Source organism: Dactylosporangium sp. NBC_01737 (assembly GCF_035963215.1).
Classification (GTDB): domain Bacteria; phylum Actinomycetota; class Actinomycetes; order Mycobacteriales; family Micromonosporaceae; genus Dactylosporangium.
The window spans coordinates 5,829,344-5,887,014 of sequence record NZ_CP109153.1; the positions used below are offsets into that span (position 1 = coordinate 5,829,344).

At 72.5% G+C, this 57,671-nt stretch carries 28 protein-coding genes and 3 pseudogenes (2 of these 31 running past the window's edge); 12 read left to right on the top strand and 19 right to left on the bottom strand.

Annotated elements, in window-relative coordinates:
* The 7 genes and pseudogenes from OHA72_RS64855 to OHA72_RS26265 all read right to left on the bottom strand — a co-directional run.
* On the bottom strand, nucleotides 1-556 hold the 5' portion of the coding sequence (locus tag OHA72_RS64855; protein WP_442788745.1) for an acyltransferase domain-containing protein. It extends 1,346 nt beyond the left edge of the window; only the first 556 of its 1,902 coding nucleotides appear in the window; the start codon lies at nucleotides 554-556; its stop codon lies off the left edge, out of view.
* 81 nt (nucleotides 557-637) lie between these two features.
* Nucleotides 638-5,563 (bottom strand): annotated as a pseudogene (locus tag OHA72_RS26240) (beta-ketoacyl synthase N-terminal-like domain-containing protein); the annotation flags it as partial.
* A 24-nt stretch (nucleotides 5,564-5,587) separates the two neighbouring features.
* Entirely contained in the window at nucleotides 5,588-16,756 is an 11,169-nt protein-coding gene (locus OHA72_RS26245; RefSeq protein ID WP_442788678.1) for an SDR family NAD(P)-dependent oxidoreductase, read from the bottom strand.
* A complete protein-coding gene (locus OHA72_RS26250) occupies nucleotides 16,753-17,094 on the bottom strand; it encodes an acyl carrier protein (RefSeq protein WP_327010449.1) in 342 nt (113 codons plus the stop codon). The genes OHA72_RS26245 and OHA72_RS26250 overlap by 4 nt, the downstream gene beginning before the upstream one ends.
* A 312-nt stretch (nucleotides 17,095-17,406) precedes the next feature.
* A pseudogene (locus OHA72_RS64860) lies at nucleotides 17,407-22,888 on the bottom strand (beta-ketoacyl synthase N-terminal-like domain-containing protein); the annotation flags it as partial.
* Nucleotides 22,889-23,310: 422 nt separating this feature from the next.
* Nucleotides 23,311-35,016, bottom strand: a pseudogene (locus OHA72_RS64865) (beta-ketoacyl synthase N-terminal-like domain-containing protein); the annotation flags it as partial.
* A 112-nt stretch (nucleotides 35,017-35,128) separates the two neighbouring features.
* Complete coding sequence (locus OHA72_RS26265) at nucleotides 35,129-35,872, bottom strand: thioesterase II family protein (RefSeq protein ID WP_327010450.1); 744 nt, start codon at nucleotides 35,870-35,872, stop codon at nucleotides 35,129-35,131.
* A 350-nt stretch (nucleotides 35,873-36,222) separates the two neighbouring features.
* Here OHA72_RS26265 and OHA72_RS26270 point away from each other — a divergent pair, with 350 nt between their 5' ends.
* Nucleotides 36,223-36,993, top strand: coding sequence for a hypothetical protein (locus OHA72_RS26270; RefSeq protein ID WP_327010451.1), 771 nt, complete (start codon nucleotides 36,223-36,225; stop codon nucleotides 36,991-36,993).
* On the opposite strand, the gene OHA72_RS26275 is transcribed toward OHA72_RS26270, so the two are convergent.
* Genes OHA72_RS26275 through OHA72_RS26290 form a run of 4 tightly spaced genes read right to left on the bottom strand, consistent with a single transcriptional unit; the run spans nucleotide 36,962 to nucleotide 40,844 of the window.
* The gene (locus OHA72_RS26275) at nucleotides 36,962-37,708 is read right to left on the bottom strand and encodes a 2-oxo acid dehydrogenase subunit E2 (RefSeq protein ID WP_327010452.1); all 747 of its coding nucleotides are present in this window, start codon (nucleotides 37,706-37,708) and stop codon (nucleotides 36,962-36,964) included. The genes OHA72_RS26270 and OHA72_RS26275 overlap by 32 nt on opposite strands.
* Nucleotides 37,705-37,932: a phosphopantetheine-binding protein gene (locus OHA72_RS26280; RefSeq protein ID WP_327010453.1), complete on the bottom strand. Its 228-nt coding sequence runs from the start codon at nucleotides 37,930-37,932 to the stop codon at nucleotides 37,705-37,707. The genes OHA72_RS26275 and OHA72_RS26280 overlap by 4 nt, the downstream gene beginning before the upstream one ends.
* Nucleotides 37,929-39,812 carry an HAD-IIIC family phosphatase gene (locus OHA72_RS26285; RefSeq protein ID WP_327010454.1) on the bottom strand — a complete coding sequence of 628 codons (1,884 nt, stop codon included), beginning with the start codon at nucleotides 39,810-39,812 and terminating at the stop codon, nucleotides 37,929-37,931. The genes OHA72_RS26280 and OHA72_RS26285 overlap by 4 nt, the downstream gene beginning before the upstream one ends.
* A gap of 3 nt (nucleotides 39,813-39,815) precedes the next feature.
* A complete protein-coding gene (locus OHA72_RS26290; protein WP_327010455.1) occupies nucleotides 39,816-40,844 on the bottom strand; it encodes a 3-oxoacyl-ACP synthase III family protein in 1,029 nt (342 codons plus the stop codon).
* Between the two features lie 112 nt (nucleotides 40,845-40,956).
* On the opposite strand from OHA72_RS26290, the gene OHA72_RS26295 reads away from it, so the two are divergent.
* The 5 genes from OHA72_RS26295 (at nucleotide 40,957) to OHA72_RS26315 (ending at nucleotide 45,058) form a co-directional block, all read left to right on the top strand.
* The gene (locus OHA72_RS26295) at nucleotides 40,957-41,778 is read left to right on the top strand and encodes an aldo/keto reductase (RefSeq protein WP_327010456.1); all 822 of its coding nucleotides are present in this window, start codon (nucleotides 40,957-40,959) and stop codon (nucleotides 41,776-41,778) included.
* A gap of 92 nt (nucleotides 41,779-41,870) precedes the next feature.
* Nucleotides 41,871-42,629: an alpha/beta fold hydrolase gene (locus tag OHA72_RS26300; RefSeq protein ID WP_327010457.1), complete on the top strand. Its 759-nt coding sequence runs from the start codon at nucleotides 41,871-41,873 to the stop codon at nucleotides 42,627-42,629.
* Between the two features lie 58 nt (nucleotides 42,630-42,687).
* Entirely contained in the window at nucleotides 42,688-43,497 is an 810-nt protein-coding gene (locus tag OHA72_RS26305; protein ID WP_327010458.1) for an SDR family NAD(P)-dependent oxidoreductase, read from the top strand.
* 72 nt (nucleotides 43,498-43,569) lie between these two features.
* Entirely contained in the window at nucleotides 43,570-44,427 is an 858-nt protein-coding gene (locus OHA72_RS26310) for an SDR family oxidoreductase (RefSeq protein ID WP_327010459.1), read from the top strand.
* Nucleotides 44,428-44,458: 31 nt separating this feature from the next.
* Entirely contained in the window at nucleotides 44,459-45,058 is a 600-nt protein-coding gene (locus OHA72_RS26315) for a TetR/AcrR family transcriptional regulator (RefSeq protein WP_327010460.1), read from the top strand.
* 99 nt (nucleotides 45,059-45,157) lie between these two features.
* On the opposite strand, the gene OHA72_RS26320 is transcribed toward OHA72_RS26315, so the two are convergent.
* The gene (locus OHA72_RS26320; RefSeq protein ID WP_327010461.1) at nucleotides 45,158-45,805 is read right to left on the bottom strand and encodes a hypothetical protein; all 648 of its coding nucleotides are present in this window, start codon (nucleotides 45,803-45,805) and stop codon (nucleotides 45,158-45,160) included.
* 61 nt (nucleotides 45,806-45,866) lie between these two features.
* Between OHA72_RS26320 and OHA72_RS26325 the strand changes: the two genes are divergently transcribed.
* Nucleotides 45,867-46,556 (top strand): CPBP family intramembrane glutamic endopeptidase, encoded by a 690-nt coding sequence (locus OHA72_RS26325; protein WP_327010462.1) that lies wholly within the window; start codon nucleotides 45,867-45,869, stop codon nucleotides 46,554-46,556.
* A gap of 90 nt (nucleotides 46,557-46,646) precedes the next feature.
* Here OHA72_RS26325 and OHA72_RS26330 read toward each other — a convergent pair whose 3' ends face one another.
* The 4 genes from OHA72_RS26330 to OHA72_RS26345 form a co-directional block, all read right to left on the bottom strand.
* Nucleotides 46,647-47,792 carry a cellulose binding domain-containing protein gene (locus tag OHA72_RS26330; protein WP_327010463.1) on the bottom strand — a complete coding sequence of 382 codons (1,146 nt, stop codon included), beginning with the start codon at nucleotides 47,790-47,792 and terminating at the stop codon, nucleotides 46,647-46,649.
* A gap of 90 nt (nucleotides 47,793-47,882) precedes the next feature.
* Complete coding sequence (locus OHA72_RS26335) at nucleotides 47,883-48,236, bottom strand: GntR family transcriptional regulator (protein WP_327010464.1); 354 nt, start codon at nucleotides 48,234-48,236, stop codon at nucleotides 47,883-47,885.
* Nucleotides 48,237-49,049, bottom strand: coding sequence for a hypothetical protein (locus tag OHA72_RS26340; RefSeq protein ID WP_327010465.1), 813 nt, complete (start codon nucleotides 49,047-49,049; stop codon nucleotides 48,237-48,239).
* A gap of 93 nt (nucleotides 49,050-49,142) precedes the next feature.
* Nucleotides 49,143-49,346 carry a hypothetical protein gene (locus OHA72_RS26345; protein ID WP_327010466.1) on the bottom strand — a complete coding sequence of 68 codons (204 nt, stop codon included), beginning with the start codon at nucleotides 49,344-49,346 and terminating at the stop codon, nucleotides 49,143-49,145.
* Between the two features lie 228 nt (nucleotides 49,347-49,574).
* Here OHA72_RS26345 and OHA72_RS26350 point away from each other — a divergent pair, with 228 nt between their 5' ends.
* The gene (locus OHA72_RS26350; protein WP_327010467.1) at nucleotides 49,575-50,390 is read left to right on the top strand and encodes a hypothetical protein; all 816 of its coding nucleotides are present in this window, start codon (nucleotides 49,575-49,577) and stop codon (nucleotides 50,388-50,390) included.
* Nucleotides 50,391-50,467: 77 nt separating this feature from the next.
* On the opposite strand, the gene OHA72_RS26355 is transcribed toward OHA72_RS26350, so the two are convergent.
* Nucleotides 50,468-51,250, bottom strand: a complete 783-nt coding sequence (locus tag OHA72_RS26355) for a TetR/AcrR family transcriptional regulator C-terminal domain-containing protein (protein WP_327010468.1) — start codon at nucleotides 51,248-51,250, stop codon at nucleotides 50,468-50,470.
* 73 nt (nucleotides 51,251-51,323) lie between these two features.
* Complete coding sequence (locus tag OHA72_RS26360) at nucleotides 51,324-52,136, bottom strand: TetR/AcrR family transcriptional regulator C-terminal domain-containing protein (RefSeq protein ID WP_327010469.1); 813 nt, start codon at nucleotides 52,134-52,136, stop codon at nucleotides 51,324-51,326.
* A 162-nt stretch (nucleotides 52,137-52,298) separates the two neighbouring features.
* Between OHA72_RS26360 and OHA72_RS26365 the strand changes: the two genes are divergently transcribed.
* Nucleotides 52,299-54,221 carry an APC family permease gene (locus tag OHA72_RS26365; RefSeq protein WP_327010470.1) on the top strand — a complete coding sequence of 641 codons (1,923 nt, stop codon included), beginning with the start codon at nucleotides 52,299-52,301 and terminating at the stop codon, nucleotides 54,219-54,221.
* 3 nt (nucleotides 54,222-54,224) lie between these two features.
* On the opposite strand, the gene OHA72_RS26370 is transcribed toward OHA72_RS26365, so the two are convergent.
* Nucleotides 54,225-55,670: a sugar porter family MFS transporter gene (locus OHA72_RS26370; protein WP_327010471.1), complete on the bottom strand. Its 1,446-nt coding sequence runs from the start codon at nucleotides 55,668-55,670 to the stop codon at nucleotides 54,225-54,227.
* 375 nt (nucleotides 55,671-56,045) lie between these two features.
* Between OHA72_RS26370 and OHA72_RS26375 the strand changes: the two genes are divergently transcribed.
* The 3 genes in view from OHA72_RS26375 to OHA72_RS26385 are tightly spaced (at most 32 nt apart) and all read left to right on the top strand, a layout consistent with a single transcriptional unit that may run on beyond the window.
* Nucleotides 56,046-56,348: an urease subunit gamma gene (locus OHA72_RS26375; protein ID WP_327010472.1), complete on the top strand. Its 303-nt coding sequence runs from the start codon at nucleotides 56,046-56,048 to the stop codon at nucleotides 56,346-56,348.
* A 32-nt stretch (nucleotides 56,349-56,380) separates the two neighbouring features.
* Entirely contained in the window at nucleotides 56,381-56,830 is a 450-nt protein-coding gene (gene ureB, locus OHA72_RS26380; protein ID WP_327010473.1) for an urease subunit beta, read from the top strand.
* A protein-coding gene (locus OHA72_RS26385; RefSeq protein WP_327010474.1) for an urease subunit alpha crosses the window boundary here: on the top strand, nucleotides 56,827-57,671 show its beginning. It continues 874 nt past the right edge of the window; 845 of the gene's 1,719 nt are visible here — the first part of the coding sequence; it begins with the start codon at nucleotides 56,827-56,829; its stop codon lies off the right edge, out of view. Before ureB ends, OHA72_RS26385 begins: the two co-directional genes overlap by 4 nt.

The window sequence follows — 57,671 nt, forward strand, 5'->3', positions numbered from 1 at the left end:
GGGGTTCGATGTGTGGTGAGTGGCTGGCGTAGGTGACGGGTAGGACGCGGGCGTCGACGCCTCGGGATTGCAGGTTGGTGACGAGTGCTTGGACGGCGTTGGTGTCGCCGCTGACGGTGGTGTTGTTCGGTGAGTTGATGGCGGCGATGTGGACGCCGTCGGTGGTGGGCACGTCGGTGTGGGGCAGGGGCACGTGCGCCATCGCACCTGTGGGCAGATCCTGGATGGCGTGCGCGCGCAGCGTCGTTACGGTGGCGGCCTGGTGGAGGGTGAGTGCGCCGGCGGTGTGGGCGGCGGGGATTTCGCCTTGGGAGTGGCCGAGGACGGTGGAGGGCTGGATCCCGTGGTGTTGCCAGAGTCTTGTCAGGGATACGGCGATGGCGAACAGGGTCGGTTGGATGATGTGCGTGTGCTGTTGCAGTTCCGGGTCTTCCAGGGCCTGGTAGAGGTCGAAGGCAGGCAGGTCGTGCTCGGTGTGGACCTGCCGCAGGACATCGGCGCACTCCGCCATCGCCGCAGCGAACACCGGTGACGTCTTGAGCAGTTCGACCGCCATCCCGGGGTACTGCGAGCCCTGCCCGGGGTAGACGAAGACGATCTTCCCGTCCCGCGGTGCGGGCAGCGGTTCGATGGTGCGCAGGGCGTCGAGGAGCTCGTCACGGTTGCTGACCACGGGCACGGCGCGGTAGGGGTGGGCGGCGCGGCCGGTGGCGAGGGGATGCGTGAGGCGCTGCGGTGTGAGATCCGGGTTCCGCTCGACGAGGTCGTGGAGTGCCGTCGCGAGCTCGCGGAGCGCTTCGGGGCTGTGCGCGGACAGTGGGACCGGGGCGTAGCCGTCGTCCGCCGTCGCGGGTCCGGCCGCCGCCGGGGCGTGTTCGAGGATGATGTGGGCGTTGGTGCCGGAGATGCCGAACGATGACACGGCCGCCCGTCTCGGCCGGTCCGCTTCGGGCCACGGCCGGGCCTCGGTGAGCAGCTCGACGGCCCCGGCGGTCCAGTCCACGTGCGGCGATGGCTCGGTGACGTGCAGCGTCCTGGGCAGCACGCCGTGGTGCATCGCCTCGACCATCTTGATGACGCCGCCGACCCCGGCCGCCGCCACCGAGTGCCCGATGTTGGACTTCAACGACCCGAGGTACAGCGGTTCGGTGCGGTCCTGACCGTAGGTGGCGATGAGCGCCTGCGCCTCGATCGGGTCGCCGAGGGTGGTGCCGGTGCCATGCGCCTCCACCGTGTCCACATCGGACGGCTGGAGGCCCGCGTTGGCGAGGGCCTGGCGGATGACGCGTTCCTGGGAGGGGCCGTTCGGGGCGGTCAGGCCGTTGGAGGCGCCGTCCTGGTTGAGCGCCGACCCGCGGATGACCGCGAGGACCCGGTGCCCGTTGCGGTGCGCGTCGGAGAGCCGCTCCAGCAGGACCAGGCCGACGCCCTCGCCCCAGCCGGCGCCGTCCGCCGACGCCGAGAACGCCTTGCTGCGCCCGTCGGCGGCGAGGACCCGCTGCCGGCTGAACTCCACGAACGACCCCGGCGTCGCCATCACCGCCGCCCCGCCGGCGATCGCCAGGGTGCACTCGCCCTGGCGCAGCGACTGCGCCGCCAGGTGGATCGCGACCAGCGACGACGAGCACGCGGTGTCGACCGTGACGGCGGGACCTTCGAACCCGAACGTGTACGCGACCCGCCCGGACGCGACGCTGGTCGTCGTGCCCGTCGACAGGTACCCCTCCAGGGCCTCCGGGATGCTGTGCAGTCCCGAGCCGTAGTCCTGGTTGATGACGCCCGCGAACACGCCGGTCGCGGTGCCGCGCAGCCCGTCGGGGGCGATCCCGGCGTGTTCCAGGGTCTCCCACGTCGTTTCGAGCAGCAGCCGCTGCTGCGGGTCGGTGGCGAGGGCCTCGCGATGGTTCATGCCGAACAGGCCGGCGTCGAACTGGTCGGCGTCGTGCAGGAACCCGCCGTGCCGCGTGTAGGACGTGCCGGGTCTGGCAGGGTCCGGGTCGTACAGCGCGGCGAGGTCCCAGCCACGGTTGTCGGGGAAACCGCCGATCGCGTCGGTCCCGCCGGCGACCAGCCGCCACAGGTCCGCGGGGCCGCGGACCCCACCCGGGTAGCGGCAGCCCATCCCGATGATGGCGACCGGTTCGCCGCTGCCGGCCGCGGCGCCGGTCAGCAGGAAGTCGACGAGCGCGTCCGGGGTCGGGTGGTCGAACACGAGCGTCGCCGGCAGGCGCTGCCCGGTGGCGGTGGTGAGCCGGTTGCGCAGCTCCACGGCCGTCATCGAGTCGAAGCCGAGGTCCCGGAACGCGCGGGCGGTGTCCAGGGTGCCGGCGTCGGTGCGGCCGAGGACCGCCGCGACCGTCTCGCGGACCAGCGTCTCCAGGGTCTCGCGCCGCTGCGTGTCCGGCAGCGCGGCGAGCCGCTCCGCGGCCGGGCCGGCGTCGTCGGGACGGTCCGGCTCGGCGCGGGCGATCCGGCCGGCGTAGAGGGCGCCGCGCCGCCAGGCCAGCCGCGGCTCGCCGGTGCGCACGAACGCCGCGACCCTTGCCGCCTCGACGGGTTCGTCGAGTTCGAGCAGCACGAACCGGCCCGGTCGGGCGGCCTGCGCGGCGCGGACCACCCGCCACACGTCCTCGGCGGCGGCTGCGGTCTCCGGTGTCGCACCGGGGGCGGTGCCGCGGGTGATGACGACCAGCGGCGGGGCGTCCGCCGGCCGGTCCGCCGTCACGGTCCCGGCCTCGGCGGCGGTCCCGCACTCCACGACGTCGGCCGCGTCGGACTGCGGCGGTCCGTCGGGCACGGACACCGGCGTCCAGTCGAGGGGCAGGTCCGTGGCGCCTGCCGGCGCGGGCAGCCAGTACCGGCCGCCCTGGAACGGGTAGGTGGGCAGCTCGACGGTGCGGCCGGGCGGGACGAGCGCGGACCAGTCGACCGGGACACCGTTGACGAACAGCGCGGCCAGGGCCGCGGCCAGCGACGGCACCTCCGGCCGGCGCCGGCTGGACGACGCCGCGAGGACGACCCCGCCGTCGGCGAACGTCTCGTCGGCCATGGGTGTCAGCACCGGCTGCGGTCCCAGCTCCAGGCACGCGGTCGCGCCGAGCCCGGCGACGCGCAGGAGCCCGGCGTGGAAGCGCACCGGCCGGCGCACATGCTCGACCCAGTAGTCGGCGGAGCCCAGCTCGGCGGCGCCGGCCAGCTCGCCGGTCAGGTTCGACACGATCGGCACCGCCGGTTCGGCCGCGGTGAGGCCGGCCGCGGCGCGGCGGAACTCCGCGAGCATGCCGTCCATGTGGTGCGAGTGGAACGCGTGGCTCACCCGCAGCCGGCGGGTCTTGCGGCCGCGGCCCCGCCAGAGCTCCTCGACGGCGAGGACCGCGTCCTCATCGCCGGACACGACGGTGGCGCGGGGCCCGTTGACGGCGGCGACGTCCACCCCGGCCCGGCCTTCGAGGGACTCGCGGACCTCGTCCTCGGTGGCCTGCACCGCGACCATCGCACCGCCGCCGGGCAATGCCTCCATCAGCCTGCCGCGGGCCGCGACGAGCGCCGCCGCGTCCGGCAGGCTCAGCGCGCCCGACACGTGCGCGGCGACCAGCTCGCCGATGGAGTGTCCGATGAGGACGGACGGCTGAACGCCCCACGACTCGATGAGCCGGAACAGCGCCGTCTCGTACGCGAACAGGGCCGGCTGGGTGAAGCCGGTGCGGTCCAGCCGGTCCGGGTCGGCGCCGGACATCACGTCCCGCACCGGCAGGTCGAAGCAGGCGCAGACGTCGTCGAGCGCCGCCCGGAACACCGGGTACGCGTCGTACAGGTCGCGGCCCATGCCAGGTCGCTGGCTGCCCTGCCCGGAGAACAGCACCGCGAGGGGCCGGGCCGCGGCCGCGGTCACCGGGTGACGGCCCGCGTCGGTGAGGCCGTCGAGCAGCTCCTCACGGGTCGCGCCGAGGACCACGGCGCGGACGTCGAACAGGGCGCGGGTCCGCAGCAGCGAACCGGCAACGTCGAGCGGGTCGAGGCCGGGACGCGAGGCGACGTGCTCCCGCAGACGCTGTGCCTGCTGCCGCAGCGCCTCCGGGTCGTGCGCCGACAGCACCCACGGCGTCAGCGGTACCGGCGCAACCGTGGCAGGCTCGGGTGCCTCGACGGGCGGTGCCTCCTCGACGATGACGTGGGCGTTGGTCCCGCTGATGCCGAACGAGGACACCGCGGCCCGCCGCGGCCGGTCGGCCGCCGCCCACGGCACCGGGTCGCTGAGCAGGGCCACCGCGCCCGCGGACCAGTCGACGTGCGGCGTGGGCCGGTCCACGTGCAGGGTGCGGGGCAGTTCGCCGTGGCGCAGCGCGAGGACCATCTTCAGCACCCCGGCGACCCCGGCGGCCGCCTGGGTGTGCCCGATGTTCGACTTGATCGAGCCGAGCCACAGCGGACGGTCCGCCGGCCGTCCCCGCCCGTACGTGGCGATCAGCGCCTGCGCCTCGATCGGGTCGCCGAGGGTGGTGCCGGTGCCGTGCGCCTCGACCGCGTCGACGTCGGCGGGGGTCAGCAGCGCGTCGGCGAGCGCCTCACGGATGACGCGTTCCTGCGCCGGGCCGTTCGGAGCGGTGAGCCCGTTGCTGGCGCCGTCCTGGTTCACCGCGGTCCCACGCACCAGCGCGAGGACCTGGTGCCCGTTGCGCCTGGCGTCGGACAGCCGCTCCAGCACCAGCAGCCCGGCGCCCTCGGCGAACCCGGTGCCGTCGGCGGCGGCAGCGAACGACCGGCACCGCCCGTCCGGCGACAGGCCGCGCTGCCGGCTGAACTCCACGAACAGCCCCGGCGTGCCCATCACCGTCGCGCCACCGGCGAGGGCCAGCCCGCATTCGCCGCGGCGCAGCGACTGCACCGCCAGGTGCAACGCGACCAGCGACGACGAGCAGGCCGTGTCGATCGTGACCGCCGGTCCTTCGAGCCCGAACGTGTACGCGATGCGGCCGGACGCGACGCTGGTCGTGTTCCCGGTCAGCAGGTAGCCCTCGTACTCCGCCGGCACCCCGCCGGACACCGGCGCGTAGCCCTGCGCGATGACCCCGACGAACACGCCCGTGCGGCTGCCGCGCAACGACCGCGGCTCCAGGCCGGCCTGCTCCAGGGCTTCCCACGCCGATTCGAGCAGCACCCGCTGCTGCGGGTCGGTCGCGGTCGCCTCCCGCGGGCTGATGCCGAAGAAGTCGGCGTCGAACCGGTCCGCGTCGTGCAGGAAGCCGCTCTGCCGCACGTACGACGTCCCGGGCCGGTCCGGGTCCGGGTCGTACAGCCCGTCGAGGTCCCAGCCGCGGCCGGCCGGGAACGCGGTGATGCCGTCGCCGCCGCCGGCGAGGAGTTGCCACAGGTCGGCGGGGGAGCGCACGTCACCGGGGTAGCGGCAGCTCATCCCGACGATCGCGACCGGTTCGTGGGCCCGGTCCTCGTACTGCTGGATCCGCCCGCGTGCCGCCCGCAGGTCCGCGGTGGCCCGCTTGAGGTAGTCCCGCAGCCGCTCCTCGCTGGAGCTGTGCTCGTTCGACATCAGCAGTTGTCCAATCTCCGCAAGTCAGGTCGGGCCGAGTCAGGTCAGGCCGAGTTCGCCGTCGAGGGCCGCGAACAGCTCCTCGTCGGTTGCGGTGGCGAGCGCCGCGTCGCCGGTGCCGGCGGCGGCGCTGCCGGCCGGGACGGTGACGCGCCGCAGCAGCGCGGCCAGCCGGGGCCTGACCGCGTCGAGGGTCCGCTCGTCGCCGGTGACGCCGGCCAGCAGCGCCTCCAGCCGGTCCAGTTCGGTGAGGACCGCCCGCGCCGGGTCGTCGTCGACGCCGAGCTGCCCGCCGAGGTACGCGGCGAGCGCCGCCGGGGTCGGGTGGTCGAAGATGAGCGTCGCCGGCAGCCGCAGTCCGGTCGCGGTGGTGAGCCGGTTGCGCAGCTCGACCGCGGTCAGGGAGTCGAAGCCGAGTTCCTTGAACGCCCGGTCGGCGGCGACCTCCGCCGCGTCGTGCCCGAGGACCGCCGCGACCTGGGTGCCGATGAGTCGCGCCAGTTCGGTCGCGCGCTGTTGCGGGGTGACCGCCGCGAGCCGGTCCGCCCACGACGCGGCCTCGGCGTCGGCGCGTCCCGCGGCCGCCCGCCGGTCCGGGCGGAGCAGCCCGCGCAGCAGCGGCGGCACCGCGCCCGCCCGGGCCCGCGCCAGGTGCAGCTTCACCGCGACCGTCGACGGGCGGCTCAGACCGAGGGCAGCGTCGTACAACGCCAGGCCCTCCTCGTCGGTGAGCGCGGCCGCGCCGGTGCGGCGGATCCGGTCGCGGTCGGTGGCGTCGAGGTGCCCGGTCATGCCGCCGCTGCGCTGCCACAGCCCCCACGCGACGGACGTGGCCGGCAGCCCGGCCGCCCGCCGGTGCGCGGCGAGGGCGTCGAGGAACGCGTTCGCGGCCGCGTAGTTGCCCTGCCCGGCGTTGCCGAACGTGCCGGCCGCCGAGGAGAACAGGACGAACCCGGCGAGGTCCGCGCCCGCGGTCAGCTCGTGCAGGTGCCAGGCCGCGTCGACCTTCGGCCGCAGCACCGTCTCGAACTTCTCCGGCGTCAGCCCGTCGAGGGTCGCGTCGTCGAGGACGCCGGCGGTGTGCACGACCGCGGTCAGCGGATGCTCCGCGGGGACCGCGGCGAGCAGCGCCGCGACGGCGTCACGGTCGGCGGTGTCGCAGGCGACGAGCGTGGCCTGCGCGCCGAGCGCCGCCAGGTCCTCCAGCAGGGCCTGCGCCCCGGCGGCGTCCGGGCCGCGGCGGCTGGCCAGCAGCAGGTGCCGGGCGCCGTGCGCGCGGACCAGGTGCCCCGCCACGAGCGTGCCCAGGGCACCGGTCGCGCCGGTGACCAGCACCGTGCCCGCCGGATCCGGTGCGCCGGGGAGCGTGAGGACGACCTTGCCGATGTGCCGGGCCTGGCTGAGGTACCGGATCGCCTCCGGCGCCTCCCGGATGTCCCACGCGGTCACCGGCAGCGGCCGCAGCGCCCCGCCGTCGAACAGCTCCCGCAGCTCGTCGAGCATCGTGCCGATCCGTTCCGGGCCGGCGTCGAGCAGGTCGTAGACGCGGTACATGAACCCTGGGTGGTCGGCGGGGTCGCGGATGTCGGTCTTGCCCATCTCCAGGAACCGCCCGCCGGGCGCCAGCAGCGCCATCGACGCGTCCACGTACTCTCGCGCCAGGGAGTTGAGGACCACGTCGATCCCGCGTGCGGTCCGGAACAGTTCGGCGAACGCGAGGTCCCGCGACGACGCGATGTGGGCGTCGTCGAGCCCCTGCGCACGCAGCGTGTCCCATTTCGCGGGGCTGGCGGTGCCGTACACCTCGAGACCGAGATGCCGCGCCAGCTGCACAGCGGCCATCCCGACCCCGCCGGTCGCCGCGTGCACCAGCACCGACTCGCCGGCCCGGGCGTGCGCGAGGTCGACGAGGCCGTAGTACGCGGTCATGAACACCACCGGCACCGCCGCCGCCTGCGCGAACGTCCACCCGGCCGGCATCGTCGTCACCATCCGCTGGTCCGTCACCGACACGGGGCCGACCCCACCGGCGAGCAGGCCCATGACCCGGTCGCCGGGCCGGAACCGGGTCACGCCCGGGCCGACTTCAAGGACGACCCCGGCCGCCTCGCCGCCGGTGGGCCGCTCGTCGTCGGGCACCATGCCCAGCGCCAGCAGCACGTCGCGGAAGTTCAGGCCGGCGGCCCGTACCGCGACCCGGAGCTGGCCGTCGCCGAGCGGGGCGAGGTTCTCCTCCGCCGGCACCAGCGTCAGCCCGAGCCCGCCACCGTCGGCCAGCGACAGCCGCCACGGGGTCGCCGGCAGGTCGGCGCCCGGGTCGGCGGTCGCGCGGGTGAGGCGGGCCGCGAACGCCGCGCCGTCACGGACGATCAGCTGCGGCTCGCCGATGCCGAGCAGCGCCGGCACCGCGGCGTCGCTCGCGTCGCGGCCGTCGCTGTCGACGAGCACGATCCTGCCGGGGTGTTCGCTCTGGGCGCTGCGCAGCAACCCCCACAGCGCGGCCCGCGCCGGGTCCGGCAGCCGGTCACCGGGCCGGCCGGCGACCGCGCCCCGGGTCACCACGGCGACCGTGCCGTCGGCCCGGTCGAGCTCGTGCCGCACCCGGTCCAGGACATCGAGGAGCGTCTCGCGTACCTGCGCCGGCACGTCACCCACGGGTGGGTCGGTGACCGTGATGACGGTCGCGTCGGCCGGCGCCGCGGCCGCCTCCACCGGCGTCCAGTCGAGCTGGAACAGGGCATCGGCGAGGGCGGCGGCCCGCCCGGCGTCCGCGGTGAGCCGCGCCGGGTCGACCGGCCGCACCGCCAGCTCGCCGACGGTGACGACCGGAGCCCCGGACGGGTCGACGGCGGCGACGGCGAGGGTGCCGGGCGAGGTCCGGTCCAGGCGGACCCGCAGCAGCGTCGCGCCGGTCGCGTGCAGCGTCACGTCCCGCCACGAGAACGGCAGCCGCACCGTGCTGTCGTCGGCGAGGGGGTGCAGGGCCGCGTCGAGCAGCGCCGGGTGCAGCGCGTGCCCGGCGGCCCTCGCCTCGGCCGGCAGCTCCACCTCCACATACGTGACGGCGTCGGAACGCCAGACGCCACGGACGCCCTGGAACAGCGGCCCGTAGCCGAGTCCCAGCGTCTGCAGCCGCTCGTACAGCTCACTGGTGCCGACCTTGTCCGCGTCGCGGGGCGGCCACTCGAACGGCGCCGCCGCCGGTCCGTCCGTTGCGTCCATTGTGGACAGAACGCCGGTCGCATGCCGGGTCCAGTCGGCGCCGGATCCTTCGGGTCGCGTGTGGACGGTGAGCTCGCGGGTGCCGTCGTCGCCTGCTTCCCGCACCGTGACCCGTAGCTGCACGGCACCGGCGTCCGGCACGATGAGCGGCGCCTCGATGGTCAGCTCGGCGATGCCGCCGGCGCCGGCGCGGTCCGCGGCGTGCAGGGCCAGGTCGACGAATCCGGTGCCGGGCAGCAGGGCCGTGCCGTTGACCCGGTGGTCGGCGAGCCACGGATGTGTGTGCAGCGAGACGCGGCCGGTGAGGACGACGCCGTCGCTGTCGGCGAGCTCGACGGCGGCGTTGAGCAGGTCGTGGTCGGCGGTGGCCAGCCCGAGCTGCTGCGCGTTGCGGGTGGTGGTGGGGGTTTCGAGCCAGTACCGCTGCCGCTGGAACGGATACGTGGGCAGCTCGACCGGTGCCGTGGCCGTGGTCCGGTAGTCGGGCTTCGCCGTCGTGGCGAGGTTCGTCAGGAACCGCTGGTAGGGGTGGTGCTTCCGGTGCAGGGTGTGGCTGGTGTACGGGGCGCCGCTGTCGTTCAGTGGGTGGACGAGGATGGGGTGTGGACTGATCTCGATGAAGTGGGTGTGTCCGTCGTCGATGAGGTGTTGGGTGGCGGCGTGCAGTTGGACGGTGTTGCGGAGGTTTTGGTACCAGTAGTCGGCGTCGAGTGTTGTGGTGTCGATGGGTGCGCCGGTCAGTGTTGAGCAGAACTGGATATTGCTCTGGGTCGGGGTGATGTGGTTGAGGGTGTCCAGGAGTCGTGTGCGGAGGGGTTCGATGTGTGGTGAGTGGCTGGCGTAGGTGACCGGCAGGACGCGGGCGTCGACACCTCGGGTTTGGAGGTCGGTGACGAGCGCTTGGACGGCGTCGGTGTCGCCGCTGACGGTGGTGTTGTTCGGTGAGTTGATGGCGGCGATGTGGACGCCCTGTGCAGTGGCGATCTCCGTGTGGGGCAGGGGCACGTGGGCCATGGCGCCGACCGCGAGGTCCTGAATCGCGTGTGCCCGCAGCGTGGTGACGGTGGCGGCCTGGTGCAGTGTGAGCGCCCCGGCGGTGTGGGCGGCGGGGATCTCGCCCTGGGAGTGGCCGAGGACAGTGGACGGCTGGATCCCGTGGTGCTGCCAGAGCTTCGTCAGGGACACGGCGACGGCGAACAGCGTCGGCTGGATGATGTGCGTGTGCTGTTGCAGTTCCGGGTCTTCGAGGGCCTGGTAGAGGTCGAACTCGGGCAGGCCGTGCTCGCGGTGGACCTGGCTGAGCACGTCGGCGCACTCGGCCATGGCGGCGGCGAACACCGGCGCGGTCTTGAGCAGCTCGACAGCCATGCCCGGGTACTGCGAGCCCTGGCCGGGGTAGACAAACACGACTTTTCCGTCTCGTGCCGTCGGTAGTGGTTCGATGGTGCGCAGTGCGGCGAGGAGGTCGTCGCGGTTGCCGACCACCGGCACGGCCCGGTGGGCGTGGGTGGCGCGACCGGTGGCGAGGGGGTGGGCGAGGTGCTGCGGCGTGAGGCCGGGGTTGTGCTCGATCAGGTCGTGGAGTGCTGTTGCGAGCTCGCGGAGCGCTTCGGGGCTGTGCGCGGACAGCGGCACGGGGACGTGGCCGTCGCCTGCTGTCGTGGGCTCGGCCTGGACCGGGGTGTGTTCGAGGATGATGTGGGCGTTGGTGCCGGAGATGCCGAACGATGACACCGCGGCCCGCCTCGGGCGATCCGTCTCTGGCCACGACCGGGCTTCGGCAAGGAGCTCGACGGCGCCGGCGGTCCAGTCCACGTGCGGGGACGGTTCGGTGACGTGCAGCGTCTTGGGCAGCTCGCCGTGCCGCATCGACTCGACCATTTTGATGATGCCGCCGACGCCGGCCGCGGCCTGGGTGTGCCCGATGTTGGACTTCAGCGACCCGAGGTACAGCGGTTCGGTGCGGTCCTGACCGTAGGTGGCGATGAGTGCCTGCGCCTCGATCGGGTCGCCGAGGGTCGTGCCGGTCCCGTGCGCCTCCACCGTGTCCACATCGGACGGCTGGAGTCCGGCGTTGGCGAGGGCCTGCCGGATGACGCGTTCCTGTGATGGACCGTTCGGTGCGGTGAGACCGTTGGAGGCGCCGTCCTGGTTGATGGCCGAGCCGCGGATGACGGCTAGGACGCGGTGGCCGTTGCGTTCCGCGTCGGAGAGCCGTTCCAGGAGGACCAGGCCGACGCCCTCACCCCAGCCGGTGCCGCCCGCGTCGGCGGAGAACGCGCGGCAGCGGCCGTCCACGGACAGCGCACGCTGGCGGCTGAACTCCAGGAAGATCGACGGCGTGGCCATGACGGTGACCCCGCCGGCGACCGCCAGGCTGCACTCGCCCTGCCGCAGTGACTGCGCAGCGAGGTGGATCGCGACGAGGGAGGAGGAGCAGGCGGTGTCGACGGTGACCGCGGGTCCTTCGAACCCGAACGTGTACGCGACCCGGCCGGTGGCAATGCTGCCCGCGCTGCCGTTGCCGATGTGCCCGTCGAAGCTCTCCGGGATGTGGTGCAGCCGGGAGCCGTAGTCCTGGTACATCACGCCCGCGAACACGCCGGTGCTGGAGCCGCGCAGCGACTGCGGGTCGATGCCGGCGTTCTCCAATGCCTCCCAGGTCGTTTCGAGGAGGAGTCGTTGCTGGGGGTCGATGGCGAGTGCCTCGCGGGGGCTGATGCCGAAGAACGCGGGGTCGAACCGGTCGGCGTCGTGCAGGAAGCCGCCGTGCCGCGTGTACGTCCGGCCGGTCGCGTCGGGGTCCGGGTCGTACAAGGTCTCGACGTCCCAGCCGCGGTGCTGCGGGAAGTCACCGATCGCGTCGGTGCCGGCGGTCACCAGGTCCCACAACGACCGCGGTGACGTCACGCCGCCCGGGTACCGGCAGGCCATCGCCACGATCGCGATCGGCTCACCGGACACCGCGGCGGCGGCCGTGGGTGCGGCCACCGCCGGACGGGCGCCGTCCAGCAGCGTGCCGAGGTACGCGACGAGCGCGCCGGGCGCGGGATGGTCGAACAGCAGCGTCGCCGGCAGCCGGAGCCCGGTTGCGGCGGCGAGCCGGTTGCGCAGCTCGATCGCGGTGAGCGAGTCGAAGCCCAGGTCGTGGAACGCGCGCTCGGCGTCGATCGCCGCGCCCTTCGGCAGCGACAGCACCGCCCTCACACTGTCCGTCACCAGCGCCGCGAGGGCCTGCTGCCGCGCCTCGCCGGTCAGCAGCGCGACGTTGCCCGCGGCGGCGCGGCGGCGGGCTGCATGCCGCTCCCGCCGGTTCAGGTCCAGCGTGGCGGCGATGGTGTGTGGGTGTGGGGTGGTGAGGGTTTGGGTGAGGTGGTGGAGGGCTTGGTTGGTTGGGGTGGGGGTGATGCCGGTGTGGTGGAGGTGTTGGGGGTTGAGGTGTTTGGTGAGGTTGGTGGGTTGGGCCCAGAGTCCCCAGGCGATGCTGGTGGCGGGTTGGTGGTGTTGGTGGCGGTGGTGGGCGAGGGCGTCTTGGAAGGTGTTGGCGGCGGTGTAGTTGGCTTGGGTGGGGTTGCCGAGGGTGGCGGCGATGCTGCTGTAGAGGAGGTAGTGGGTGAGGTGGGGGTGGTGTTGGGTGGCTTGGTGGAGGTTCCAGGTGGTGCGGGTTTTGGGGGTGAGGGTGGTGGTGAGTTGGTGGGGGGTCATGGTGTGGGTTGGGGTGTCGTTGGTGGTGCCGGCGGTGTGGATGATGGTGGTGAGTGGGTGTTGGGGTGGGATGGTTGTTAGGAGGTTGGTGATGTGGGTGGGGTTGTTGGTGTCGCAGGTGGTGGTGGTGATGGTGGTGCCGTGTTGTGCGGCGAGGGTGTAGAGGTCTTGTAGCTGGGGGTTGGGGTTGGGGTTGCGGGTGGTGAGGTGGAGGTGTTTGGCGTGGTGGTGGGTGATGAGGTGTTGGGCGGTGAGTTGGGCGAGGGTGCCGGTGGCGCCGGTGATGAGGATGGTGCCGTTGGGGTCGATGGGGTTGTCGGCTGGTTCTGAGGATGGGATGGGTGTGAGGTGTGGGGTGTAGGTGGTGGTGTTGCGGATGGTGGTTTGGGGGTGGAGGTGGGTGAGGTTGGTGGGGAGGGTGGTGGTGGTGTCGAGGAGGGTGATGCGGCCTGGGTGTTCGGTTTGGGTGGTGCGGATGAAGCCCCAGATGGGTGCGGTGGTGAGGTTGATGGGTTCGGTGGGGTTGGTGGCGACGGCGTTGGTGGTGTGGATGATGAGGTGCCGGTGTTCGTGGGGGTTGTTCAGGAACGTCTGGACGTGTTCGAGGAGGTGCAGGAGTTGGGCTTCGACGGCGTCTGGTACGTCGAGGTGGGCGACGTCTTCGTCGGGTAGCGGCTGGAAGACGAGGTACTCGCCGATCGGTTCGCCCGGGGTTTCGGCCGGCTTCCACGTGATCGTGTAGAGCGGGTTCGTCGGCGTGTGCGGACGGGTCGTGACGGCGCCGACCGTGAACACCGGCGCACCCGACGCGTCGGTCGCCGAGATCTGGTACCGGTCGGCGTCCAGGCGGGTCGCCGTGACGCGCACCCGATCCACCGGCCCGGTGGCGTGGACGGCGATGCCGGCCAGCGTGAACGGCACCCTCGTCGGCTCACCCGGGATGACGAGGGCGTGCAGGCACGCGTCCAGCAACGCCGGATGCACCTGATAGCCGACGGCGTCGACACCCGCGGGCAGCCACACGTCCGCGAACCGGTGCTCACCGTCCACCCACGCGGCTTGCAGGCCGTGGAAGGCAGGGCCGTACCCGAGATGGTCGTGGATGTCGTCCACCGGCACCGGCGTCGCACCGGCGGGCGGCCAACTGGTCGCCGCGGCGGGCGGTGCGACGGGTGTTGCGGTCAGGGTCGCGGTCGCGTGGCGCACCCACGGCTGCTCGTCGTCGGCACGGGCGTGGACGCTGAGCGTCCCGTCGCCGGCCTGCGCCGTCACCTGCAGCTCCACCGTGCCGTCGGCCGGGATCTGCAGGGGTGCTTCGATGACGATTTCGTCGAGGTGGGGCAGGCCGAGGCGGTTGCCGGTGTGCAGGGCGAGGTCGACGAACGCGGTTGCCGGCAGCAGCGTGGTGCCGGCAACGACGTGGTCTGCCAGCCAGGGATGCGTTGCCACACCGACCCTGCCGGTCAGCAGCAGGCCCTCGGCGGCGGCGAGCTCGACCATCGCGCCGAGCAGCGGATGCTCCGCCGCGGTCAGCCCTGCGGCGGTCACGTCACCGACGGCGGGCGTCGGCTCCGGCCAGAACCGTTGCCGGTCGAACGCGTACGTCGGCAGCTGCGTCCGGTGGGTACCGAAGTCCCAGGCGACCGGGGCGCCATGGTTGTGCACGGCGGCGACGCCCCGCGTCACCGTCAACGCCTCGGGGCGCTCGGCGCGCAGCAGCGGCACCGCGCAGATCGGCTCCCCGTCAAGGGTCTCGTGCACCAGCCCGGTGAGCGCCGCGCCGGGACCGACCTCGAGGAAGACGGTGGCGCCGAGTTCTCGGAGGGTTTGGATGCCGGTGTGGAAGCGGACGGTGTTGCGGAGGTGGTCGGTCCAGTATTGGGGGTTGGTGTGTTGGTCGGTGGTTGCGGTGGTGCCGGTGAGGTTGCTGATGATGGGGGTGGTGGGTGGGTTGAGGGTGAGGGTGGTGAGGGTGGTGTGGAGTTGGTTGAGGATGGGGTTCATGTGGTGGGAGTGGAAGGCGTGGCTGACGTTGAGTTTTCGGGTTTTGCGGCCTTGGTTGTGCCAGTGGGTGGTGAGGGTGTGGATGTCGTTGGGGTTGCCGCTGATGATGGTGGTGGTTGGGCTGTTGGTGGCGGCGATGGTGATGGTGTTGGGGAGTCCGTGGTTGGTGAGTTCGGTTTCGGTGGCTTGGATGGCGGCCATGGTGCCGGGTGGGGTGGTGTTCATGAGTTGGGCGCGGGTGGTGATGAGGGTTGCGGCGTCGGTGAGGTTGAGGACGCCGGCGATGTGGGCGGCGGTGATTTCGCCGATGGAGTGGCCGATGAGGAGGTCGGGGGTGAGGTGGTGTTTGGTGTGGAGGTGGTGGTAGAGGGCGGTTTCGATGGTGAAGAGGGCGGGTTGGGTGTGGAGGGTTTGGTGGAGTTGGTTGGGGTTGTTGATGATGTCGTGGATGGGTGCTTCGAATGCTGCGCTGACGGTGTCGAAGGCTTCGGCGAAGGTGGGTTCGGTGTTGTAGAGGTGTTGTCCCATGTGCAGGTATTGGCTGCCTTGGCCGGGGAACAGGAACGCCAGCTTGCCGCGGCGTGCCTGCACCGGGCGGGTGGCACCGCCGGCGATGTCGTCGAGCTCGGCGAGCAGCGACGCCCGGTCCGTGCCGACCGCCGCGGCGCGCCACGGCATCGGCGCCCGCGCGGCGAGGGACCCGGCCACCACGTCCGGCGCGACCTCCGGTGCGGTGCCCGGCCGTTCGGTGACGAACGCACGGAGCCGCGCCGCCTGCCGCGCGACCCCGTCCTCGTCCTTCGCCGACAGCAGCCACGCCACCGGCCGCTCGTCCTGCCCGGGCTCCTCGCCGGTGGGGCGGTCGGCGTGCTCGATGATGACGTGCGCGTTGGTGCCGGAGATGCCGAACGACGACACCGCTGCCCGCCGCGGCCGGTCCGTGTCCGGCCACGGCCGCGCGTCGGCGAGGAGCTCGACGGCGCCTGCGGTCCAGTCCACGTGCGGCGACGGTTCGGCCGCGTGCAGCGTCTTCGGCAGGACGCCGTGCCGCATCGCTTCCACCATCTTGATCACGCCGGCCACGCCGGCGGCGGCCTGGGCGTGGCCGATGTTCGACTTCAATGAGCCCAGGTAGAGCGGCTCGGCGCGGTCCTGGCCGTAGGTGGCGATGAGTGCCTGTGCCTCGATCGGGTCGCCGAGGGTGGTGCCGGTGCCGTGCGCCTCGACGGCGTCCACATCGGACGGCCGGAGCCCGGCGTTGGCGAGGGCCTGCCGGATGACCCGCTGCTGCGCCGGGCCGTTCGGGGCAGTGAGCTGGCTGCTGGTGCCGTCCTGGTTGACCGCCGACCCGCGGATCACCGCGAGGACCTGATGGCCGTTGCGTTCCGCGTCGGACAGCCGCTCCAGCAGGACCAGGCCGACACCCTCGCCCCAGCCGGTGCCGCCGGCGTCCGCGGAGAACGCGCGGCAGCGGCCGTCCGGCGACAGGCCCCGCTGCCGGCTGAACTCGACGAACGTCGCCGGCGTCGCCATCACCGTCGCGCCGCCCGCCACGGCGAGGGTGCACTCGCCCTGCCGCAGCGCGTGCGCCGCGAGGTGGATCGCGACGAGGGAGGAGGAGCAGGCGGTGTCGACGGTGACCGCGGGTCCTTCGAACCCGAACGTGTACGCGACCCGGCCGGTGGCGATGCTGCCCGCGCTGCCGGCGTTGACGTACCCCTCCAGCTCACCGGGCGCGCTCTGCAGCCGCGACGCGTAGTCGTGGTACATCAGCCCGGCGAACACCCCCGTGCTCGACCCGCGCAGCGAGTCGGGGTCGATGCCCGCGTTCTCCAGGGCCTCCCACGTGGTTTCGAGGAGGAGTCGTTGCTGGGGGTCGATGGCGAGTGCCTCGCGAGGGCTGATGCCGAAGAACGCGGGGTCGAACCGGTCCGCGTCGTGCAGGAAGCCGCCGTGGCGGGTGTACGTCTTCCCAGCCGCGTCCGGGTCGGGGTCGTAGAGGGCGTCGGTGGCCCACCCGCGGTTGACGGGGAACTCGCCGATCGCGTCGGTACCGGCGGCGACGAGATCCCACAAGCCCTGCGGGGAGGTCACGCCGCCCGGGTAGCGGCACGCCATCGCCACGATCGCGATCGGCTCCTGCCGGCCTGCCTCGACCTCGCGCAGCCGCTGCCGGACCTGGGCCAGGTCAGCGGTGACACGCTTGAGGTATTCGCGGAGCTTGTCCTCGTTCGCCATTGTGCGTTTCCGTTCCTCGCAGGTGTGGACGGGTGTCACTGACCGCCGAGCTCGTTGTCGATGAATGCGAAGATCTCGTCGTCGGACGCGGTCGCCAGGGCGCTCTCCACGCGGTCCGCCTCGACCTGGTGCGACGCCACCGCCACGGGCTCCGGATGGGCGGGCGTCAGCGACTCGATGAGGTGCCGGGCCAGCCCCGCCGGCGTCGGGTGGTCGAACACGAGCGTCGTGGGCAGCCGCAGCCCGGTTGCGGCGGCGAGCCGGTTGCGCAGCTCGATCGCGGTCAGCGAGTCGAAGCCCAGATCGAGGAGGCCGCGGTGCGCCTCGATGGCGTCGGGCCGGCCGTGGCCGAGCACCCCGGCGATCTCGCCGCACACCAGCCGCAGCGCGACGTCCGACCGATCCGTGCTGGTCGCGTCCGCGAGCCGCTGCGTCCACGAGGCGGTGACCTGCCGGGCCCGTTCTGTCCGCCTGCGCCGTCCCGGATCGAAGGTCGCCGCGATGGTGTGTGGGTGTGGGGTGGTGAGGGTTTGGGTGAGGTGGTGGAGGGCTTGGTTGGTTGGGGTGGGGGTGATGCCGGTGTGGTGGAGGTGTTGGGGGTTGAGGTGTTTGGTGAGGTTGGTGGGTTGGGCCCAGAGTCCCCAGGCGATGCTGGTGGCGGGTTGGTGGTGTTGGTGGCGGTGGTGGGCGAGGGCGTCTTGGAAGGTGTTGGCGGCGGTGTAGTTGGCTTGGGTGGGGTTGCCGAGGGTGGCGGCGATGCTGCTGTAGAGGAGGTAGTGGGTGAGGTGGGGGTGGTGTTGGGTGGCTTGGTGGAGGTTCCAGGTGGTGCGGGTTTTGGGGGTGAGGGTGGTGGTGAGTTGGTGGGGGTCATGGTGTGGGTTGGGGTGTCGTTGGTGGTGCCGGCGGTGTGGATGATGGTGGTGAGTGGGTGTTGGGGTGGGATGGTTGTTAGGAGGTTGGTGATGTGGGTGGGGTTGTTGGTGTCGCAGGTGGTGGTGGTGATGGTGGTGCCGTGTTGTGCGGCGAGGGTGTAGAGGTCTTGTAGCTGGGGGTTGGGGTTGGGGTTGCGGGTGGTGAGGTGGAGGTGTTTGGCGTGGTGGTGGGTGATGAGGTGTTGGGCGGTGAGTTGGGCGAGGGTGCCGGTGGCGCCGGTGATGAGGATGGTGCCGTTGGGGTCGATGGGGTTGTCGGCTGGTTCTGAGGATGGGATGGGTGTGAGGTGTGGGGTGTAGGTGGTGGTGTTGCGGATGGTGGTTTGGGGGTGGAGGTGGGTGAGGTTGGTGGGGAGGGTGGTGGTGGTGTCGAGGAGGGTGATGCGGCCTGGGTGTTCGGTTTGGGTGGTGCGGATGAAGCCCCAGATGGGTGCGGTGGTGAGGTTGATGGGTTCGGTGGGGTTGGTGGCGACGGCGTTGGTGGTGTGGATGATGAGGTGCCGGTGTTCGTCGGGGTTGTTCAGGAACGTCTGGACGTGTTCGAGGAGGTGCAGGAGTTGGGCTTCGACGGCGTCTGGTACGTCGAGGTGGGCGACGTCTTCGTCGGGTAGCGGCTGGAAGACGAGGTACTCGCCGATGGGTTCGCCCGGGGTTTCGGCCGGCTTCCACGTGATCGTGTAGAGCGGGTTCGTCGGCGTGTGCGGACGGGTCGTGACGGCGGCGATGGTGAAGACGGGCTCGCCGGCAGCGTCCACTGCGGACACCCGGTAGCTGTCCGCCCTGTCCGGCAACGCGGAAGCGGTCACGCGCAGCTCGCGCGGCACCCGGTCGGCGTACACGTCGACACCCGACACCGTGAATGGCAGCCGCGGCGGCTCACCCGGCCGCACGACCGCCTGCAGGCAGGCGTCCAGCAGAGCCGGATGCACCACGTGCCCGCCGGTCTCGACCCCGTCGGGAAGCCGGACCTCGGCGTAGCTGTGCCCACCATCCGTCCAGACCGCCTGGAGGCCGTGGAACGCCGGGCCGTACCCGAGATGGTCGTGGATCTCGTCCACCGGCACCGCCGTCACCGGGAGCCATGCACCTGCCACGGCCGGCGTCGCCGTCGCTGTGAGGGTCGCCGTCGCGTGGCGCGTCCACGGCTGGCCTTCGCCGCGCGCATGGACCTCGACCGCGCCGGTTCCCCGGTCCGCGGTCACCTGGAGGTCGACCGTGCCGTCGGCCGGGATCTGCAGGGGTGCTTCGATGACGATCTCGTCGAGGTGGGGCAGGCCGAGGCGGTTGCCGGTGTGCAGGGCGAGGTCGACGAACGCGGTTGCCGGCAGCAGCGTGGTGCCGGCGACGACGTGGTCTGCCAGCCAGGGATGCGTCGCCACACCGACCCTGCCGGTCAGCAGCAGGCCGTCGGACGCCGCGAGCTCCACCTCGGCGCCGAGCAGCGGATGCTCCGCCGACGCCAGCCCGGCCGCGCCGACGTCCCCGGCGACCGGGGCGGGCTCCAGCCAGAACCGTTGCCGGTCGAACGCGTACGTCGGCAGGGCGACCGGGCGTGCGCCCGCCTGTTCGAACGCCGCCGGCCACGACACCGCGATCCCGCTCGTGTGCAACCGCGCGAGGGCCGTCCGCACGCTGAGGTCCTCGGGCTGGTTGGGCCGCAGCAGCGGCACGAACAGGCCCTCCCCGTCGAGGGTCTCGTTCGCCAGCGACGTCAGCGACCCACCCGGTCCCACCTCGAGGAAGACGGTGGCGCCGAGTTCTCGGAGGGTTTGGATGCCGGTGTGGAAGCGGACGGTGTTGCGGAGGTGGTCGGTCCAGTATTGGGGGTTGGTGTGTTGGTCGGTGGTTGCGGTGGTGCCGGTGAGGTTGCTGATGATGGGGGTGGTGGGTGGGTTGAGGGTGAGGGTGGTGAGGGTGGTGTGGAGTTGGTTGAGGATGGGGTTCATGTGGTGGGAGTGGAAGGCGTGGCTGACGTTGAGTTTTCGGGTTTTGCGGCCTTGGTTGTGCCAGTGGGTGGTGAGGGTGTGGATGTCGTTGGGGTTGCCGCTGATGATGGTGGTGGTTGGGCTGTTGGTGGCGGCGATGGTGATGGTGTTGGGGAGTCCGTGGTTGGTGAGTTCGGTTTCGGTGGCTTGGATGGCGGCCATGGTGCCGGGTGGGGTGGTGTTCATGAGTTGGGCGCGGGTGGTGATGAGGGTTGCGGCGTCGGTGAGGTTGAGGACGCCGGCGATGTGGGCGGCGGTGATTTCGCCGATGGAGTGGCCGATGAGGAGGTCGGGGGTGAGGTGGTGTTTGGTGTGGAGGTGGTGGTAGAGGGCGGTTTCGATGGTGAAGAGGGCGGGTTGGGTGTGGAGGGTTTGGTGGAGTTGGTTGGGGTTGTTGATGATGTTGTGGATGTTGGTGTTGAAGGCGGCTGCGGTGGTGTCGAAGGCTTCGGCGAAGGTGGGTTCGGTTTGGTAGAGGTGTTGTCCCATGTGCAGGTATTGGCTGCCTTGGCCGGGGAACAGGAACGCCAGCTTGCCCGGGGGCATGGACTCGCCACGGACGATTGCCGGGTCCGGCCGGTCCTGGGCGAAGGCCCGCAGCCCGTCGACGAGACCGGCACGGTCGGCCGCCACCACCGCGGCCCGCGCCGGCAGCTGCGCCCGGGTCGTCGCCAGCGACAGGCCGATGTCGTCGGCCTCGACGTCCGGGTGGTCGGCGGCGAACCGGGCCAGCCTCGCCGCCTGCGACCGCAACGACACGGCGTCGTGCGCCGACAGCAGCCACGGCTGCGGCAGCGCTGACGGCACCGCCGGGCGCTCCGGCTCGGCGGCGACCGGCGGCCGCTCCAGGATCAGGTGGGCGTTGGTGCCGGAGATGCCGAACGACGACACCGCTGCCCGCCGCGGCCGGTCCGTCTCCGGCCACGACCGCGCCTCCGTCAGCAGCCGCACCGCGCCGGCCGTCCAGTCCACGTGCGGCGTCGGCTCGTCGGCGTGCAGCGTCCTGGGCAGCTCCCCGTGCCGCATCGCCTCGACCATCTTGATCACACCGGCGACTCCGGCCGCCGCCTGCGCGTGGCCGATGTTCGACTTCAACGAGCCCATGTACAAGGGCTCGGCGCGGTCCTGGCCGTACGTGGCGATGAGTGCCTGTGCCTCGATCGGGTCGCCGAGGGTGGTGCCGGTGCCGTGCGCCTCCACGGCGTCCACATCGGACGGCCGGAGCCCGGCGTTGGCGAGGGCCTGCCGGATGACGCGTTCCTGCGACGGGCCGTTCGGTGCCGTCAGGCCGTTGGAGGCGCCGTCCTGGTTGACGGCCGAGCCGCGGACCACGGCCAGGACGCGGTGGCCGTTGCGTTGCGCGTCGGAGAGCCGCTCCAGCAGGACCAGGCCGACGCCCTCGGACCAGGCGGCACCGTCGGCCGCGGCGGAGAACGACTTGCAGCGCCCGTCCGGCGCCAGCCCGCGCTGCCGGCTGAACTCCACGAACATCTCCGGGCTCGCCATCACCGTGACCCCGCCGGCGACCGCGAGGCTCGACTCGCCCTGCCGCAGCGACTGTGCCGCGAGGTGGATCGCGACGAGGGAGGAGGAGCAGGCGGTGTCGACGGTGACCGCGGGTCCTTCGAACCCGAACGTGTACGCGACCCGGCCGGACGCGACGCTGCCGGTGTTCCCCGTCGCCAGGTAGCCCTCCAGCTCGCTCGGCGCGCGGTGCAGCCTGGCGGCGTAGTCGTGGTACATGAGGCCGGTGAAGACGCCCGTGTTCGTGCCGCGCAGCGAGTGCGGGTCGATGCCGGCGTTCTCCAGGGCCTCCCAGGTGGTTTCGAGGAGGAGTCGTTGCTGGGGGTCGATGGCGAGTGCCTCGCGGGGGCTGATGCCGAAGAAGGCGGGGTCGAACCGGTCGGCGTCGTGCAGGAAACCGCCGTGGCGGGTGTATGTCTTGCCGGTGGCGTCGGGGTCGGGGTCGTAGAGGGCGTCGGTGGCCCACCCGCGGTTGACGGGGAACTCGCCGATCGCGTCGGTCCCGGCGGCGACGAGATCCCACAGGGCGCCCGGCGAGTCGACCCCACCCGGGAAGCGGCACGCCATCGCCACGATCGCGACCGGCTCGTCGGTCGCGGCGGCCGTCACCACCGCCGACCGGGCGTCGCCGCCGGTCAGCAGGGCCACCAGGTGCCGCGCGAGCGCGCCGGGCGTCGGGTGGTCGAAGACGAGGGTCGCCGGGAGCCGTACATCGGCGGCGGCGGCGAGGCGGTTACGCAGTTCGATCGCGGTCAGGGAGTCGAAGCCGAGGTCGCGGAACGCCTCGTTCACGTCGACCGGTCTCGCCTCCGTGTGGCCGAGGACGGTGGCGACGTGCGCGGCGATGAGCTCACGGACAACGGTCTCGCGCTCCGCCACGGGCAGCGCCTCCAGGCGGCTGCGCAGCGTCGTCGCGGCCTTCGCGCCGGCGCCGCTGGCCCGGCCGCGGAGGTTGCGGCGGGTGTGGTCGAGCATCGGCGACGGGTTGTTCGGCAACGTGCCCGGGTTGAGCGTGGCGGCGATGGTGTGTGGGTGTGGGGTGGTGAGGGTTTGGGTGAGGTGGTGGAGGGCTTGGTTGGTTGGGGTGGGGGTGATGCCGGTGTGGTGGAGGTGTTGGGGGTTGAGGTGTTTGGTGAGGTTGGTGGGTTGGGCCCAGAGTCCCCAGGCGATGCTGGTGGCGGGTTGGTGGTGTTGGTGGCGGTGGTGGGCGAGGGCGTCTTGGAAGGTGTTGGCGGCGGTGTAGTTGGCTTGGGTGGGGTTGCCGAGGGTGGCGGCGATGCTGCTGTAGAGGAGGTAGTGGGTGAGGTGGGGGTGGTGTTGGGTGGCTTGGTGGAGGTTCCAGGTGGTGCGGGTTTTGGGGGTGAGGGTGGTGGTGAGTTGGTGGGGGTCATGGTGTGGGTTGGGGTGTCGTTGGTGGTGCCGGCGGTGTGGATGATGGTGGTGAGTGGGTGTTGGGGTGGGATGGTTGTTAGGAGGTTGGTGATGTGGGTGGGGTTGTTGGTGTCGCAGGTGGTGGTGGTGATGGTGGTGCCGTGTTGTGCGGCGAGGGTGTAGAGGTCTTGTAGCTGGGCGTTGGGGTTGGGGTTGCGGGTGGTGAGGTGGAGGTGTTTGGCGTGGTGGTGGGTGATGAGGTGTTGGGCGGTGAGTTGGGCGAGGGTGCCGGTGGCGCCGGTGATGAGGATGGTGCCGTTGGGGTCGATGGGGTTGTCGGCTGGTTCTGAGGATGGGATGGGTGAGGTGTGGGGTGTAGGTGGTGGTGTTGCGGATGGTGGTTTGGGGGTGGAGGTGGGTGAGGTTGGTGGGGAGGGTGGTGGTGGTGTCCAGGAGGGTGATGCGGCCTGGGTGTTCGGTTTGGGTGGTGCGGATGAAGCCCCAGATGGGTGCGGTGGTGAGGTTGATGGGTTCGGTGGGGTTGGTGGCGACGGCGTTGGTGGTGTGGATGATGAGGTGCCGGTGTTCGTCGGGGTTGTTCAGGAACGTCTGGACGTGTTCGAGGAGGTGCAGGAGTTGGGCTTCGACGGCGTCTGGTACGTCGAGGTGGGCGACGTCTTCGTCGGGTAGGGGCCGGAAGACGAGGTACTCACCGATGGGCTCGCCCGGGGTCTCGGCCGGCTTCCACGTAATCGTGTAGAGCGGATCCGCGGGACGCTCACCGGTCAGCTTGTCCGGGGCGATCGCCCGCAGGGCAAGAGATTCCACCGACAGGACCGGCTGGCCATCCGGATCCGTGGCGACAATCGACACCGCCTCCGCACCGGACCGGCGGACGCGCACCCGCAGCGCCGAAGCACCCGTCGCCGACAGCGTCACGCCCGACCACGCGAACGGGAGCAGCGCCGCGCCCGTACCGTCGAGCACCACCGGGTGCAGGGCCGCGTCGAACAGGGCAGGGTGGATGCCGAAACCGTCCGTGTCCACGTCCTCCGGCAGCTGCACCTCAGCGAACAGGTCGTCGCCGGAGCGCCACGCCTGCGTCAACCCCTGGAACATCGGCCCGTAGCCGTAGCCGCGTTCGTGCAGGATGCCGTACGCGTCCTCGACCGGCACCGGGGTCGCCCCCGCCGGCGGCCACACCTCGAACGACGGTGCCTCGACCGGCTGCCCGGCCGCCGCGAGCCGGCCGGTCGCGTTGCGCGTCCACGGCGCGTCGCCGTCCACCCGCGAGTGGATCGACACCGGCCGCTCACCCGCGTCGCCGGCGGCGCCCACCATGACCTGCACCTCGACCGCGCCGCCGGCCGCCAGGACCAGCGGCGCCTCAAGGGTCAGCTCCTCGACGACGGTCAGGCCGACCTGGTCCCCGGCGCGGAACGCGAGCTCCACGAACGCCGTGCCCGGCAGCAGCACCGTGCCGAGCACGGCATGGTCCGCGAGCCATGGGTGGGTGGCGAGGGAGAGCCGCCCGTTCAGCAGCGCGCCCGCCCCGTCGGCGACCGCCACGGCATTGCCCAGCAACGGATGGTCGGCCGCCAGCACGCCGTCCGCGGCCGCGTCACCGGACGTCGTCAGCCAGTACCGCTGCCGCTGGAACGGGTAGCGGGGCAGCTCGACCTTCGCGGTCGGTGTGGTGCGGTAGTCGGGCCTGGCCGTCGTGGCGAGGTTGGTGAGGAACCGTTTGAGCGGGTGGTGTTTGCGGTGCAGGGTGTGGCTGGTGTACGGGGTGCCGCTGTCGTTGAGTGGGTGGACGAGGATGGGGTGTGGGCTGATTTCGATGAAGTGCGTGTGTCCGTCGTTGATGAGCTGCTGGGTGGCGGTGTGCAGTTGCACGGTGTTGCGGAGGTTCTGGTACCAGTAGTCGGCGTCGAGCCCGGTGGTGTCGTGGTAGGTGCCGGTGAGCGTGGAGCAGAACTGGATGTCACCGGCGGCTGGCGTGATGTCGGCGAGCGCCTCGAGGAGCCGTGCCTGGAGGGGTTCGATGTGTGGTGAGTGGCTGGCGTAGGTGACGGGTAGGACGCGGGCGTCGACGCCTCGGGATTGCAGGTTGGTGACGAGTGCTTGGACGGCGTTGGTGTCGCCGCTGACGGTGGTGTTGTTCGGTGAGTTGATGGCGGCGATGTGGACGCCGTCGGTGGTGGGCACGTCGGTGTGGGGCAGGGGCACGTGCGCCATCGCACCTGTGGGCAGATCCTGGATGGCGTGCGCGCGCAGCGTCGTTACGGTGGCGGCCTGGTGGAGGGTGAGTGCGCCGGCGGTGTGGGCGGCGGGGATTTCGCCTTGGGAGTGGCCGAGGACGGTGGAGGGCTGGATCCCGTGGTGTTGCCAGAGTCTTGTCAGGGATACGGCGATGGCGAACAGGGTCGGTTGGATGATGTGCGTGTGCTGTTGCAGTTCCGGGTCTTCGAGGGCCTGGTAGAGGTCGAAGGCAGGCAGGTCGTGCTCGTGGTGGACCTGGCTGAGTACGTCGGCGCATTCGGCCATGGCGGCGGCGAAGACCGGTGCGGTCTTGAGCAGTTCGACCGCCATGCCGGGGTATTGGGAGCCTTGGCCCGGGTAGACGAAGACGATCTTGCCGGTGGTGGCTGGTGTTGACGGTTCGATGGTGCGCAGCGCGGCGAGGAGTTCGTCGCGGTTGCTGACCACGGGCACGGCGCGGTAGGCGTGCGCGGCGCGGCCGGTGGCGAGCGGGTGGGAGAGCTGCTGCGGTGTGAGGTCGGGGTTGTGCTCGACGAGGTCGTGGAGTGCCGTTGCGAGTTCGCGGAGCGCTTCGGGGCTGTGCGCGGACAGCGGCACAGGGACGTGGCCGTCGCCTGTCGTCGCGGCCTCGGCCTGGACCGGGGTGTGTTCGAGGATGATGTGGGCGTTGGTGCCGGAGATGCCGAACGACGAGACGGCGGCGCGCCGGGCCCGGTCGCTGCCGGGCCAAGGCCGGGCCTCGGTGAGCAGTTCGACGGCACCCGCAGCCCAGTCCACGTGCGGCGATGGCTCGGTGACGTGCAGCGTCCTGGGCAGCACGCCGTGCCGCATCGCCTCGACCATCTTGATGATGCCGCCGACACCCGCTGCGGCCTGGGTGTGGCCGATGTTGGACTTGAGTGAGCCGAGGTAGAGGGGCTCTGTGCGCTCCTGCCCATAGGTGGCGATGAGGGCTTGGGCTTCGATCGGATCGCCGAGCGTCGTACCGGTGCCGTGCGCCTCGACACTGTCCACGTCGGACGGTTGGAGCCCGGCGTTGGCGAGGGCCTGCCGGATCACCCGTTCCTGCGACGGACCGTTCGGAGCGGTGAGACCGTTGGACGCGCCGTCCTGGTTGATCGCCGACCCGCGGATGACGGCCAGGATCTGGTGCCCGTTGCGTTCCGCGTCGGAGAGTCGCTCCAGCAGGACCAGGCCGACACCTTCGGACCAGGCGGCGCCGTCCGCCGCGGCGGAGAACGACTTGCAACGCCCGTCCGGCGCCAGCCCCCGCTGCCGGCTGAACTCGACGAAGATGCCGGGCGTGGCCATGACGGTGACCCCGCCGGCCACCGCCAGGCTGCACTCGCCCTGCCGCAGTGACTGCGCCGCAAGGTGCACAGCGACCAGCGACGACGAGCACGCGGTGTCGACGGTGACGGCGGGTCCTTCGAACCCGAACGTGTACGCGACCCGCCCCGTCGCCACGCTGCCCTGCTTGCCGGTGGTGAGGTAACCCTCGAGGCCGTCGGGGAGGCGGCCCTGACCGATCGCGTAGTCGTGGTACATCAGTCCGGCGAACACGCCCGTGTTCGTGCCGCGCAACGACTGCGGGTCGATGCCCGCGTCCTCCAGGGCCTCCCACGTCGCTTCGAGCAGCAGCCGCTGCTGCGGGTCGATGGCGAGTGCCTCGCGGGGGCTGATGCCGAAGAACGCGGGGTCGAACCGGTCCGCGTCGTGCAGGAAGCCGCCGTGGCGGGTGTACGACTTCCCGGTCGCCGCCGGGTCCGGGTCGTACAGGTGCGCCAGGTCCCAGCCGCGGTTGTCCGGGAAGTCGCCGATCGCGTCGCGTTCCCCGGCGACCAGGTCCCACAACGACCGTGGGGAGGTCACGCCGCCCGGGTACCGGCAGGCCATCGCCACGATCGCGATCGGCTCGTCGGACAGGGTGGCGGTGACGGCGGCGCGGACGGGACTGTCGCTGCGCAGCAGGAAGTCGACGAGCGCCCGCGGCGTCGGGTGGTCGAACACCACGGTCGCGGGGAGCCGCCGGCCGATCGCGGCGGAGAGCCGGTTGCGGAACTCGACGGACGTCAGCGAGTCGAACCCGAGCTCCTTGAACGCCAGGTCCGCGTCGACGGTGCCGGCGTCGGCGTGCCCGAGCACGATCGCGGTCGTCGTGCGGACCAGGTCGAGCGCCGCCGCGTGACGGTCTCCCTCGGAGAGGCGGGCGAGCCGCGCGTCCCAGCCGCCGTCCTCGGGGCGCTGCCCGGCGGCGCGGCGTGCCGGCACCCGCACGATCCCGCGCAGGATCGCCGGCAGCGTGCCGTTCGCGGCCGCGGTCCGCAGCGCAGGCAGGTCGAGCCGCGCCGGCACCAGCGCCGGTTCGGTGCCGGCGAGCGCGGCGTCCAGCAGCACCAGCGCCTCACCGGTCGGCATCGGCGCGATCCCGCCGCGGCTCATCCGCGCCAGGTCCGCCGCGCCGAGGTGGCCGGTCATGCCGCTGGACTCGGCCCACAGCCCCCACGCGAGGGACACCGCCGGCAGCCCCTGCGCGTGCCGCAGCGCGGCGAGCCCGTCGAGGAAGCCGTTCGCCGCGGTGTAGTTGCCCTGCCCGGCGTTGCCGAGGGTCGCCGTGACGGAGGAGAACAGCACGAACGCGGCCAGCGGCAGGTCGCGGGTCAGCTCGTGCAGGTGCCAGGCCGCGTCCGCCTTCGGCCGCAGCACCGCGTCGAGCCGCGGCCCGGTCAGCGCGTCGACGGTGGCGTCGTCGAGGATTCCGGCGGTGTGCACGACGGCGGTCAGCGGATGCTCCGCTGGCACGGCGGCGAGGAGCCGGGCGAGGTCGGCCCGGTCGGCGGCGTCGCAGGCCGCGACCGTCACCTCGGCGCCCAGCTCCGCCAGCTCGGCGCTGACCGCGGCGGCGTCCGGTGCCGCGCCGGCTGACGAGCAGCAGGTGCCGGGCGCCGTGGGCGGTCACCAGGTGCCGGGCGACGATCCGGCCGAGGGTCCCGGTGCCACCGGTGATCAGCACGGTACCGGCGGGATCAAACGCCGCCGTGTCCGAGGTGGCCGGCCCGGTGCGGCGCAGCCTCGGCACCGACGTCACGCCGTCGCGCACCGCGCACTGGGGTTCGCCGGCCGGCGGCACCAGCGGCGCCGCGCCGGGGCCGTCGGCGTCGGTGAGCACGATCCGGCCGGGGTGCTCCGCCTGCGCGGTGCGGACGAGGCCCCATACGGCGGCCGCCGACGGGTCGACCGGGTCGCCGTCGTTGACCGCGACCGCGCCGTGCGTGAGGACCAGGATCGACCGCTCCCCGGCGAGGGCGTCGTGCAGCTCCGTCAGGACGTGGCCGAGGCAGTCGCGCGTGCGCTCGACGACGGTGCCTGTCGCCGCGGGCAACCGGATCACGTGCACGCCGCCCGTCGTGCCCGCGTCGCCCGTCGGGGCCGTAGCGCCGGTCTGGGCTGCGGCGTTCGTCTGCTGGGCGGCATCGGTCCGGGAGGCGGCGTCGGTGTCGGCCGTGGCGGCGAGCGGACGCGTGGTGTCCGTCCGGGTTGCGGCGTCGAGCAGTGTTGCGGCTTCTAGCGGTGCTGCGGCGTTGAGCGGTGCTGCGGTGTTGAGCGGTGCTGCGGTGTTGAGCGGTGCTGCGGTGTTGAGCGGTGTTGCGGTGTTGAGCGGTGTTGCGGTGTTGAGCGGTGTTGCGGTGTTGAGCGGTGTTGCGGCTTCTAGCGGTGCTGCGGCTTCTAGCGGGGTGGCGGCGCCGAGCGGGGTGGCGGCGCCGAGTGGGGTTGCGGCGCCGGTCTGGGTCCAGGCGACGGCGAACAGCGGGTCGGCGGGACGACCCGCGGGCGCTGCGGGGCGCAGCACCAGCGACTCGACGGCGGCGACGGGCGCGCCGGTCGGGTCGGCGAGAGTCAGCGCGACCGTGTCCGTCCCGGTCCGCACGATGCGGACCCGCAGCGCGGTGGCCCCGACCGCCGCGAGGGTCACCCCGGACCAGTGGAACGGCAGCGACGGCACGTCACCGTCGCGCACGACCAGGCCGACAACGGCGTGCAGCGCCGCGTCGAACAGGGCGGCGTGCAGCCCGAACCCGTCCGGTTCCGTCCCGTTGGGCAGCACCACCGAGGCGTAGACGTCGCCGTTGCCGCCCCGCCACGCCGCCCGCAGGCCCTGGAACACCGGACCGTAGCCGTAGCCGCGTTCCAGCAGACCCGGGTACACGTCGGTGAGGTCGACCGCCGTCGCGCCCGGCGGCGGCCACTCGGCAAGGGAGTCCGATGAGACGCCGGCGGCGGTCAGGGTCCCGGAGGCGTGCCGCGTCCACTGTGGATCGTCGCCGTCGGGCCGGGAGTAGACCGCGACCGGGCGCCGGCCCGCGTCGTCGCCGGCGCCGACGGTCACCTGGATGACCACGGTGTCGGTGTCCGGCAGCGGCAGCGGTGCCTCAAGGGTCAGGTCCTCGACGCGGGCAGTGCCGACGCGGGCGCCGGCGTACAGGGCGAGGTCGACGAACGCCGTGCCCGGCAGCAGCGGCACGTCGAGCACCGCATGGTCCGCGAGCCACGGGTGGGTGCGCAGCGAGACCCGGCCGGTGAGGACGACGCCGTCGGTGTCCGCGAGCTCGACGGCGGCGTCCAGCAGCGCATGGTCGGCGGTCCCCGGCCCGGCCTGCCGCTGGCTGCTGACGATCCAGAACCGCTGCCGCTGGAACGGATACGTGGGCAGCTCCACCGGCGCCCCGGCCGTGGTCCGGTAGTCGGGCTTCGCCGTCGAGGCGAGGTTGGTGAGGAACCGTTTGAGCGGATGGTGCTTCCGATGTAGCGAGTGGCTGGTGTACGGGGTCCCGCTGTCGTTCAGTGGATGCACCAGGATCGGGTGTGGACTGATCTCGATGAAGTGCGTGTGTCCGTCGCCGATCAGCTGCTGGGTGGCGGTGTGCAGCTGCACGGTGTTGCGGAGGTTCTGGTACCAGTAGTCGGCATCGAGCCCAGTGGTGTCGTGGTAGGTCCCGGTGAGCGTGGAACAGAACTGGATGTCACCGGCGGCTGGCGTGATGTCGGCGAGCGCCTCCAGGAGCCGTGCCTGGAGGGGTTCGATGTGTGGTGAGTGGCTGGCGTAGGTGACGGGTAGGACGCGGGCGTCGACGCCTCGGGCTTGCAGGTTGGTGACGAGTGCTTGGACGGCGTCGGTGTCGCCGCTGACGGTGGTGTTGTTGGGTGAGTTGATGGCGGCGACGTGGACGCCCTGTGTAGTGGCGATTTCGGTGTGGGGCAGGGGCACGTGCGCCATCGCACCTGTGGGCAGATCCTGGATCGCGTGCGCGCGCAGCGTAGTCACGGTGGCGGCCTGGTGCAGGGTGAGCGCGCCGGCGGTGTGGGCGGCGGGGATCTCGCCTTGGGAGTGGCCGAGAACGGTGGAGGGCTGGATCCCGTGGTGCTGCCAGAGTCTTGTCAGGGACACGGCGACGGCGAACAGCGTCGGCTGGATGATATGCGTGTGCTGTTGCAGCTCCGGGTCTTCCAGGGCCTGGTACAGGTCGAAGGCAGGCAGGTCGTGCTCGGTGTGGACCTGCCGCAGGACATCGGCGCACTCCGCCATCGCCGCAGCGAACACCGGTGACGTCTTGAGCAGCTCGACCGCCATGCCGGGGTATTGGGAGCCTTGGCCGGGATAGACGAAGACGATCTTGCCGGTGGTGGCTGGTGTTGACGGTTCGATGGTGCGCAGCGCGGCGAGGAGCTCGTCGCGGCTGCTGACCACCGGCACGGCCCGGTATGCAAGGGCGGCGCGACCGGTGGCAAGGGGATGCGCGAGCTGCTGCGGCGTCAGGCCCGGGTTCTCGGAGACGAGGTCGTGCACGGCGCCGGCGAGTTCCCGGAGCGCTTCAGGACTGTGGGCCGACAACGGCACGGGGATGTAGCCGCCGTCGTCGGTCGCCGGCGAGGCCGGGGCCGGGACGTGTTCGAGGATGACATGGGCGTTGGTGCCGGAGATGCCGAACGACGAGACCGCGGCTCGGCGGGCCCGGTCGGTGCCGGGCCACGGCCGCGCCTCGGTCAGCAGCTCGACGGCACCCGCACTCCAGTCCACGTGCGGCGAAGGCGAGGTCACGTGCAGCGTCCTGGGCAGCACGCCGTGGCGCATCGCCTCGACCATCTTGATGATGCCGCCGACGCCCGCCGCGGCCTGGGTGTGCCCGATGTTGGACTTCAACGACCCGAGGTACAGCGGTTCGGTGCGGTCCTGCCCGTACGTGGCGATGAGCGCCTGCGCCTCGATCGGGTCGCCGAGGGTGGTGCCGGTGCCATGCGCCTCGACACTGTCCACATCGGACGGTTGGAGCCCGGCGTTGGCGAGGGCCTGCCGGATCACCCGTTCCTGCGACGGACCGTTCGGGGCGGTCAGGCCGTTGGACGCGCCGTCCTGGTTGATCGCAGACCCGCGGATGACCGCGAGGACCTGATGCCCGTTGCGTTCCGCGTCGGACAGCCGCTCCAGCAGGATCAGGCCGACCCCCTCCGCCCAGCCGGTGCCGTCCGCCGACGCCGAGAACGGCTTGCAGCGGCCGTCGACCGACAGCCCCCGCTGCCGGCTGAACTCCACGAACATCCCCGGCGTCGCCATCACCGCCGCCCCACCGGCGATCGCGAGACTGCACTCACCCAGCCGCAGCGCGTGCGCCGCCAGGTGCACCGCGACCAGCGACGACGAACACGCGGTGTCGACCGTGACGGCGGGACCTTCGAACCCGAACGTGTACGCGACCCGCCCGGACGCGACGCTGACGGTGCTGCCGGTCAGCAGGTACCCGTCGAAGCCTTCCGCGGGTTCGTGCAGGTGCGGGCCGTAGTCCTGGGCCATGGCGCCGACGAACACGCCGGTGTCGGTGCCGTGCATCGATCGTGGGTCGATCCCGGCGCGTTCCAGCGTCTCCCACGCGGTTTCCAGGAGCAGCCGCTGCTGCGGGTCCATCGCGGACGCCTCGCGGGGGCTGATCCCGAAGAACGCCGGGTCGAACCTGTCCGCGTCGTGCAGGAAGCCGCCGTGGCGGGTGTACGACTTGCCGGTGGCCGCCGGGTCCGGGTCGTAGAGGTGCGCCAGGTCCCAGCCGCGGTTGTCCGGGAACTCGGTGATCGCGTCGCGTTCCCCGGCGACCAGGTCCCACAGCGCCTGCGGGGACGTGGCGCCGCCCGGGTACCGGCACGCCATCGCCACGATCGCGACCGGCTCGTCCGGCTGAGCTGCCGCGGCGGTGACCCGCGGGGTGGCGGCGCCGGACCCGGTGAGCGTGGACAGCAGGTGGGTGGCCAGTACCGCCGGCGTGGGATGGTCGAACGTGAGCGTCGGGGCGAGCCGCGCGCCCGTGGCGTCCTGCAGCCGGTCGCGGAACTCGACGGCGCTCATCGAGTCGAAGCCGAGGTCCCGGAACGTGCGCTCGGTGTCGATCCCGTCGGGGGTGACGTGGCCGAGGACGATCGCTACGGTCGTGCGGACCACGTCCAGCAGCGCACCGTGCCGCTGCGTCTCTGGAAGCCCGGCGAGCCGGCGTTCCAGCCGCCCGGCGACGCCCTGCGGAGGTTCACCGCCGGGGGGAGCGGCCGGGGCCAGGGCCACAGGTGCCGCCGGGGCGCCGACACCCGGCAGCATGTCGATCCAGAAGCGGCTGCGCTGGAACGCGTACGTCGGCAGGTCCACGACCCGGGCGTCGAGCCCACGGCCCCAGTCGACGTCGCCGCCGCTGACGTGCAGCTGCGCCAGCCCGGTCAGCAGCTGCCGGTCCTCCGCCCGGCCGGAGCGCAGCAGCGTCACCACCGTCCCGGTCGCGCCGGCCGCGGCGAGGCAGTCGCGCACCATCGGGCCCAGCACCGGGTCGGGGCCCAGCTCCAGGAACCGGGTCACGCCGGCCTCCAGCAGGCGGGTGACGCCGTCGGCGAAGCGCACAGCCTCCCGCAGGTGCCGCACCCAGTAGTCCGGTGTGGACAGTGCCGGGTCGCCGATCCCGCCGGTCACGTTCGACACGACCGGGATCCGCGCCGGGCCGTACGTGAGGCCGCGCGCCACGGCACGGAACTCGTCGAGGATCCCGTCCATGTGCGGCGAGTGGAACGCGTGGCTGACCCGCAGCCGCCGGGTGCGCCGGCCCGCCGCCTTCCACTGCTCCCGCAGCGCGTCCACGGCGTCCTCGTCGCCGGAGACGACGACGCTGCCCGGCGCGTTGACCCCGGCGACGTCGACCCGCCCGGCGTGGGCCACGAGCGAGTCGCGGACCTCGTCCTCGGCGGCCTCGATGGCCGCCATCGCCCCGCCGGCCCGGGCCTGCTGCATGAGCCGGCCGCGGGCGGCGACCAGGGTGCACGCGTCGGCGAGGCCGAGGACCCCGGCGACCGCTGCGGCGGTCAGCTCGCCGATGGAGTGTCCGATGAGGACGTCCGGGGTCACGCCGTGCGCCTCGGCGAGGCGGAAGAGGGCGTATTCGAGGACGAACAGCGCCGGCTGGGTGAACCCGGTGCGGTGCAGCCGCTCGTCGTCGCCGAACATGACGTCACGCAGCGGCGCGGGCAGCAGCGGGTCGAGGTGCCCGCAGGCCTCGTCGACCGCGGCGGCGAAGACCGGCTCGGTGGCGTACAGCTCCCGGCCGGCGCCCGGGCGCTGGCTGCCCTGCCCGGTGAACATGACGGCGGTGCCGCCGGCCCGGACGGCGCCGGTCACCACGCCGGGAGCCGGCCGGTCCTCGGCGAGGTCGCCGAGCCCGGCGAGGAGTTCGTCGCGGGAGCCGCCGAGGACGACGCCGCGGTGCTCGAACGCCGAACGGGTCGTGGCGAGGGACAGCCCCACGTCGGCCGGGTCGAGGCCGGGGTCGGCGTCGATGAACGCCCGCAGCGCAGTCGCCTGGTCGCGCAGCGCCGCCGCGTCCCGGGCGCTGAGCACCCACGGGAGCGTCCCGGTGGGCGGTGCCGTCGCGGGTGGGTGCGGTGCCGGTGGGGGAGCGGAGCGCAGCACCAGGTGGCAGTTGGTGCCGCCCATGCCGAACGAGCTGACGCCGGCGACGACCGGGCCGTCGGCGGGCAGCGCGGCGCGGGCGGTGACGACCCGCAGGTTCAGCTCGTCGAGCGGGATCGCCGGGTTCGGCGTCTCGTAGTTGAGGCTCGGTGGCAGTTCACGGTGCCGGAGGCTGAGGACCGCCTTGAGGAAGCCGACGATGCCGGCCGCGCCTTCCAGGTGCCCGACGTTCGTCTTGGCGGAGCCGACGAGGAGCGGGTCGCCGTGCGGGCGGGCGGCGCCGAGGACCCGGCCGAGCGCGCCGGCCTCGATGGGGTCGCCGACGCGGGTGCCGGTGCCGTGCAGCTCGACATAGCGCACGTCGGCCGGGTCGACGCCCGCGTCGCGGTACGCCGAGCGCAGGACCGCCTCCTGGGCGCCGCCGCTGGGCACGGTGAGGCTGCTGCTGGCGCCGTCGTTGTTGACGGCGCCGCCGAGCAGCACGCAGGCGACCGGGTCGCCGTCGGCAAGGGCTTGTGACAGCGGCTTCAGCACGACCGCGCCGCCGCCTTCGCCGCGGACGTACCCGTTGGCGCGGGCGTCGAACGTGTAGCAGCGGCCGTCCGGTGACAGCCCCCCGAACCGGGCCGCGGTCACGGTGCTCTCCGCGAGGAGGTTGAGGTTGACGCCGCCGGCGATGGCCAGGTCCGCCTCGCCGCGCCAGACGCTCTCGGCGGCCATGTGCACGGCAATGAGCGCCGAGGACTGCGCCGAGTCGACGGTGAGGCTCGGTCCGGACAGCCCCAGCGTGTAGGAGATCCGGTTGGCGATGACGCTGCGGTGCAGGCCGGTGATCGCGTGGCCGGTGATGGCGTCGCCGCCCTGCCGGTACACCATCGTGGCGTAGTCGTCCCACATGGCGCCGACGAACACGCCGGTGCGGGTGCCGGCGAGGGCCGCGGGCACGATCCGGGCGTCCTCCAGGGCCTCCCAGGCCAGCTCCAGCATCAGTCGCTGCTGCGGGTCGATGACGGCGGCCTCCCGCGGGGAGATGCCGAAGAACCCGGCGTCGAACGTCTCCACGTCGGCGAGGAAGCCGCCGTGGTGCACGTCGCCGGCCGGGCCGGGCCACCGCCCGTCCGGCACCGGCGTGACCGCGCTGCGGCCCTCGGTCAGCAGCCGCCAGAACGCACCCGGTCCGGGCGCGCCCGGCAGGCGGCAGGAAATTCCGACGACGGCGATGGGTTCCCGAACAGTCATCCGCTTGCATGCCCCTCATCCGAACCGTGGCGCCTGTCGGTCCAGGCTCGGTGGAGCGGCTAACGGTGCCCTTCACGCGATCTAAAGCGCGCTGCGGCTGCCGCGGTGCGAGCTATGCGGCGAGGGCGGCGGCGAGGCGCGGCAGGAACGTCTCCCGCGGGAAGAAGTGCCCGCCGGGCACGGGATGCACGCGGCACGCGGCGCGGGTGTGCACGCCCCACGCGGCGGCGTCGCCGCGGCTGACGAGCGGGTCGGTGGTGCCGGTGAACACGTCGATCGGGCAGTCCAGCGGCACCGGGCGGTCCGGGCGGTGGCTGCGGCACAGCGCGAGGTCGTCCCGCACGATCGCGGTCATGGCCGCGAGCCACTGCGGGTACTCCAGCAGCGCCGGCGACATCCCGCCGATGCGGGTCATCCATGCCACCAGGTCGTCGTCGGGCAGTTCGGCGGCGGGCACCACCGCCCGCGGCAGGTGCGGCGCGGGGAACGCGCCGGCGAGCAGCCGGTCCGGACCGGGGCGGCCGGCGCGGGCGCGGGCCACGGCGAGCCGGTACGCCAGCAGCGCGCCCATGCTGTGCCCGTAGTAGGCGTGCGGGCCGGTCAGCCACGGGTCGAGCTCGTCGCTGAGGTCGGCGACGAGGGTGCCGAGGTCGCGGGCGCGCGGCTCGCGGATGCGGGCCTCCCGGCCGGGCAGTTGCACCGGCACCACCGACACGTCGGGGCCCAGCGCCTCCTGCCAGCCGGCGAACGCCGACGCGGCGCCGCCGGCGTGGTGGAAGCAGAACAGCCGCAGCCGCGCCGTCGCGTCCGGCGGGCGGGCCAGGCACGGGGTGCGCAGCGGCGCGGCGCGGGTCATTGCGGGGTGTCCGGCCGCGGGGGCGGTGGCCGGTGCGGGAACGCAGCCGGGCCAGGCGCCACAGCGCGCCGACCGCGAGCCGCTGCAGTGGCTGCCCGCCCCGCAGCCGCAGGATCGATCGGGCCACCCACAGCCGCGACTCGGCGACGTGACCGGGGGAGCCGTGCACGTCGTCCTGCTCGACGATGTGCGCATGGCGGACGTGGGTGCGCAGCGTGTCCGCCTCGGCCGCCGGGATGATCTCGTCCCGGGTGCTCTTGAGGTAGTGCACGGGGATCCGTACCCGCTGGAGAATCTGCGGGTCGAGCGCCCACTCGCCGAGGTCCGCGCCGCCGGTCAGGTGGTCCAATGTGGACAGTGTGACGGCGGGGACGCCGGTGCGCCACTCCTTGTCGGTGAAGAACGCGGAGACGGGCGCGCCGGAGGTGATGATGCCGCCGATGCGCGGGTCGTCCGCGGCGCAGCGCAACGCCATGTGCCCGCTGAAGCTCAGCGCCACCGCGACGGTGCTGCTCACGTCGCACCGGTCCCGGACCTTGTCCAGGACGGCGGGCAGCATCCGCCAGCTCTCCGGCGTGTATTGGGCGCCGTGCTCGCCGACGCCCGGCATCTCGGTGACCACGCCGGCCATGCCGAGCCGCCACGCCTGCAGCAGGATCGGCGCCCACTGCTCCTTGATGGTGACGATGCCGCCCATGACGAGCAGCAGCGGCCGCCGGCCGCCGGGCGACAGGCCGACCGTCCAGCACCGCACCCGCCCGCCGGGCTGGTCCACGTCGATCCGTTCGATCGCGGGCCGGTTCGGCCCGGCCGGCAGTGCGGAGCGCCAGCGGTCGAACGCGTCCAGGCACGCGGCGTGCGCGGCGGCCCGGTCGGGGCCGTCGATGAACGGGAAGCGGGCCATGTTGAAGTACCGGCACGCCTCCAGGGGCCGGTCCTGCGCGAGTTCGGCGCGCGCCGCCGCGGACCACTCCCGCACCCAGTCGGCGTCGGTGGTGACCCGGGCGAGCAGCGGTTCGTACCGCGCCGCGGGGATGCCCTGCGCCCGGGCGTGGACCACCACGAACTGCCGCAGCTCATCGACGTCGTTCACGGCTTCCACTCCTCCAGCCCGTCCTTGATCTCGGTGAGCACGTCGGCGGCCTCCGCGCCGTCGATGACCCGGTGGTCGAACGCGAGGCTCAGCCGCATCAGCGGCGCGACCTCGACCCGTCCGTCGACCGCGACCGGCCGGTCGGCGATGCGGCCCAGGCCGAGCGTGACCGTGGTGCCGCCGACGGAGTGGAAGCTGTCGACGCTGCGGTGGCCCAGCGACGTGACCGCGAACGTGCCGAGCCGCTCGGCGCGGCCACGCAACGGGCGCACCGTGCGGCGGAACGCGAACGCGCCCAGCACCGCCGGCAGCCGGTGCAGCGCCCGTACCCCGGCGAACTCCGTCATCCGTTCGGGATCGCCGTCACGGTAGTGCTCGACCCTGTCCTGGATGCCGTCCAGCGTCGCGTCGTGCAGGTCCGGCAGGACGGCGGCGAGCACGACCCGCCGGCCGCCGAGCCGCTTGTCCAGCGCCACCTTCGCGTGGACCCCGGCGGACCGGGCGATCCTGGGCCGGATGCGGCCGCGGACCGCCGCGTTGGCGTCGGGGTGCGCGGCGAGGACCCGCGCCGCCGTGTACAGCACGTAGGTGATGACCGAGAACCGGCGCGGCTGCGCGGCCCGGTGCGCGAGCACGGCGGCCATGTCGACGTCGGTGTCCAGGAACACCGGGGACATGTCGCGGATCTCGTTGAGGAAGAACAGGGTGTGCCGGCGCTGCCGGGCCATCGGCTCCGCGGTCACGGCGCGGCCGCCAGCTCGTAGATGTCGTGCAGGCTGCCCGCCTCCAGGACCGCGGCGAACGAGATGCGCCGCCCGGTGGTGCGTTCCAGGATCGTCAGCAGCGTCAACAGGTGCACCGAGTCCCACCCGGGCACGTTGTCGAAGCTCAGCGCGATCTCGTCGCGCTGCACCGGCAGGCCGATGTCGTCGCGCAGGATGGCGACGAAGTCGTCGAGGCCGTTCACGGAGCGGCTCCTTTCAGAGTGGTCTCCAGCGCCACGTGGTCCGGGACCGCCGGCGGTGTGGTCAGGTCGTGCCGGAACCTGGTGCGGCCGGCGTCCTCGCCGACGACCGCGAACCCGTACCGGGGCAGGAGGTCCTTGACGACGGCGTTGCGCGGCGACGGCACGTAGCTGCCGTGCACCGAGGTGACGCCGGTCGCGGCGGCGTGGCGCAGCAGCGCCGCCAGGCACGCCTGCTCGATGCCGCGGGAGAACACGCGGCAGCTCAGCACCGCGTTGTCCAGGTGCAGGTCGGTGCCGTCGCGGCGGGCGAGGACCGCGCCGACGAGGCCGTTGTCGCCGAAGCGGTCCCGGGCGTACACCGCGAGGACCAGCTGCGCCGGGTCGGCGGCGCGGGCCTGCACGTCGGCGAGCTGCAGGCGTTCCGTGGTCAGGTTGAACTGGTTGGTGCGCAACGTCAGCTGCGACACCCGGCCCAGCTCGGCCGGGCCGGCCGGGTCGAACCGCACCGCGACGCCGAGCTCGCGCAGGTAGTCCTCGATCGAGCCGAACCGGTCGAGGAAGTCGCGGCGGTCGATCTCCTCGCGGTACCGGGCGGGCCGGGCGATGTCGTCGCGGGTCAGTTCGCGGGTGTCGAACCAGCCGTCGCGCAGCAGCCGCTCGACGTGCAGCGCCGGCTCGTCGTCCAGCGCGACGACGGCGACCTCGGGCAGCTCGGCGCGCACCAGGCCGCACTCGAACGCGCTGTCGTCGGTGAACACCAGGCTGTCGATGCCGAGGTTCAGCGCGGCGGCGAGGTCGCGCAGGTTGTCGTGCTTCGGCAGCCAGTTCGCCACGACCCGCACGAGGTGCTCCTCGCGCAGCGTCATCCGGGGATGGTCGCGCAGCGCCTGCCGGACCGGCTCCGGGTCGTTCTTGCTCACCGCCGCGACCGGGATGCCCTGCGCGCCGAGCTGCACGACGACCCGCTGGAAGGCGCGGAACGCCTCGCCGCGGTAGCTGTCGGCGACCTCGATGCCGTCGATCCCGTCGTCGCCGAGGACCCCGCCCCACACGGTGTTGTCGAGGTCGACGGCGAGTGCCTTGCGGGTGCGGCCGAGCCGGGCCCGCACGAGGTGCCCGACCTCCCGCGCGTACCCGGCGAGGACGGCGTCGGACAGGTGCGCCTTGGCGTAGGCGTCCAGGCGCGGGTCGGTGACCGCGGCGCCGCCGGCGACGATCGGGTCGAGGTCGACGACCGACACCTTCGGGTGGGTGCCGACCAGGTCGAGCAGCCGCGCGTTCGCGGTCCGCCAGGCCGCGCCGAGGCGGGCCCGGGACCGCTCGTCGACGAGCTGCCCGGCGATGCGGCGCGGCAGCGGGATGGTGTTGTAGACCAGCGTGCCGCGGGCCGTGCCGGCGAAGCGCGCGGCGAGCCCCTCCAGCAGCGTCAGCTTCTCCTCCAGCACGGCCGCGGCGTCCTGCGCGGTCCACGGCACGGGCAGCTCGCCGGCCACGACGTCCGGGTCCAGCACGCACAGGGCGACGTCCGGGTCCGCCCGGTACAGGGGGCTGCCGGGGTCGGCGAGGTCGAAGACGTACGTGTCGAAGTCGCTGACGACCGCGCGCAGCACCAGGCCGTGGCGGGCCAGTTCGGCGGTGAGCAGCGGCACCAGCGGTCCCAGGGTCCCGTGGCCGGTGACGGCGACCGGCACGACCCGCACCCCGGGGTGCGCGGCGGCGATCTCGTCCGGATCCAGACGGGCCAGGAGCCGGCCCGCCCGGGCGAGTTCCGCGCCGGTGTCGGCCTCGGTCAGGCGGGCCAGCAGCGGCGCGACCGTGGGGTACTCGGCGACGAGCCGGCCGGCGCGGTGCAGCGCGGTGAGGTCCTCGGCGGCGCCCACGTGTCAGACCCTCTCCAGCGCGAACCCGGCCTTGAGCCACTTGCTGGACTCGACCGCCACCCCGACGAGGCGGTCACCGGTCGCCATCTTCGCCAGCGCCAGCTCCAGCTGCAGGAACGGCAGCGCGTTGCCGTTGTTGGCGGTGTCCTGCACGCACGACACCTCCTCGGCGGCCGGCACGGCCAGCTCCGTCACGATGCGGGCCGTCATCCGGGCCGACAGCTGCGGCGGCAGCAGGTAGTGCACGTCGGATCGGGTCCAGCCGAGGTCGGACAGCAGCTCCTCGAAGATCTCCAGCGCGAGGACCGGCACCGACTCGGCGATCGCGGCGTAGTCCTCGTGGGCGGCGGGCCGGGTCGAGCCGCGGTCCGCCGGGCCGAACCAGTCCAGCACGTGCCCGGGCGGGCGGCCGCCGCCGACGAGCCGGTTCAGCAGCCGCCGCACCACGGCCGTCCCGGGCGCCGGTTCGGCGGTCAGTACCGCCGCGCCCGCCCCGTCGCCGAACAGCACGACGTTGACCAGTTCGGCCGGTGGCAGCTTCGTCAGGTCGATGCCGAGGTCGAAGTACTTCGTGGCGGTGTCGCCGGCCAGTACCAGCGCCGTGCGGTGCCCGCCGCGCAGCATCCGGCACGCGACGTCGATCGCCTGCACCGCCCCGGCGCACCCGGACTGCAGCTGATACGTCGGTACGTCGTTGATGCCGAGCTGGTCTGCCACGACGTTCACGGTCGCCGGCATGAGCGTGTCCGGGGTCGCCGTGCCCATCACGACCACGTCGACGTCGGCGGCGGTGATCCCGGCCGCCTCCAGGGCGTTGCGGCCCGCGGTCGCGGCGAGGTCGGCGAGGGAGTACCGGACCGCACCGGTCGCCAGGTCCACCGACAGGTGCCGGGTGCGGGTGCCGACGAACGCGTCGACCCACTGCTCCCACAGCTCGTCCATGCCGAAGCGCCGGGCCAGGGTCGCGTTGTCGATCGGCGGCCCCGGCAGCGCGGTGCCCACGGACAGCATGTGGATGTCGGCGTCGTCCACCGGGTCTCCCCTCATTCGGTGCGGCTGCCATCGTGGGCGCTGCGCCTAAAGGAGCGCTAACGATCGGCTTGGCTTTAGCGATGCTTGAGAACGCCACGGCATGATCGTGGGCATGCCGGAGATCCCCGCCATCACCCTGTCCAACGGGGTGGCCATGCCCTGCCTCGGATTCGGGCTGTACAAGCAGTCCGACCGGCACGGTTCAGCCGTGAGCGCGGCCCTCGAAGCCGGGTACCGCAGCTTCGACTCCGCGTCGATCTACGGCAACGAACCCGCCGTCGGCAAGGCGCTCGAGGCGTCCGGCGTGCCGCGCCGCGAGCTGTTCGTCACCGGCAAGGTCTGGAACGGCGACCAGGGCCACCGCCGCACCATCCAGGCGTTCGAGCGCAGCCTCGACGACCTGCGCCTGGACCACCTGGACCTGTACCTCATCCACTACCCTGCGCCGAGCCGCGACCGGTACGTGGAGACCTGGCTGGCGCTGGAGGAACTCCTCACGTCCGGGCGGGTCCGGGCGATCGGCGTGGCCAACTTCGAAGCCGAGCACCTGCGCCGGATCCTCGGCGCCGGGACGGTCGCGCCGGCGGTGAACCAGGTCGAGCTGCACCCGCTGCTGCCGCAGTCCCGGCTGCGTGCCCTGCACGCCGAGCACGGCATCGTGACCGAGGCGCACACCCCGCTGGCCCGCGGCAACCTCGTCGCGTCGCCGGCCCTCGCCGCCGTCGCGGCGAAGCACGGCCGGACCCCGGCCCAGGTGGCGCTGCGGTGGCACGTGCAGCAGGGCCACGTGGCCATCCCGAAGTCGGCGACCCCGGCCCGCATCCGGCAGAACATCGACGTGTTCGGCTTCGCCCTGGACGCCGACGACGTCGCGCGGATCGCGGCGATGGAGACCGGTGAGCGCTTCGCCCCACGCCCCGACGCGGTCAACTGAGCCCGGACGGCCCGCCCCCGGCCCTCCGGCGGCACCGTGCCGCGTCGCAGCGATGCCGTACGATCCGTCCACGCGGACGGGGGGAGATCGCGGTGCAGCGGTACGTCGACGTCAACGGCGTGCACACCTGGTACGACGAGCGGGGCGCGGGCGATGCGGTGGTGCTGCTGCACGGCGCGATCGTCGACTCGCGCTGCTTCGCCGGCAACCTCGACGCCCTCGCCGGGTCGTTCCGGCTCTACCTGCCGGAGCGGCGCGGGCACGGGCACACCCACGACCCGGGCGGCCCGCTCAGCCCGCAGGTGATGGCCGCGGACACGGTCGCGTTCCTGCAGGCCGTCGTGGGCGGCCCCGCGGCACTGGTCGGCTACAGCGCCGGCGCGGTCGTGGCGCTGCTGACCGCGCTGGCCCGCCCCGACCTGGTGTCCCGGCTGGTGCTGATCAGCGGCGCGTTCCACCAGGCCGGCTGGCTGCTGCCGCCCGCCGCACCCGCGGACATCCCGCAGGTCATCCACGACCAGCACGCCGAGGTGTCGCCGGACGGGCCGGGGCACCTGGCCGGCGTCGTCGAGCGGATCGCCGCCTCGGCCCGGGCGGGCGACCTGGCGCTGACCGCGGCGTCGTTGCGGGCGGTGGGCTGCCGCACGCTGGTGCTCGTCGGCGACGACGACGCCGTCTCCCTGGAGCACACCCTGCAATTGTACCGCGGGCTGCCCGACGCCGAGCTCGCCGTGGTCCCGCGCGCCACCCACACGCTGCTGGCCGAGCACCCGCGGCGGTGCACCGACCTGGTCGCGACGTTCCTCAGCGAACCGCCGGCCCCGACGCACATGCCGATCCGCCGCGCCTGACCCCCGGACCGATGAGCCGGGCCGTGCGGGACCCCCGCGCGGCGGCGATACTGCATCGATGGATCGAACTGTCGTGGTCACCGGCGCGAGTTCCGGGGTAGGGCTGGCGGCGGCCGTGCAGTTCGCCGCCCAGGGCGACCGGGTGGTCGTCGTCGGACGCAATGCGGAGCGGCTGGACGCGGCGGTCGCGCAGGTACGGGCCGCCGGCGACGGCCGCGAGCCGGGGCGGTTCCGGGCCGACTTCGAGCGGCTCGCGGAGGTGCGTGACCTCGCCGCGTACCTGCTGGACACGTACCCGGCGGTCGACGTGCTGGCGAACAACGCCGGTGGCATGGTCGGCGGCCACCGCCGGACCGTGGACGGCTACGAGGCGACGATCCAGGGCAACCACCTGGCGCCGTTCCTGCTCACCAACCTGCTGCGGGAGCGGCTCACCGGCGCGAGGATCGTGTCCACCGCGTCCCGGGTGCACACGCGTGGCCGCCCGGACCCGGACGACTTCGCCGGCGACCCGGGCCGGTACAGCTGGGGGCGCGCCTACGGGGCCGCGAAGTCCGCGAACATCCTGTTCGCCGCGGAGGCCGCCCGCCGCTGGCCGGACGTCACCAGCGTCTCGTTCCACCCCGGGGTGGTGCGCTCCAACTTCGGTGAGGGCGCGATCCGGCTCGTCTACCGGTTCGCCCCCTTCCTGACCACCCCGCAGAAGGCCGGCGCGCTGCTGGTCTGGCTGGCCACCACCCCGGCCGCCGAGCTGACCGGCGGTGGCTACTACGTCGGGCACCGGCTCACCACGCCTGCGGCGCATGCCGGCGACCCGGCCGCGGCCGCCAGGCTCTGGGAGGCGAGCGCCGCCGCCGTCGGCGTGTAGCTGGCTCCTTGTTTTTGGCGACAACTCGTCGTAATCTTTGCGACAGGTTGTCGCATAAAGGAGCGTGGGATCGTGCCGCAGCAGTTGATCGTCGTCACCGGAGCCTCCACCGGCATCGGCGCGTCGGCCGCCCGCGAACTGGCCGGCCGGGGATTCCACGTCCTGGCCGGCGTGCGGCGCGACCGTGACGCCGACGCCATCCGGTCCGACGGGGTCGAGCCGGTCATCCTCGACATCACCGAGCCCGGGCAGGTGCAGGCGCTCGCCGCGCGGGTCGCCGGCGACCCGCGCGCGCTGCACGCGCTGGTCAACAACGCCGGCATCCAGGTGAACGCCCCGGTCGAGGCCCTGCCGATGGCGCAGTGGCGGCGGGTGTTCGAGGTCAACCTGTTCGGCCACATCGCCGTCACGCAGGCACTGCTGCCCGCGCTGCTGCGCAGCAAGGGCCGCGTGATCAACATCAGCTCGATCGGCGGCAGGATCGCCATGCCCACCTACGGTGCGTACGCCGGCGCCAAGTTCGCCCTGGAGGCGGTCAGCGACGCGCTGCGCCGGGAGGTCGCGCCGCTGGGCGTCCAGGTGGTCGTGATCGAGCCCGGCGGCGTCCGCACGGAGATGGCCGGGCGAGGGATCGCAACGGCGAACCAGCTGGCCGCCCAGATGACACCGGAGCAGGACGAGCGCTACGGCGGCCTGGTCCACGCGATCAACACGCTGATGGCCACGGGCACCGCGTCGGGCGTGACCGCCGATGCCGCCGCCAGGATCATCGCGAAGGCCGTCACGAACCGCAGGCCGCGCACCCGGTACACCATCGGCCGCGACGCCGCGCTGCTCATCGGCCTGGCGCGGGTGCTGTCCGACCGCACCCTGGACCGCGTCAGCGCCGCCAACCTGCGCCGGCACTACCCGAAGGGCGCCACCGCGTAACCCGGAAACCGCCGTGGGGGAGGATGGTCGGATGCCGCGGATCCGGGGAGCCAGCATCGAGGAGCACCACGAGATGGTGTGGGCCGGCCTCGCCGAGGCGATGCGCGGGCTGCTGCTGGAGCGCGACTACGACTCGATCACCATGGGGCACATCGCGGCCCGGACCGGGCTCGCGCGCAACACGCTGTACAACTACGGCGCGGACAAGAGCGCACTGGTCGTGGCGCTGACCCAGCGGGCGGGCCGGCCCGCGCTGGATCGGGTGGCCGCGATCGCCGCGCGGTCCGGGGACCCGGCCGCCGCGCGGCTGCGGGACATCATCGAGGCGGTCCTGGAGGCGTTCACGGACCCGGTGATGCAGCTGATGTTCCGGCCGGTCGCCGAGGTGCCGAAGGGGCCGGACAACCCGTTCCTGGCGATCGTGGTCGAGGTGGAGCACGTGGTGCGCGACGGCGTTGCGGGCGGGGAGTTCCGCGACGTCGGCGACGTGCGCCTCACGGTGGAGCTGCTGTCCGGCGTCATGCGCGCGGGCGCCGAACGCATCGGCCGCGACCCCGCCGCCTTCGCGGACACGGTCGGCGCGGCGCGGGAGATGATCCTGGCGTCGCTGGCCGCACGGTCGGCGCCGTGAACGCTCAGCGGGTCACGCGCCGGACCAGGTCCTCCCGGCCGCGGATCTGCGCGACCATGGTGTCGATCCGCGAGGTGACCGGCGCCCGGAGCGGGGGATTCAGGCGCTGTGCGGCTCCAGCGGGGTGAGGAACAGCCCGAGCTGGTGGGTCGGCGCGTGTCCGTCCCGCGCGGCGTGGGCGACCCATCGGGCGAGGACCGCCATCAGCTCGCCCTGCAGCTGTTTGGCGTCGGCGGTGCTCAGTGACAGCGGCACCCAGTTGAACATGACCGCCGGGTGCCGCGGCGACAGCAGCATCGACGGGTCCCAGCCTCCCTCGTCCGCGGCCAGGTCGACCCGGATGCGGTCCTCGTCGTCGCGGTACAGGCGCACGGCCCAGTCGCCGATGCCGGCCCGCCCGGCCAGCCCGGCGAGCGCCGCGAGGAACGCCTCGCGCATGGGCTCGTCGATCAGCCGGAAGAAGTCGCGCGCGTCGCCGTCCGGCAGCACCATCAGCGGTGCCCGGATCTCCGCCGGTGCCCGGTAGACGGTCACCGCCCGGCCGGCCCGGGCTCGGGTCTCGACCGCCTGGACCAGCCCGGCGCGCAGCATCGCCTGCACCCGGTAGGCCACCTGCTCCACCGGCAGCCCGACCTCCCGGGCGGCCTCGGCCGCGCTGCGGCTGCGCCCCAGGAACGGCTCGAGAAACCGCCGCTTGCCCGGCTGCAGCACGATGAGCGCCGCCTTGGCATCGCCCACCGTCAACATGTCGGGGCTCCTCGAAAAACGGTCTGTCATCTTGAGAAGGGTAGACGCGACCGTAGCGGCCATGACTCCTGCGCTGTCCTGGCCCCGCGCCGTCGCCCTGCACCTGCTCCCCGGCCTGGCCGGCCTGGCGCTGTTCGCCGCCGCCGCCCCGGTCCTGGCCGCCGCCGGCCTGCCGCCCGTGTGGGGCATGTACGCGGCGGTCCTGCTGGTGCTCGCCCCGATCGAGCTGACCCTCGTGCGCCGGTTGCGCGGCCCCGACGGGATCGACACCCGCTGGCCGCGGCCCCGCCGCCTGATCCTGCTGCTGGCGCCGACGCTCGCCGCCGCGGCGCTGGCACCCGGCCTGGTTCAGTGGCTGGAGCCGGGCCTGCACGACCGGCTGCACCTGCCGTCCTGGTGGCGGCTGGACCCGATGCTGTCCGATCCCGCCCGCCCGGCCTGGCAGCACGCCGTCACGATCGCGGGCTGGCTGCTGTGCTTCGTGGTCGTCGGCCCGGTCGTCGAGGAGCTGTACTTCCGTGGCCTGCTCATGCCCCGCCTGCCCACCGCCCGTCCCGCGGTCGCCAGTGCCGTGCTCTTCGCGCTCTACCACGCCTGGCAGCCCTACGCCTGGCTGACGGTGGCCGTCTTCGCGTTGCCGCTCGCGGTCGCCGCCCGCCGCCCGCGCGGGCTGGCCGTCGCGGCGCTGACCCACGTCCTGGTCAACCTCCTGGCGTTCGCGGTGCTCGCGGCGGGAACGCTGCACCGGTGAACGGCGGGGAACGCCGCGCTGATGACGGCGGGAACGCCGCACCGCTGGGCAGCGGCGGGCGACGGCCCGCCGCTGCCCGGTGAACGGCGGTCAGGAGGTGCAGGGCACCCCGTTGACGTAGACGGTCGGCGGTGGCGTGAGCGGTGCGGTGCGGGCGCCGTACAGGCCCACGGTCACCGAGCCGCCGGGTGGGATGATCCGGTTCCAGCTCGCGTTGGTGAGCGTCACCGCGGCGCCGTTCTGGGTGAAGGTGCCGTTCCAGGACTGGCCGATGCGCTCGTCGCCGCCGAAGCTGAAGGTGACGACCCAGTCGACGATCGGCGTGCTGCCGGTGTTGGTGATGGTGACGTCCGCGACGAATCCGGAGGACCACACGGACGTGTAGGTGAACCTCGCCCGGCACGACAGCACGGGCGGCGCGCTGCTCGACGCACTCGCCGCGGGACTGCTGGGGCCCTGGCTGCCGGGGCCGCCGGTGCCGCCGGTCACGACGACCGTGTTCGAGGCGATCGACACGTTGCCGGCCGCGTCGCGGGCCCGGACGTAGAACTGGTCGCGGGGCGAGACCACCTGGGCCGTGTACGTGGTGCCGGTGACCGTGGACAGCAGCGTGGAGATGAACACGCCGTCGAAGCGGTAGACGTTGTAGCCGGTGACCGCGACGTTGTCGGTGGACGGCGACCAGGTGAGGGTGGTGCTGGGACCGTTGGCCGGGTTGGCCTGCAGCCCGGTCGGCGCGGCCGGCGGCACCGTGTCCGGGCCGGTGTCGGTGACCGGGGTGACCACGACGACCGGGTTGGACCCGCCCGAGCGGTGGCCCAGGTCGTCGTGGGCGGTGACCTGGAAGGTGTACTGCTGCCCCGGCCGGATGCCGGTGGTGATGGTGGCCGTGGTGACGTTGCCGAGGGCGACGACCTGGCCGACGTCGTAGAAGGCCTGCATGTAGGTGACGTCGTAGCCGGTGACCGCGCAGCAGCCGCGGCTCGACGCGGTCCAGGTCAGCGTCACCGACGTGGACCGCACGACGGTCGCCTGCAGGTTGGTCGGCGGCGTCGGCGGGAACGGTGAGGTGTTGGGTGTTCCCGAGGAGGACGGTGCCGGTGTGGCCGCTGCGGCCGCGACCGGCACGCTGCCGCTGGCGTCGTTCACGGCGATCAGCAGGGCACCGGCGAGCAGTGCGGCCGCGGCGACGGATGCCAGCCGCAGCGACGGCAGGAGCGTTCGGGTTCCGGGCATGCCCCGACCCTGGCCAAGTCATCGACGTTCGTCAACTGATCTTGCGGCGGTTCCGGTGTACGGCCAGCAGCCGGCGTGAAAGTTACCGGCTCACTTCGCCAGTGCCGCCCGGACGATGCGGACCGCCTCCTCGGTGTCGAGGCCGATGCTGGCGATGACGGCGGCGTACTCGGCGGCGGCGTGGCGGGCCCGCTCCCGTCCCTGCTCGCCCGCCGCGGACACGAACGAGCCGGCCGATCCGCGGGTCTCGATCAGCCCCGCCTCCTCCAGCTCCCGGTAGGCCCGCCCGACGGTGTTGACGGCCAGGCCCAGGTCCGCGGCCAGGCGGCGGATTGTCGGCAGCCGGGCGCCCACCGCGAGGGTCCGATCGTGGATCTGGCGGGCGAGCTGGGCCCGCAGCTGCTCGAACGGCGGGACGGGCGAGGCCGACTCGATGACGATCACTCAGGTCACCGGGCGCTCGTGCCGTGCCGCTCTGCCGCGGCGCGTGGTCCACGTGTTGACCAGGACCAGCGCGACGGCGCTCGCGGCGATGAAGACCATCCAGGCAAGGTGCCAGTTGCCCAGCGGGGCGGTGAACACCGAGACGACCGGCAGCGTCCACACCATGGTCGGCACGGCGACCTCGCGGGCGTCGTCGGTGCGCATGATGACGTCGGCATTGAGCGAGACCTCGTCGTCGGCCACGACCGGGTGCGTCAGGACGTGGTGCAGCTGGGCGAGCGTGCTGGCCGCGGCCCCGCACAGTCCGAGGAGCAGCACAACCGCCGAGTACCTGGCACTGGCGTCCTGCACCGTCAGGGCCGCGATCGCCAGCGCCGCCGCGCCCGCGAACGTGCCGGCCGTGAACGCGGCATACGGCACGCCGAGCACGGCGCGCCAGCCGGGCCGGAGCGGATGGGCCGCCCGCCGTGGCAGCGTCGCGCCGGCCCGCTGGTCGACCCGCCGCACCCACCGGTCCAGCAGTGACTGGGCCAGCACCAGCCCGATCACCATCGCGGTCACCACCAGCAGTGCCCGGCGCCGGTCCGGTCCGAGTCCGTCGACGGCGGGGTCGAGCGGCAGGGTGGTGACGTAGACGAGCGCGACCGCGCAGATGAACACGGCGAGCAGGGCGGCGGCGGCCACTCGCTTGCGTCGCCGCGCCGCGAGCCGTGTGGCCAGCAACGGCGTCGGCTCGGCGTCGGCCAGGCCGTGCCCGGCCAGCCACGCGCGGGCCTCCGCGAGGTTTGCGTCCCGCACTGGTTCCTTCGGCATGATGCCTCCGTTGTCGCGCAGCTTGTCTCAATGCTTGTCTCAATATGTTGCGACAAGACTTGCGACAAGTCAATCCGCGACCCCGCGCGGCGTTCACAGTTGCGGCACCACCCGCAGGACGGTGCCGGTCGCGGTGTCGATGACCACCAGGAGGCCGCCGCCGCGGGCATACTTCGGGTCGCTCAGCAAGACCTCCGCCTCCGCCGCGCGACCGATCACCTCCGCGTCCAATGTGGACGGACGACCCGCATCGGACCCGGCGCTGCGCGCGATGGCGATGAGTTCCGCATCTGTCATGGCCCCAGCCTAGTGACGCGGATCCGGTGCAGTACAACAGCCGCACGACCCGGACGGACAGGGACAGGTGTCCCGACTTGTGTCCCGGCCCGTGTCCCGGTGCACCGGGCGCCGCGAATCGAATCCCCATTTCGTGCCACGGTCCCCGGTGGTCTGAATCGGTTGCCGCGCAACGTTTCTAGATTCCCTCCGTCACCACTGCGGTGACGAACACAGAGGAGACAAACGATGAAACGACACCTTCTCCGAGCCGGCGCGGTCGCGCTGGCCGGCTTGCTCAGCGCCGTCATCATCCCATCGGGCCCGGCCAGCGCCGAGCCGATGTGCGACCGGCCGGTGCCACCGCCCGCGTGTGGTGACGGCGGCGAGGAGGACCCGCCGCCGGCGCCGCGGGACACCCCCGTGCACGGCACCCTCGACACGGTCACCTACGTCGGCAACGCCGTGCGGGTCACCGGCTGGGGCATCGACCGCGACAGCGGCGCCGCGCCCCTCGTCGTCGACATCTACATCGACGGCGCGTGGAAGCGGACCCTGACCGCCGACACGTACCGCCAGGACGTCGCCGACGCCTACCCGGCCTACGGCGCCTACCGCGGCTACGACGCCACCGTCCCGGCCGGCCTCGGCACCCACCAGGTGTGCGCGTGGGCGATCAGCGTGGTCCCGGCCGGCGCGCCGAACCCGGGCAACCCGTCGCTGGGCTGCAAGACGTACACCGCAACGCTTGCCGCGCCGAGCAACCTGCGCATCATCTCCTGGGCCGAGGACGGCACCACGGTACTCGGGTTCAAGGACAACTCCGTCGAGGAGACGTACTTCCGGATCACCATCACCCGGCAGTACTGGGAGCCGTACACCGACCCCCGCTGGGGCCAGCTCTACCGTGCCTACTACGTCGACCGGACCATCACGGTCCCGGCGCAGGCCGGCACGGCCGAGGTGACCGCCACGACCGAGACCTGGGGATCGGACTGCCGCAAGACGGTGTCCGCGGTCTCCGGCTCCTTCCAGAGCGCTCCGGTGTCCACCGGCTGGTGCTGACCGCAGTTTCCGTGACCCGCCGGAGGGTGTTCCCTCCGGCGGGTCCGCCGTCAGCACCGGTCCCGCCGCCCGGTGCGTCAGCGGATCAGCGGCGCGAATCCGTCCAGGAGGCGCTGGAGGCCGAACTCGAACAGCGCGGTGTCCTCGTCGCCGGCCTCCGCACCCGCCGCGTCCATCGCGGTCCCGCGCACGAAGTCGGCGGCGGTCGCGGCGACCTGCGCCGCGGTCTGCGCGGCCAGGCCCTCCTCCGTCATCGCCCGCGTCACCCACGCGAGGTGCGCTGTCACGTGCTCGGTGAGCTCCGACGGCTGGAACGACACGGTCCTGGTGAGCCAGGGGCGGCGGCGGTACATCTGCCACTGCATGCGGCACAACAGCTCCAGCCGCACCCGCCACCCGCCGGCGGGCGACTGCGGCGGCGGGTGCTCGGCGAAGACCGCGTCGGCCATCATGGTCTCCAGGCGGGCCCGGCTGCCCACGAACTTGTGCGGCGTCATGGTGGCCACGCCGAGCCGCTCCCCGATGCGCCGCATGGACACGGCGGCGAGCCCGCCGGCGTCGGCCAGCTCGATCGCGACGGGGACCACCTGCGCGCCGACCTTCGACCTCGTCGGCGGCGGGGGTCGCCATGCCAGCGCGACGTCGAAGGCGTCCGGGGTCACCACCATCCCGTGGAAGCCGTTCACCTTCTCGGTGAGGCCCTCGTCCCGCATCAGTCGCAGCGCCTTGAACGCGATGTGCATCGAGACGTCCCACTCGCGCATGATGTCCTTGAACGACAGCTCGTCGTCCGGCTCCAGCCCGCCATCGATGATCCGCTGGCGCAGCTGCGCGACGATGTCCGTCGCCACTAGCGCCATTGCTGCCTCCCGCACTGCCCGTGTGGCCCAACTCTATCCGCGGGCCGTCCTTGTCGTCGCTTCGAGCCGGCTGTCACGGCACCAGCGGCGCGAACCCGTCGAGGAGGCGCTGGAGGCCGAACTCGAACAGTGCGGCGTCCTCGTCTGCTCCCGCCCTGTTCTCGCTCTGCGCCAGGCGCATCGCGTGCCCGCGCACGAAGTTCGCCGCGGTCGCGGCGAGGCGCTGCACGGCCTCCGGCGCCGGCCCCTCACCGGCCAGCGCCCGCACCGCCGCTTCCGTGTGCGCGACCACATGCGGACTGAGTTGCGGTTGCTTGAACGACACGGCTTCGGCGAGCCACGGATGCCTGCGGTACATCAGCAGCTGCGCGCGGCACAACAGCTCCAGCCGCGCCCGCCAGTCCCCGGCGGGCGACTGCGGCGGCGGGTGCTCGGCGAAGACCGCGTCGGCCATCAGGATCTCCAGGTGATCCCGGTCGCCCATGTACTTGCGCAACGTCACGAAGTCCACGTCGAGCTCGCCGGCGATGCGCCGCATGGACGTGACCGCGAGCCCGTGCGCGTCGGCCAGCGCGATCGCCGTCCGCACGATCAGCGCCAGGAACCCCGGGCCCTCACGCGCGGGGCCCCGCCGCCGCACGGTTGCCTTCCACCCGGCCGCGATGTCGGGAGCCTGCCCGGTGACCACCAGTCCCGACCCGTCGCCCGCGTCCTCGACGAGGCCGTCCTGCCGCATCATCGCCAGCGCGCGGTCGGCGGCACCGACCGCCACCTCCAGCTCGCGTGCCACGTCCTTGTCGGACGGCACGGCCTCACCCGGCCGCAGCTCCCCCGCGGCGATGCGCCGGCACAGCTCGGCGACAACGCCCACCGCCGCTCGCGTCACGTCCGCCCCCCCGCAGTCCCGGTCGGCAAAGTCTAGCCCGACCAGCTGGAACGAACCGTTCAGGCCGCCGGACCGGACGGCGCAGTGCACGTCCGGCCGGTCACCCCAGGGTGGCGGCGGGGGAGGATACGCCGGACAGATACGCCGATCGGCGGTGCCCCGGTGGCGGTCTGCGTAGCGTTGGTGCTGCGGATCGAGGGCCCCGAGGGCGAGGCGGGCGGTCAGACCATGGGCGCGGTGGCGGCGGTGTGGCGGTTCCTCGTCGGGCCCCCGTTGCGGGCACGGCAGCTGGCCAAGCAGCAGATCACGCCGGTCGAAGGGCTTCCTGCCCTCTCCCTGGACGCGCTGACGTCGGTGGCGTACGGGCCGGAGGCGATCCTTGTCGTGCTCGCGCCGGCCGGGCTCGTCGCGCTGCAGCTGGTCTTGCCGATCTCGGTCGCGATCGTCGTGCTGCTGGCCATCCTGGTGTTCTCCTACCGCCAGGTCATCGAGGCCTATCCGGGTGGCGGCGGCACGTACGCGGTGTGCCGGGCGAACTTCCCGCCCAGCGTCGGCGTGCTGGCCGCCGCGGCGCTCGTCGTGGACTACACGCTGACGGTCGCGGTCTCGATCGCCGCCGGGGTGGGGTCGCTGACGTCGGCCTTCCCGGGTCTGACCCCGGCCACGGTCCCGATCTGCCTGGCCATCCTCGCGCTGGTCACGGCGCTCAACCTGCGCGGCCTGGGCGACACGGCCCGGGCGTTCCTGCTGCCCACCATGGCGTTCATCGCCGGGTTGCTGGTCGTGATCGGCATCGGCCTGATCCACCCGCTGGCGCTGCACACACCGCGCCAGGGGCAGCCGCTCGCGCCCACCGAGGGGCTGGAGGCCGTGGGTGTCCTGCTGGTGCTGAAGGCGTTCTCGGCGGGGTGCAGCGCGCTGACCGGGGTGGAGGCGATCGCCAACGGCGTGCCGTTGTTCAAACAGCCTCGGGTGGCCCGGGCCAAGCGGACCGAACTGCTGCTCGGCGGCATCCTCGGCGCGATGCTGCTGGGCCTGGCCGTGCTCGCGGACCGCTGGCACGTCGGCCCCCGGTCCGGTGAGACCATCCTGAGCCAGGTCATCGCCCTCGCCGTCGGCAGGAACTGGGCGTACTACGTGATGGCCGTGACCATCACCGTGGTGCTCATGCTGGCCGCCAACACCTCGTTCGGCGGACTGCCGGTGCTGACCAGCCGGCTGGCCCACGACAACTACCTGCCGCACCTGTTCTCACTGCGCGACGAGCGGCAGGTGTTCGCCGTCGGCATCTGGACGCTGGCCGGCCTGGCCGGGGTGCTGCTCGTCGCGGTGCGCGGGCAGACCATCAGGCTGATCCCGCTGTACGCCATCGGCGTGTTCACCGCCTTCACGCTGTCGCAGTCCGGGCTGGTCAAACACTGGTGGAAGACCCGACCGGCACACTGGCGGCACCGGGCGATCATCAACGGTGTCGGCGCGGCCACGACCGGGGTGGCCACCGTGCTGTTCCTGGTCACCAAGTTCACCGAGGGCGCGTGGGTGGTCGTGCTGGCCGTGCCGGCGCTCATCCTGCTGTTCGCGCGGACCCACGCGTACTACGCGCGCTGCGGGCGGGCCCTCGGCCTGGGCGTGACCCCGGCGAAGCCGCACGCCAAACCCACCATGGTGGTGGTCCCGGTGACCGGGGTGAACCGGCTGACCCGGCACGCGGTCGCCGAAGCCCTCTCGATCAGCCCGCGGGTGGTGGCGGTCCATGTGGTGCTCGAGGACACCGGCGGGGACTCCGGCGAGGACCCCGGGGGCGACCGCGAGCTGGAGCGGCAGTGGGCCGGCTGGAACCCCGGGGTGCCGCTGAAGATCCTGCACACCGAGTACGCCTCGGTGACCCGGCCCATCGTGGCGTTCATCGACGAACTGCATGAGCAGCACGACGTGCAGATCATCGTGCTGATCCCGGTGGCGCTGCCCGAGCGGCTGCAGTACCGCTTCCTGCACAACCATCTCGAGATCGCCCTCACTGCCGCGTTGCAGACCCGCCCGGACGTCATCGTCGCCAAGACGCCGATGCCGCTGCGGATCCCGTGACGGCTAGGACGGGCGCCCGGATCCGGCCCGGTCGACCCACATCTGCTGGATCTCGCCGAGTGTCCTGCCCTTGGTCTCCGGCAGGAGCTTCCACACGAACCCGAAGGACACCACGCACATCCCGGCGAACACGGCGAACGTGCCGGACTCGCCGATCCAGTCGGTGAGGCTGAGAAAGAACTGCGTCACCAGCCACGCCGCGGCCCAGTTGGCCGCGGTGGCCGCCGAGACGCCGAGGCCGCGGATCGTGCTCGGGTAGATCTCGTTGATCACGGTCCACACCACCGGGCCGAGCGAGAACGCGAAGCTTGCGATGAAGACCATCATCGCGACCAGCGTGACGACGCCCGCGGCGCTGGGCGCGTTGCCGGGTGAAGCGCCGTGGACCGCCACGTGTTCGAGGCGGAGAAAACACACACTGATGACGAGCAGGGAGACCCCCATGCCGACGAGGCCGGCGAGCAGCAGCGGACGCCGGCCGAACCGGTCGACGTAGCCGACGGCGACGAACGTGAACAGGACGTTCACCGCGCCGATCGACCAGGTCGTGGCGGCGGTCTGCGACCGGGGTGTGTCGAAGCCGGCCGCTTCGAAGATCGTGTCGGCGTAGTAGATGACCCCGTTGATCCCGGTGAACTGTTGCAGCACGGCCAGTCCGAGGCCGAGCACGAGCGGGGCCCGCCACCTCCTGGCGAAGACCTCGCCCCAGGACGGCTGCGGGCCCTGCAGGCTGGCTTCGATCGAGGCGATGTCCCGCTGGTGGTCCGCGTCCGGCTGGACCCGGCGCAGCGCGCTCTGCGCCTTGCCGCGCTGACCTGTCTTGAGGTACCACACGGGGGAGTCCGGCAGCGGCAGCATCGCGACGAGCAGCAGCAGCCCGGGCACGACGGACAGGCCGAGCATGAGCCGCCACCAGCTGCCGGAGGCCACGGAGAGCAGCTGATCGACCAGGTAGGCGACGAAGATGCCGAATGTGATCATCAGCTGGTACAGCGACACGAACCGGCCCCGCAGGCGGGCCGGCGCCATCTCGGCCGCGTACAACGGCGCCGCCACCGAGGCCACGCCCACGCCCACGCCGGCCACCAGCCGGCCGACCACCAGGACCCAGGTGCTCGGTGCGGCCGATTCGATCGCGGCACCGAGCACGAAGAGCACGGCCGCCGCGAGGACGGTCCGCCGCCGGCCGAACCGGTCGGTCATGGTCCCGCCCCCGAGCGCGCCGACCAGCGCGCCGAGGGTGACCCAGCTGGTGACGATCTCGATGACGAGTGTGCTGACGCGGAAGGTGCTTTCGATGCCGCGAAGCGCCCCGCTGATCACACCCTGGTCATATCCGAACAGCAGCCCTGCCAGCATGACCACCGCGGCGACGAGGACCAGCCACCTGGAGATGCCACGGTTGGAACGCTTCGCGTCGTGCGGCTGTCCGGACTCGGTAGCTGCCACCATTGCTCCCTCGGATCGGTGCCCGACCGGCACAAGGCATCTCGGTCCGACCGTGGGTCTGCCGGCGACCGCGGAACCGATCTACCCGGCATGATGCGAGTCATCGTGAATTCACCCCGGAATCCGGCGGAGTCACTCATTCTTTCCGGTCGGCGACCATCGCGGTCCGGCTAGGCTGAACTGCATCCGACCGGCTTGCCGCCGGCTTTGACATTGCGAGAGCAGAGCTCGGACGCGCCGCGCGACTGATCGAGGGGCATCGTTGCGCGGGCCTCGCCGGCTCCTTTCATGCCGTCCGCGATGTCGCGAGCAATGGCGACACCTGCCGAGTGTTCGATTCGCGTGTGCGCGGACTGATTGGAAACGACACGTGCCATGAAACTTACGCCCAGAGAATTCGACAAGCTGACGGTGCTCTCACTGGCCCAGATCGCTCAGGCGCGCCGGGCGAAGGGTCTGAAGCTCAATCATCCCGAAGCCGTGGCGGTGATCTGCGCGGCGGCGCTGGAGGGCGCGCGGGAGGGCAAGACGGTCGAGGACGTGCTGACCGACGCGCGGTCGGTGCTGAGCAAGGCGGACGTGATGGACGGCGTCGCCGACCTGGTGCCGTTCATCCAGATCGAGGCGGTCTTCACCGACGGAAGCCGGCTGGTCACGGTGCACACCCCAATCCGGTAGCAGGCAGCAGGCAGTAGGAAAGGAGGGCCGGGATGCCGAATCCCAGTCACCACGAAGGCAGTCACAAGGCGGTCCGCCCGATCGGCGGTTACGTGCTCGCGGATGAGCCGCTGGAGCTCAACGCCGGCCGGCCGGTCTCGACGATCGAGGTGGTCAACACGGGGGACCGGCCCGTCCAGGTCGGTTCGCACTACCATTTCTACGAGGTCAATCGCTGCCTCGAGTTCGACCGCGAGGTCACGTTCGGGCAGCGGCTGGACATTCCGGCGACCACGGCCGTGCGGTTCGAGCCCGGCGACAAGAAGACCGTCGACCTGGTGCCGTTCGGCGGCAAGCAGCGGGTGTACGGCTTCAACGGGCTGGTGGACGGCTGGGCCGGCACCGGCGCCGCGGCCGGATATCAGCCGGAGCGGGTCGAGGCGGCGCGACGGGCGGGCATGCGCGGCTTCAAGTCCCGGCCGTCCGAGGAGGGCCAGCGGTGAGCCGGATATCGCGGAGCCAGTACGCCGACCTGTACGGTCCGACGCTCGGCGACAAGATCCGGCTGGGTGACACGGACCTGTACGTCGAGATCGAGCAGGACCTGCGGGTCCTGGGCGACGAGGCGGTCTACGGCGGCGGCAAGACCCTGCGCGACGGCATGGGGGTGGACAGCGGGCTGTCCAGCGCCGGTGGCGCGCTCGATCTCGTCATCACCAATGTCACGATCGTCGACGCGGTCATGGGGGTCGTCAAGGCGGACGTCGGGATCAAGGACGGGCGGATCGTCGGCGCCGGCAAGGCGGGGAACCCCAGCACGATGGACGGGGTCACGCCGAGCCTGGCGGTCGGCCCGGCCACGGACGCCATCTCCGGTGAGCACCTCATCCTGACCGCGGCGGGCATCGACTCGCACGTGCACTACGTTTCGCCGCAGCAGGCGTACGACGCGCTCAGCAACGGCATCACGACCCTGTGGGGCGGCGGGGTCGGGCCGACGGACGGCACCAACGGCACCACGATCTCCTCCGGGGTGTGGAACCTGCACACCATGATGCGGGCCGCGGAGAGTCTCCCGGTCAATCTCGGGTTCCTGGGCAAGGGCAGCTGCTCGTCGCGCGGCCCGCTCGACGAGCAGATCATCGCCGGCGCGGCGGGCCTGAAGATCCACGAGGACTGGGCCGCGACGCCCGCGGTGATCCGGGCCGCGCTCAGCGCCGCCGACGAGTTCGACGTCCAGATCAGCCTGCACACGGACACGCTCAACGAGAGCGGCTACGTGGAGGACACCATCGCGGCGTTCGAGGGCCGCACGGTGCACACGTTCCACACCGAGGGTGCGGG

What these genes read in the sequence shown, in the direction of transcription:
- OHA72_RS26265 (WP_327010450.1), bottom strand. Translation starts at nt 35,872, where the DNA reads ATGACCCGCGCCGCGCCGCTGCGCACCCCGTGCCTGGCCCGCCCGCCG.
- OHA72_RS26295 (WP_327010456.1), top strand. Translation starts at nt 40,957, where the DNA reads ATGCCGGAGATCCCCGCCATCACCCTGTCCAACGGGGTGGCCATGCCC.
- OHA72_RS26305 (WP_327010458.1), top strand. Translation starts at nt 42,688, where the DNA reads ATGGATCGAACTGTCGTGGTCACCGGCGCGAGTTCCGGGGTAGGGCTG.
- OHA72_RS26315 (WP_327010460.1), top strand. Translation starts at nt 44,459, where the DNA reads ATGCCGCGGATCCGGGGAGCCAGCATCGAGGAGCACCACGAGATGGTG.
- OHA72_RS26320 (WP_327010461.1), bottom strand. Translation starts at nt 45,805, where the DNA reads ATGTTGACGGTGGGCGATGCCAAGGCGGCGCTCATCGTGCTGCAGCCG.
- OHA72_RS26325 (WP_327010462.1), top strand. Translation starts at nt 45,867, where the DNA reads ATGACTCCTGCGCTGTCCTGGCCCCGCGCCGTCGCCCTGCACCTGCTC.
- OHA72_RS26330 (WP_327010463.1), bottom strand. Translation starts at nt 47,792, where the DNA reads ATGCCCGGAACCCGAACGCTCCTGCCGTCGCTGCGGCTGGCATCCGTC.
- OHA72_RS26340 (WP_327010465.1), bottom strand. Translation starts at nt 49,049, where the DNA reads ATGCCGAAGGAACCAGTGCGGGACGCAAACCTCGCGGAGGCCCGCGCG.
- OHA72_RS26345 (WP_327010466.1), bottom strand. Translation starts at nt 49,346, where the DNA reads ATGACAGATGCGGAACTCATCGCCATCGCGCGCAGCGCCGGGTCCGAT.
- OHA72_RS26350 (WP_327010467.1), top strand. Translation starts at nt 49,575, where the DNA reads ATGAAACGACACCTTCTCCGAGCCGGCGCGGTCGCGCTGGCCGGCTTG.
- OHA72_RS26355 (WP_327010468.1), bottom strand. Translation starts at nt 51,250, where the DNA reads ATGGCGCTAGTGGCGACGGACATCGTCGCGCAGCTGCGCCAGCGGATC.
- OHA72_RS26375 (WP_327010472.1), top strand. Translation starts at nt 56,046, where the DNA reads ATGAAACTTACGCCCAGAGAATTCGACAAGCTGACGGTGCTCTCACTG.
- ureB (WP_327010473.1), top strand. Translation starts at nt 56,381, where the DNA reads ATGCCGAATCCCAGTCACCACGAAGGCAGTCACAAGGCGGTCCGCCCG.